Annotated in this window: 50 protein-coding genes (2 of these 50 running past the window's edge); 19 read left to right on the top strand and 31 right to left on the bottom strand. The window is 69.7% G+C overall.

Annotated features, from left to right (window positions below):
• The 10 genes in view from nuoE to nuoN are tightly spaced (at most 10 nt apart) and all read left to right on the top strand, a layout consistent with a single transcriptional unit that may run on beyond the window.
• On the top strand, positions 1-97 hold the 3' portion of the coding sequence (gene nuoE, locus EWH70_RS09800) for an NADH-quinone oxidoreductase subunit NuoE (RefSeq protein ID WP_130474978.1). The gene continues 758 nt to the left of window position 1, outside the view; only the last 97 of its 855 coding nucleotides appear in the window; its start codon lies off the left edge, out of view; its stop codon occupies positions 95-97.
• Entirely contained in the window at positions 94-1,386 is a 1,293-nt protein-coding gene (gene nuoF, locus EWH70_RS09795) for an NADH-quinone oxidoreductase subunit NuoF (RefSeq protein ID WP_130474977.1), read from the top strand. The genes nuoE and nuoF overlap by 4 nt, the downstream gene beginning before the upstream one ends.
• Positions 1,383-3,851: an NADH-quinone oxidoreductase subunit G gene (locus EWH70_RS09790; protein WP_130474976.1), complete on the top strand. Its 2,469-nt coding sequence runs from the start codon at positions 1,383-1,385 to the stop codon at positions 3,849-3,851. The genes nuoF and EWH70_RS09790 overlap by 4 nt, the downstream gene beginning before the upstream one ends.
• Complete coding sequence (nuoH, locus tag EWH70_RS09785; RefSeq protein WP_130474975.1) at positions 3,848-5,188, top strand: NADH-quinone oxidoreductase subunit NuoH; 1,341 nt, start codon at positions 3,848-3,850, stop codon at positions 5,186-5,188. Before EWH70_RS09790 ends, nuoH begins: the two co-directional genes overlap by 4 nt.
• Positions 5,175-5,741 (top strand): NADH-quinone oxidoreductase subunit NuoI, encoded by a 567-nt coding sequence (nuoI, locus tag EWH70_RS09780; RefSeq protein WP_130474974.1) that lies wholly within the window; start codon positions 5,175-5,177, stop codon positions 5,739-5,741. The genes nuoH and nuoI overlap by 14 nt, the downstream gene beginning before the upstream one ends.
• Entirely contained in the window at positions 5,738-6,592 is an 855-nt protein-coding gene (locus EWH70_RS09775) for an NADH-quinone oxidoreductase subunit J (RefSeq protein WP_130474973.1), read from the top strand. Before nuoI ends, EWH70_RS09775 begins: the two co-directional genes overlap by 4 nt.
• Complete coding sequence (nuoK, locus tag EWH70_RS09770) at positions 6,589-6,888, top strand: NADH-quinone oxidoreductase subunit NuoK (RefSeq protein WP_130474972.1); 300 nt, start codon at positions 6,589-6,591, stop codon at positions 6,886-6,888. Before EWH70_RS09775 ends, nuoK begins: the two co-directional genes overlap by 4 nt.
• 10 nt (positions 6,889-6,898) lie before the next feature.
• Positions 6,899-8,794, top strand: coding sequence for an NADH-quinone oxidoreductase subunit L (nuoL, locus tag EWH70_RS09765; protein ID WP_130474971.1), 1,896 nt, complete (start codon positions 6,899-6,901; stop codon positions 8,792-8,794).
• Positions 8,791-10,344, top strand: a complete 1,554-nt coding sequence (locus EWH70_RS09760; protein WP_130474970.1) for an NADH-quinone oxidoreductase subunit M — start codon at positions 8,791-8,793, stop codon at positions 10,342-10,344. Before nuoL ends, EWH70_RS09760 begins: the two co-directional genes overlap by 4 nt.
• 4 nt (positions 10,345-10,348) lie before the next feature.
• Complete coding sequence (gene nuoN, locus EWH70_RS09755) at positions 10,349-11,929, top strand: NADH-quinone oxidoreductase subunit NuoN (RefSeq protein ID WP_130474969.1); 1,581 nt, start codon at positions 10,349-10,351, stop codon at positions 11,927-11,929.
• Between the two features lie 24 nt (positions 11,930-11,953).
• Here the strand turns inward: nuoN and EWH70_RS09750 are convergent, their stop codons facing one another.
• From EWH70_RS09750 to EWH70_RS09705, 10 genes are all read right to left on the bottom strand, one after another.
• Positions 11,954-13,018 carry a DUF6346 domain-containing protein gene (locus tag EWH70_RS09750; protein WP_130474968.1) on the bottom strand — a complete coding sequence of 355 codons (1,065 nt, stop codon included), beginning with the start codon at positions 13,016-13,018 and terminating at the stop codon, positions 11,954-11,956.
• Positions 13,018-14,178: a hypothetical protein gene (locus EWH70_RS09745; RefSeq protein ID WP_130474967.1), complete on the bottom strand. Its 1,161-nt coding sequence runs from the start codon at positions 14,176-14,178 to the stop codon at positions 13,018-13,020. The genes EWH70_RS09750 and EWH70_RS09745 overlap by 1 nt, the downstream gene beginning before the upstream one ends.
• Before the next feature lie 133 nt (positions 14,179-14,311).
• Positions 14,312-15,328, bottom strand: a complete 1,017-nt coding sequence (locus tag EWH70_RS09740) for a hypothetical protein (protein ID WP_130474966.1) — start codon at positions 15,326-15,328, stop codon at positions 14,312-14,314.
• Between the two features lie 139 nt (positions 15,329-15,467).
• On the bottom strand, positions 15,468-16,478 hold the full coding sequence (locus tag EWH70_RS09735) for a hypothetical protein (protein WP_130474965.1): 1,011 nt from the start codon (positions 16,476-16,478) through the stop codon (positions 15,468-15,470).
• Positions 16,475-16,801 carry a hypothetical protein gene (locus EWH70_RS09730; RefSeq protein WP_130474964.1) on the bottom strand — a complete coding sequence of 109 codons (327 nt, stop codon included), beginning with the start codon at positions 16,799-16,801 and terminating at the stop codon, positions 16,475-16,477. Before EWH70_RS09730 ends, EWH70_RS09735 begins: the two co-directional genes overlap by 4 nt.
• Entirely contained in the window at positions 16,798-17,367 is a 570-nt protein-coding gene (locus EWH70_RS09725) for a YbaB/EbfC family nucleoid-associated protein (protein WP_130474963.1), read from the bottom strand. Before EWH70_RS09725 ends, EWH70_RS09730 begins: the two co-directional genes overlap by 4 nt.
• 84 nt (positions 17,368-17,451) lie before the next feature.
• Entirely contained in the window at positions 17,452-18,138 is a 687-nt protein-coding gene (locus EWH70_RS09720) for an ESX secretion-associated protein EspG (protein ID WP_240686896.1), read from the bottom strand.
• Between the two features lie 68 nt (positions 18,139-18,206).
• Complete coding sequence (locus tag EWH70_RS36465; protein ID WP_130474961.1) at positions 18,207-19,451, bottom strand: PPE domain-containing protein; 1,245 nt, start codon at positions 19,449-19,451, stop codon at positions 18,207-18,209.
• The gene (locus EWH70_RS09710; protein WP_130474960.1) at positions 19,451-20,083 is read right to left on the bottom strand and encodes a DUF3558 domain-containing protein; all 633 of its coding nucleotides are present in this window, start codon (positions 20,081-20,083) and stop codon (positions 19,451-19,453) included. Before EWH70_RS09710 ends, EWH70_RS36465 begins: the two co-directional genes overlap by 1 nt.
• Positions 20,083-20,559 carry a hypothetical protein gene (locus tag EWH70_RS09705; protein ID WP_130474959.1) on the bottom strand — a complete coding sequence of 159 codons (477 nt, stop codon included), beginning with the start codon at positions 20,557-20,559 and terminating at the stop codon, positions 20,083-20,085. The genes EWH70_RS09710 and EWH70_RS09705 overlap by 1 nt, the downstream gene beginning before the upstream one ends.
• 340 nt (positions 20,560-20,899) lie before the next feature.
• On the opposite strand from EWH70_RS09705, the gene EWH70_RS09700 reads away from it, so the two are divergent.
• The 3 genes from EWH70_RS09700 (at position 20,900) to EWH70_RS09690 (ending at position 24,060) form a co-directional block, all read left to right on the top strand.
• Complete coding sequence (locus EWH70_RS09700) at positions 20,900-21,901, top strand: polyprenyl synthetase family protein (RefSeq protein ID WP_130474958.1); 1,002 nt, start codon at positions 20,900-20,902, stop codon at positions 21,899-21,901.
• A gap of 49 nt (positions 21,902-21,950) precedes the next feature.
• Complete coding sequence (locus tag EWH70_RS09695; RefSeq protein WP_130474957.1) at positions 21,951-22,964, top strand: sunset domain-containing protein; 1,014 nt, start codon at positions 21,951-21,953, stop codon at positions 22,962-22,964.
• An 85-nt stretch (positions 22,965-23,049) separates the two neighbouring features.
• On the top strand, positions 23,050-24,060 hold the full coding sequence (locus EWH70_RS09690; protein WP_130474956.1) for a PQQ-dependent sugar dehydrogenase: 1,011 nt from the start codon (positions 23,050-23,052) through the stop codon (positions 24,058-24,060).
• Here EWH70_RS09690 and EWH70_RS09685 read toward each other — a convergent pair.
• The 3 genes from EWH70_RS09685 to EWH70_RS09675 all read right to left on the bottom strand — a co-directional run bounded on the left by EWH70_RS09685 (position 24,057) and on the right by EWH70_RS09675 (position 27,675).
• A complete protein-coding gene (locus tag EWH70_RS09685; RefSeq protein WP_130474955.1) occupies positions 24,057-25,121 on the bottom strand; it encodes a 2-oxoacid:ferredoxin oxidoreductase subunit beta in 1,065 nt (354 codons plus the stop codon). The genes EWH70_RS09690 and EWH70_RS09685 overlap by 4 nt on opposite strands.
• Positions 25,118-27,028 (bottom strand): 2-oxoacid:acceptor oxidoreductase subunit alpha, encoded by a 1,911-nt coding sequence (locus EWH70_RS09680; protein ID WP_130474954.1) that lies wholly within the window; start codon positions 27,026-27,028, stop codon positions 25,118-25,120. Before EWH70_RS09680 ends, EWH70_RS09685 begins: the two co-directional genes overlap by 4 nt.
• 200 nt (positions 27,029-27,228) lie before the next feature.
• Positions 27,229-27,675, bottom strand: coding sequence for an Lrp/AsnC family transcriptional regulator (locus EWH70_RS09675; protein ID WP_130474953.1), 447 nt, complete (start codon positions 27,673-27,675; stop codon positions 27,229-27,231).
• A gap of 74 nt (positions 27,676-27,749) precedes the next feature.
• On the opposite strand from EWH70_RS09675, the gene ddaH reads away from it, so the two are divergent.
• Positions 27,750-28,598 (top strand): dimethylargininase, encoded by an 849-nt coding sequence (gene ddaH, locus EWH70_RS09670; RefSeq protein ID WP_205669075.1) that lies wholly within the window; start codon positions 27,750-27,752, stop codon positions 28,596-28,598.
• A gap of 3 nt (positions 28,599-28,601) precedes the next feature.
• Here ddaH and EWH70_RS09665 read toward each other — a convergent pair whose 3' ends face one another.
• From EWH70_RS09665 to EWH70_RS09640, 6 genes are read right to left on the bottom strand one after another with little or no spacing between them, the layout of a single operon-like run.
• Positions 28,602-29,993 carry an amidohydrolase family protein gene (locus EWH70_RS09665; RefSeq protein ID WP_130474952.1) on the bottom strand — a complete coding sequence of 464 codons (1,392 nt, stop codon included), beginning with the start codon at positions 29,991-29,993 and terminating at the stop codon, positions 28,602-28,604.
• Between the two features lie 9 nt (positions 29,994-30,002).
• Positions 30,003-31,289, bottom strand: coding sequence for a hypothetical protein (locus EWH70_RS09660; RefSeq protein ID WP_130474951.1), 1,287 nt, complete (start codon positions 31,287-31,289; stop codon positions 30,003-30,005).
• Positions 31,286-33,340 (bottom strand): glycosyltransferase, encoded by a 2,055-nt coding sequence (locus tag EWH70_RS09655; protein ID WP_240686895.1) that lies wholly within the window; start codon positions 33,338-33,340, stop codon positions 31,286-31,288. The genes EWH70_RS09660 and EWH70_RS09655 overlap by 4 nt, the downstream gene beginning before the upstream one ends.
• A complete protein-coding gene (locus EWH70_RS09650; RefSeq protein ID WP_130474949.1) occupies positions 33,333-34,118 on the bottom strand; it encodes a WecB/TagA/CpsF family glycosyltransferase in 786 nt (261 codons plus the stop codon). The genes EWH70_RS09655 and EWH70_RS09650 overlap by 8 nt, the downstream gene beginning before the upstream one ends.
• 54 nt (positions 34,119-34,172) lie before the next feature.
• Entirely contained in the window at positions 34,173-35,138 is a 966-nt protein-coding gene (locus EWH70_RS09645; protein WP_130474948.1) for a TolB-like translocation protein, read from the bottom strand.
• The gene (locus tag EWH70_RS09640; RefSeq protein ID WP_130474947.1) at positions 35,135-36,454 is read right to left on the bottom strand and encodes an MFS transporter; all 1,320 of its coding nucleotides are present in this window, start codon (positions 36,452-36,454) and stop codon (positions 35,135-35,137) included. Before EWH70_RS09640 ends, EWH70_RS09645 begins: the two co-directional genes overlap by 4 nt.
• A 150-nt stretch (positions 36,455-36,604) precedes the next feature.
• Between EWH70_RS09640 and EWH70_RS09635 the strand changes: the two genes are divergently transcribed.
• Genes EWH70_RS09635 through EWH70_RS09620 form a run of 4 tightly spaced genes read left to right on the top strand, consistent with a single transcriptional unit; the run spans position 36,605 to position 41,260 of the window.
• The gene (locus EWH70_RS09635; protein ID WP_130474946.1) at positions 36,605-37,291 is read left to right on the top strand and encodes a YveK family protein; all 687 of its coding nucleotides are present in this window, start codon (positions 36,605-36,607) and stop codon (positions 37,289-37,291) included.
• Positions 37,291-38,625: an O-antigen ligase family protein gene (locus tag EWH70_RS09630; RefSeq protein WP_130474945.1), complete on the top strand. Its 1,335-nt coding sequence runs from the start codon at positions 37,291-37,293 to the stop codon at positions 38,623-38,625. Before EWH70_RS09635 ends, EWH70_RS09630 begins: the two co-directional genes overlap by 1 nt.
• Positions 38,622-39,851: an ArnT family glycosyltransferase gene (locus EWH70_RS09625; RefSeq protein WP_130474944.1), complete on the top strand. Its 1,230-nt coding sequence runs from the start codon at positions 38,622-38,624 to the stop codon at positions 39,849-39,851. The genes EWH70_RS09630 and EWH70_RS09625 overlap by 4 nt, the downstream gene beginning before the upstream one ends.
• The gene (locus EWH70_RS09620) at positions 39,848-41,260 is read left to right on the top strand and encodes an oligosaccharide flippase family protein (protein WP_130474943.1); all 1,413 of its coding nucleotides are present in this window, start codon (positions 39,848-39,850) and stop codon (positions 41,258-41,260) included. The genes EWH70_RS09625 and EWH70_RS09620 overlap by 4 nt, the downstream gene beginning before the upstream one ends.
• On the opposite strand, the gene EWH70_RS09615 is transcribed toward EWH70_RS09620, so the two are convergent.
• The 11 genes from EWH70_RS09615 to EWH70_RS09565 all read right to left on the bottom strand — a co-directional run bounded on the left by EWH70_RS09615 (position 41,257) and on the right by EWH70_RS09565 (position 55,772).
• The gene (locus EWH70_RS09615; protein ID WP_130474942.1) at positions 41,257-42,420 is read right to left on the bottom strand and encodes a GNAT family N-acetyltransferase; all 1,164 of its coding nucleotides are present in this window, start codon (positions 42,418-42,420) and stop codon (positions 41,257-41,259) included. The two genes, EWH70_RS09620 and EWH70_RS09615, sit on opposite strands and share 4 nt — an antisense overlap.
• Positions 42,421-42,455: 35 nt before the next feature.
• A complete protein-coding gene (locus EWH70_RS09610; RefSeq protein WP_130474941.1) occupies positions 42,456-43,013 on the bottom strand; it encodes an acyltransferase in 558 nt (185 codons plus the stop codon).
• On the bottom strand, positions 43,010-44,101 hold the full coding sequence (locus EWH70_RS09605) for a DegT/DnrJ/EryC1/StrS family aminotransferase (protein WP_130474940.1): 1,092 nt from the start codon (positions 44,099-44,101) through the stop codon (positions 43,010-43,012). Before EWH70_RS09605 ends, EWH70_RS09610 begins: the two co-directional genes overlap by 4 nt.
• Positions 44,098-45,321: a glycosyltransferase gene (locus EWH70_RS09600; RefSeq protein WP_130474939.1), complete on the bottom strand. Its 1,224-nt coding sequence runs from the start codon at positions 45,319-45,321 to the stop codon at positions 44,098-44,100. The genes EWH70_RS09605 and EWH70_RS09600 overlap by 4 nt, the downstream gene beginning before the upstream one ends.
• Positions 45,318-46,298 (bottom strand): hypothetical protein, encoded by a 981-nt coding sequence (locus tag EWH70_RS09595; protein WP_130474938.1) that lies wholly within the window; start codon positions 46,296-46,298, stop codon positions 45,318-45,320. Before EWH70_RS09595 ends, EWH70_RS09600 begins: the two co-directional genes overlap by 4 nt.
• Positions 46,295-47,428, bottom strand: a complete 1,134-nt coding sequence (locus tag EWH70_RS09590; RefSeq protein ID WP_240686917.1) for a DegT/DnrJ/EryC1/StrS family aminotransferase — start codon at positions 47,426-47,428, stop codon at positions 46,295-46,297. The genes EWH70_RS09595 and EWH70_RS09590 overlap by 4 nt, the downstream gene beginning before the upstream one ends.
• The gene (locus EWH70_RS09585) at positions 47,406-48,596 is read right to left on the bottom strand and encodes a glycosyltransferase (RefSeq protein WP_130474937.1); all 1,191 of its coding nucleotides are present in this window, start codon (positions 48,594-48,596) and stop codon (positions 47,406-47,408) included. Before EWH70_RS09585 ends, EWH70_RS09590 begins: the two co-directional genes overlap by 23 nt.
• Positions 48,593-52,669 carry a DUF4082 domain-containing protein gene (locus tag EWH70_RS09580; RefSeq protein WP_130474936.1) on the bottom strand — a complete coding sequence of 1,359 codons (4,077 nt, stop codon included), beginning with the start codon at positions 52,667-52,669 and terminating at the stop codon, positions 48,593-48,595. The genes EWH70_RS09585 and EWH70_RS09580 overlap by 4 nt, the downstream gene beginning before the upstream one ends.
• A 12-nt stretch (positions 52,670-52,681) precedes the next feature.
• Positions 52,682-53,647 carry an NAD-dependent epimerase/dehydratase family protein gene (locus EWH70_RS09575; RefSeq protein WP_130474935.1) on the bottom strand — a complete coding sequence of 322 codons (966 nt, stop codon included), beginning with the start codon at positions 53,645-53,647 and terminating at the stop codon, positions 52,682-52,684.
• Complete coding sequence (locus EWH70_RS09570) at positions 53,644-54,687, bottom strand: Gfo/Idh/MocA family protein (protein ID WP_130474934.1); 1,044 nt, start codon at positions 54,685-54,687, stop codon at positions 53,644-53,646. The genes EWH70_RS09575 and EWH70_RS09570 overlap by 4 nt, the downstream gene beginning before the upstream one ends.
• A gap of 128 nt (positions 54,688-54,815) precedes the next feature.
• On the bottom strand, positions 54,816-55,772 hold the full coding sequence (locus tag EWH70_RS09565; RefSeq protein ID WP_130474933.1) for a YncE family protein: 957 nt from the start codon (positions 55,770-55,772) through the stop codon (positions 54,816-54,818).
• 157 nt (positions 55,773-55,929) lie between these two features.
• Here EWH70_RS09565 and htpX point away from each other — a divergent pair, with 157 nt between their 5' ends.
• On the top strand, positions 55,930-56,775 hold the full coding sequence (gene htpX, locus EWH70_RS09560; protein WP_130474932.1) for a zinc metalloprotease HtpX: 846 nt from the start codon (positions 55,930-55,932) through the stop codon (positions 56,773-56,775).
• Between the two features lie 15 nt (positions 56,776-56,790).
• Here the strand turns inward: htpX and rfbA are convergent, their stop codons facing one another.
• Positions 56,791-57,519 carry the 3' portion of a glucose-1-phosphate thymidylyltransferase RfbA gene (gene rfbA / locus EWH70_RS09555; RefSeq protein ID WP_130474931.1) on the bottom strand. It continues 153 nt past the right edge of the window, so the window shows 729 of its 882 coding nt (coding positions 154-882); its start codon lies off the right edge, out of view; it ends in the stop codon at positions 56,791-56,793.

The raw sequence follows: 57,519 nt of genomic DNA, 5'->3' as shown, positions 1-57,519 counted from the left end.
GGCCGTCGAGACGCTGCGCGGCGCGCAGCTCGCGCAGGAGCGCGGCTGGAGCGCGCCGGTGATGAAGGACGTGCCGCTGCCGGAGGTGCAGAAGTGACCGCAGATCCGATTACCCCGGTTCTCACCAAGCGCTGGCTGTCGCCCGAGTCCTGGCGGCTCTCGACCTACGAGCAGCTGGAGGGCTACACGGCCGTCCGCAAGGCGCTGGCCGGAACGCCCGAGCAGCTGGTGAACCTGGTCAAGGCATCCGGCCTGCGGGGCCGCGGTGGCGCGGGCTTCCCGGCCGGCGTCAAGTGGTCGTTCATGCCGCAAAACGAGGACAAGCCGCACTACCTGGTGATCAACGCCGACGAGGGCGAACCGGGTACCTGCAAGGACATCCCGCTGATGATGGCCGACCCGCACTCGCTGATCGAGGGCTGCATCATCGCCTCGTACGCCATGCGGTCGCACCACTGCTTCATCTACGTCCGCGGCGAGGCCCTGCACTGCATCCGCAGGCTCAACGCCGCGGTGCGGGAGGCCTACCAGGCCGGTTACCTCGGCAAGGACATCCTCGGGTCCGGCTTCGACCTGGACATCACGGTGCACGCGGGCGCCGGCGCCTACATCTGCGGCGAGGAGACCGCGCTGCTCGACTCGCTGGAGGGCCGCCGCGGCCAGCCGCGGCTCAAGCCGCCGTTCCCCGCCGCCGCCGGTCTCTACGCCGCGCCGACCACGGTGAACAACGTCGAGACCATCGCCAGCGTCCCCTACATCGTCAACGCCGGTGCCGACTGGTTCCGCGAGATGGGCTCGGAGAAGTCGCCCGGCCCGAAGATCTACTCGATCTCCGGCCACGTCGAGAACCCCGGCCAGTACGAGTGTCCACTCGGGACGACCCTGCGCCAGCTGCTGGACATGGCGGGCGGCATGAAGGACGGCATCCCGCTGAAGTTCTGGACGCCCGGCGGTTCGTCGACCCCGATGTTCACCGCCGAGCACCTGGACACCCCGCTGGACTTCGAGGGCGCCGCCGAGGCCGGCTCGATGCTGGGCACGACCGCGGTGATGGTGTTCAACGAGACCGTGTCGGTGCCGTGGGCCGTGATGAAGTGGACGCAGTTCTACGAGCACGAGTCCTGCGGCAAGTGCACTCCCTGCCGGGAGGGCACCTACTGGCTGGCCCAGGTGCTGGAGCGCATGGTCGACGGCAGGGGTACCGAGGAGGACATCGACACCCTGCTCGACGTCTGCGACAACATCCTCGGCCGCTCGTTCTGCGCACTCGGTGACGGCGCGGTCAGCCCGATCACCAGCGGCATCAAGTACTTCCGGGACGAGTTCCTGGCGTTGTGTGACAAGAACAGGGCCGAACAGCCCGCCCTCGCTGGAGCCGCATCATGACGATGGCACCCGAAGAACCGAAGACCGACGAGACGCCGGTGCCCGAAGGCCACGTCAAGCTGGTCATCGACGGCGAGGAGGTCATCGCGCCCAAGGGGGAGCTGCTGATCCGCACCGCCGAGCGGCTCGGCACGGTGATCCCCCGGTTCTGCGACCACCCGCTGCTCGACCCGGCGGGCGCCTGCCGCCAGTGCCTGGTCGAGGTGGAGATGGGCGGCCGGCCGATGCCGAAGCCGCAGGCCTCCTGCACGATGACCGTCGCCGACGGCATGGTGGTCAAGACCCAGCTCACCTCGCCGGTCGCCGACAAGGCCCAGCAGGGCGTAATGGAGCTGCTGCTCATCAACCACCCGCTGGACTGCCCGATCTGCGACAAGGGCGGCGAGTGCCCGTTGCAGAACCAGGCGCTGGCACACGGCCGGGCCGACTCCCGCTTCCGCGACACCAAGCGCACGTTCCCCAAGCCGCTGCCGATCTCCAGCCAGGTGCTGCTGGACCGGGAGCGCTGCGTGCTCTGTCAGCGGTGCACCCGGTTCTCCGCGCAGATCGCCGGCGACCCGTTCATCGAACTGCTGGAACGCGGCGCGCACCAGCAGATCGGCACCGCGGAGACCGCCGACGTGCTGGACATGGCCTCCCGTAACACCAGCGGCCAGCCGTTCCAGAGCTACTTCTCCGGCAACACCATCCAGATCTGCCCGGTCGGCGCGCTGACCAGCGCGGCGTACCGGTTCCGGTCCCGGCCGTTCGACCTGGTGTCCACGCCGAGCGTCTGCGAGCACTGCTCGTCCGGCTGCGCGGAGCGCACCGACTTCCGCCGCGGCAAGGTGATGCGCAAGCTCGCCGGTGACGACCCCGAGGTCAACGAGGAGTGGATCTGCGACCGCGGCCGGTTCGCGTTCCGCTACGCCACCGCCGCCGACCGCATCCGCCGCCCGAAGATCCGCGACGCCCGCACCGGTGAGCTGGTGGACGCGTCCTGGACCGAGGCGCTGCGGGTGGCCGCCGAAGGCCTGGCCAAGGCCCGCGACGGCAGGGGAGTGGCGGTCCTGCCCGGCGGCAGGCTGACCGTCGAGGACGCCCACGCGTACTCCAAGTTCGCGCGGATCGCGTTGCGTACCAACGACATCGACTACCGCGCGCGGGCCCACTCCGCCGAGGAACTCGATTTCCTGACCGCGCACGTCGTCGGCACCACGCCGGAGAACGGGGTCACGTTCAGCGCCATCGAGAACGCGCCGACCGTGCTCTGCGTGGCGTTCGAGCCGGAGGAGGAGGCGCCGGTCGTCTTCCTGCGGCTGCGCAAGGCGGCCCGCACCAAGAAGACCAAGGTCGTCCACATCGGGCAGTGGACCACCCCGGCCGTGCGCAAGACGTTCGGCGAGCTGCTGGCCTGCGCGCCCGGCGCGGAGACGGCGGCCGTCGACGCCATCGCCGAGCACGCACCCGACCTGGACCAGGCGCTGTCCGCCGAGGGCGCGGTCGTCCTGGTCGGCGAGCGGGCCGCCGAGATCCCCGGCCTGTTCTCCGCGCTGCACCGGCTGTCCGAGCGCACCGGCGCCAGGATCGCCTGGATTCCGCGCCGGGCGGGCGAGCGCGGTGCCGTCGAGGTCGGCGCGCTGCCGACCCTGCTGCCCGGCGGCCGGCTGGTCGCCGACGCCGCCGACCGGGCCGAGGCCGCCGCCGTGTGGGGCGTCGACTCGCTGCCCGAGCAGCCCGGCCGCGACCTGACCGGCATCCTCACCGCCGCTGCCGCCAGCGACCTGGACGGCCTGCTGATCGGCGGGGTCGACCCGAACGACCTGCCCGACCCGGCGCTGGCCGCGAAGGCGCTGGAGCGGGTCAAGTTCGTGGTCAGCCTGGAGCTGCGGGAAAGCGCGGTGACCGCGGTCGCCGACGTGGTGCTGCCGATCGCGCCGGACGCCGAGAAGGCCGGTTCCTACCTCAACTGGGAGGGCAGGCACCGGAAGTTCGACATCACCCTGGAGGGCACCGGCGCCCTGTCCGACTGCCGGGTGCTGGACACCCTGGCCGTCGAGATGGACGCCGACCTGTTCACCCAGACGCCCGCCGCCGCGGCCGCCGACCTGGCGAAGCTGCCCGGCAAGACGAAGCCGGCCACGCTGACCCCGGTCGCCGCGGGCGAGCGGCCCCAGCCCGGCGAGGGCCAGGCGCTGCTGGCCACCTGGCGGCAGCTGCTGGACAACGGCTCGCTGCAGGACGACGAGCCGCACCTGGCAGGCACCCGCCGTCCGGTGGTGGCCCGGCTGTCGGAAGCCACCGCCGCGGGCAGGGAGACGGTCACCGTCGCCACGGCCCGGGGTGAGATCACGCTGCCGGTCGAGGTCGCCGACCTGCCCGACGGGGTGGTCTGGCTGCCCGGCAATTCGGACGGCTCAGCCGTACGGGCCACGCTCGGCGCCGGGCACGGCTCGCTCGTGGACATCCGCGGAGGTGACCGGTGACGACGTTGCTGGCGCAGGCACCGGATCAGCTGACCAGGGCGCAGATCCTGGCCGACGACCCGCTGTGGCTGATCGCGCTCAAGGCGGTCGTGATCCTGCTGATCGGGCCGATCCTGACGATCTTCCTGATCGTCTGGGAGCGCAAGGCGGTCGGCCGCATGCAGAACCGGCCCGGCCCCAACCGGGTCGGCCCCGGCGGTTACCTGCAGTCCCTCGCGGACGCGCTCAAGCTGCCGTTCAAGGAACAGGTCATCCCGGACACCGCCGACCGCAAGGTGTACTTCCTCGCGCCGGTGATCGCGGCCGTGCCCGCGCTGGTCGGCCTGTCGGCCATCCCGTTCGGCCCCGAGGTGTCGATCTTCGGTGAGCGGACACTGCTGCAGCTGGTCGACCTGCCGGTCGGCGTGCTGGTGGTGCTGGCCTGCTCGTCGATCGGCGTCTACGGCATCGTGCTGGCCGGCTGGTCGTCCGGCTCGCCGTACCCGCTGCTGGGCGGGCTTCGCTCGGCCGCGCAGGTGATTTCCTACGAGATCGCCATGGGCCTGTCGATCGTCGGCGTCATTCTCTACGCGCAGACGATGTCGACGGCTGGGATCGTCGAGGCGCAGTCGAACAACCTCTGGTACTTCATCACGCTGCTGCCGAGCTTCGTCATCTACGTGATCTCGATGGTCGGCGAGACCAACCGGGCCCCGTTCGACCTTCCCGAGGCCGAGTCGGAGCTGGTCGGTGGCTTCCACACCGAGTACAGCTCGATGAAGTTCGCCATGTTCTTCCTCGCCGAGTACGTGAACATGGTGATCGTCTCGGCGTTCGCCACGACGTTGTTCCTCGGCGGCTGGCTGTTCCCGTTCGTCGGTACCGACCACGTGCTGAACCAGGGCTGGTTCCCGGTCCTGTGGTTCTTTGCCAAGGTGTTCGCGCTGCTGTTCTTCTTCATCTGGCTGCGCGGCACGCTGCCCCGGTTCCGCTACGACCAGTTCATGCGGCTGGGCTGGAAGGTCCTGGTCCCGCTGAACCTGCTGTGGATCGTGGTCATCTCGACCGTCCGCGCGCTGCGGCAGGCGGAGGACGTCTCGGCGGGCACCATGGTGATCATCGGCCTGCTCGGGCTGGCGTTGATCGTCGCCATCGCCTTCGCCATCCCGGCGAAGCAGGAGCCGGACACCGACGCCGTCCCGGTCACCGGCAGCGACTACCCGCTGCCGCCACTGGACCTCAAGGTCCCGGAGACCACGCCGCGGCAGAAGGCCCTGCGGGCCAAGCAGCGTGCGGCGAAGAAGCAACTGCAACCCTCGGCTCCGGCTGGAAGGGAGGGCTCCGATGGGGATCTTTGATCCCATCAAGGGCTTCGGCGTCACCTTCGGAATGATGTTCAAGAAGGTGGCCACCGAGGAGTACCCGGAGGCAGGCGCCCCCGCGGCGCCCCGCTACCACGGGCGGCACCAGCTCAACCGGCACCCGGACGGGCTGGAGAAGTGCGTCGGCTGCGAGCTGTGCGCCTGGGCCTGCCCGGCCGACGCGATCTTCGTCGAGGGCGGGGACAACACCGAGGAGGAGCGGTACTCGCCCGGTGAGCGGTACGGCAAGGACTACCAGATCAACTACCTGCGCTGCATCGGATGCGGGTTGTGTGTCGAGGCCTGCCCGACCCGGTCGCTGACGATGATCAACTTCTACGAGCTGGCCGACGACGACCGGCAGCGGTTGATCTACACCAAGGAGGACCTGCTCGCCCCGCTGCTGCCGGGGATGGAGCAGCCGCCGCACCCGATGCGCCTCGGTGACAACGAGCAGGACTACTACGTCAACGGCCCCGAGCTGGCGGCCGGCCGCGGTGTCCCGTCCGGGGAAACCGTCGAGACGTCGGAAGAGAAGGCAATGCAATGATCGGCGCCGTTCTCGCGCAGGCACCCGCGGAGGCAGCCGTCTCCACGGGCGAGACGATCGCGTTCTGGGTGCTCGGCCCGCTCGCCGTGGCCGGTGCGCTCGGCATGATCTTCGCCCGCAACGCCGTGCACTCGGCGCTGTGGCTGGTGATGACCATGCTCTCGCTCGGTGTGCTCTACATGGTCCAGCAGGCGCCGTTCCTCGGCTTCACGCAGATCATCGTCTACACCGGCGCGATCATGATGCTGTTCCTGTTCGTGCTGATGCTGGTCGGCAGGGACAGTTCCGACTCGGTGGTCGAGGTGCTGCGTGGCCAGCGGCTCGCGGCCGCGCTGCTCGGACTCGGCATGGCCGGCCTGTTCGCCGGCGCGCTGACCCGGGCGCTGACCGACGTCACCCCGGCACCGCAGCTGGACCCGAACACTCCGGCGGGCGGCAGCGCGGGCGGTCTGGGCAAGCTGATCTTCACCGACTACCTGTTCCCGTTCGAGCTGACCTCGGCGCTGCTGATCACCGCCGCGCTCGGCGCGATGGTGCTGGCCTTCTCCGACCGGCATTCCAAGGGCGGCAAGCGTTCGCAGAAGGAGCTCGTCGAGGCCCGCTTCCGCGGCGAGTACGAACGGCCCTCGCCCAAGCCGGGCCCCGGCGTGTTCGCCACGGCCAACTCGGTCGCCACCCCGGCGCTGCTGCCCGACGGCTCGGTTGCGCAGGAGTCGCTGTCCGAGCTGATCGAGTCCACGGCGGCCACCCGGTTCGCCGCCGAGCGCAAGCGGGTCGCCGGTGAGGAACCGAAGCCGGACGCGCACGCGCTGGTGGCTTCCGAGAAGCCCGCTGGGGAGGAAGAGAAGTGACTCCTACCTACTACCTGCTGCTGTCGGCACTGCTGTTCTCCATCGGAACGGTCGGCGTCCTGGTGCGCCGCAACGCCATCGTGGTGTTCATGTGCATCGAGCTGATGCTCAACGCGGTGAACCTCTCGCTGGTCACGTTCTCCCGGATCAACGGCGGCCTGCAGGGTCAGGTGATGGCGTTCTTCGTGATGGTGGTCGCCGCCGCGGAGGTCGTGGTCGGCCTGGCGATCATCATGTCGATCTTCCGCACCCGGCGTTCGGCCTCGGTCGACGACACCAACCTGCTCAAGTACTAAGGACTAGTCAGTGATCGCATCATCGTGGCTGCTGGTCGCCCTGCCGGCGCTGGGCGCGCTGGTCCTGCTCGTCGGCGGTAAGCGGCTCAACGCCATCGGGCACCTGATCGGCTGTGCCACCGTCGCGCTGTCGTTCGTCTACGGGCTGGTGCTGTTCCTCGCCGAGACGTTCGCCTCCGCCAGTGACGTCAAGCTGTTCTCCTGGATCCCGGTCGCCGAGCTGCAGGTCGACTTCGGACTGCGCATCGACTCGCTGTCGATGACGTTCGTCCTGCTGATCACCGGCGTCGGCATGCTGATCCACTTCTACTCGATCGGCTACATGGCCGACGACGACGGCAGGCGCCGGTTCTTCGGCTACCTGAACCTGTTCGTCGCGTCCATGCTGGTCCTGGTGCTGGGCAACAGCTTCGTGACCCTGTACCTCGGCTGGGAGGGCGTGGGCCTCGCCTCGTACCTGCTGATCGGCTGGTACCAGGGCCGCCCGTCCGCGGCGACCGCCGCGAAGAAGGCGTTCCTGATGAACCGGGTCGGCGACGTCGGCCTGGCGCTGGCGATCTTCCTGATGTTCAAGTACATCGGCAGCACCGGCTACGCCGAGGTGTTCGCAGGCATCGGAGACCTGCCGCCCGGCGTCGTCACCGCGATCGCCATCCTGCTGCTGCTGGGTGCCTGCGGTAAGTCCGGTCAGTTCCCGCTGCAGGCCTGGCTTCCGGACGCGATGGAGGGCCCGACCCCGGTGTCGGCGCTCATCCACGCCGCGACGATGGTCACCGCGGGCGTCTACCTGGTGGCCCGCGCCAACGAGATCTTCAACGCCACCGAGTCCGGCAGGCTGGTCGTCACCCTCGTCGGTGTGGTCACGCTGCTGATCGGGTGCATCATCGGCTGCGCCTACGACGACATCAAGAAGGTGCTCGCCTACTCCACGGTCAGCCAGATCGGCTACATGATGCTGGCCGTCGGGCTCGGGCCGTTCGGCTACGCGCTGGGCATCATGCACCTGCTGACGCACGGCTTCTTCAAGGCCGGGCTGTTCCTCGGTGCCGGTTCGGTCATGCACGGCATGAACGACGAGGTCGACATGCGCAAGTTCGGCGGGCTGTGGCGCAAGATGCCGATCACGTTCGTCACGTTCGGCCTCGGCTACCTCGCGCTGATCGGCTTCCCGTTCCTGTCCGGCTACTTCTCCAAGGACGCCATCATCGAGGCGGCCTTCGGGCAGGAGGGCTGGAAGGGCTGGGTGTTCGGCGGTGCCGCGGCACTCGGTGCGGCGCTGACGGCGTTCTACATGACCCGCCTGATGCTGATGACGTTCTTCGGCAAGGCCCGCTGGAAGGACCTGAAGTCCAGCGATGGACGGGAGTTCCACCCGCACGAGTCGCCACCGGTGATGACCGTCCCGATGATCATCCTGGCGGTCGGCTCGGTCGCCGCCGGTGCGTTGTTCGCCATCGGCGACTCGCTGGTCGAGTGGCTGACCCCGTCGCTGGGTGCCCTGCGGGAGGCCGAGCACACGGTGGTGCCGCACGCGGCCGTTCCGTTCATCGTGGTCGGACTCTCCGCGCTGGGTGTCCTGGTGGCGTGGCTGATCTTCCGCAGGGACATCCCGGTCGAGCGGCCCGAGCGCGTCTCGTTCATCACCCGCGCCGCGCGTAAGGACCTGTACGGCAACGCCCTCAACGAGACGCTGGTCGCCAAGCCCGGTGTCTGGCTGGCCCGCTTCGCGGTCTACCTGGACAACCGGGGCGTCGACGGGGCCGTCAACGGGATCGCCGCCGCGCTGGGCGGCGGGTCCGGGCGCCTGCGCCGCATGCAGACCGGGTTCGTCCGCTCCTACGCGCTGTCCATGCTCGGCGGCGGGTTCGTCGTCATCGCCGCGCTGCTGTTGGTGAGGTTCTCATGACCTGGTTGCTCGCGCTGATTCTCCTGCCGCTGGTCGGCGCGGTCGTCGTCTCGGCGTTCCTGCGAGCCAACGACCGGCTGGCCACGCTGGTGGCGCTGGCGTTCACGCTGGTCGAGCTGGTGCTGATCGTCCCGCTGTGGCTGAGCTACGACCCGTCGGGCGAGCGCCTGCAGCAGACGTCGTCGATGGACTGGATCCCGACGTTCGGCATCCACATCTCGTTCGGCATCGACGGCATCGCGCTGGTGATGATCGCGGTCATCGCGTTCCTGGTGCCGCTGATCGTCGGCATCCTCGGGGTCACCGACAAGCTGCCGGAAGGCCGTAGCGCCGGCGGTTACCTCGGCCTGATCCTGGTGCAGCAGTCGCTGACGATCGCGGTGTTCGCCGCGACCGACGTGTTCCTGTTCTACGTGTTGTTCGAGATCATGCTGATCCCGATGTACTTCCTCATCGGCGGCTACGGCGGCGCGAACCGGCAGTACGCGGCGGTCAAGTTCTTCCTGTACTCGTTCCTCGGCGGCCTGATCATGCTGGCCTCGGCCATCGGGGCGTACTCGATGGCGTCCGACGAGCTGGGCCAGGGCACGTTCGACTGGGCCACGCTGGTGTCGGTGGTGCGCGACGCGCCGCTGGAGACGCAGATCTGGCTGTTCCTCGGGTTCTTCCTGGCGTTCGCCATCAAGGCGCCGCTGGTGCCGCTGCACACCTGGCTGCCGGACGCGGCCGGTCAGGCGCCGATCGGCGTCGCGGTGCTGCTGGTCGGCGTGCTGGACAAGGTCGGCACGTTCGGCTTCCTGCGGTACTGCATCCCGATGTTCCCGGAGGCCAGCAAGACCCTGGCGCCACTGGTGCTGACGCTCGGCGTCGCCGGGGTCATCTACGGCTCGATGCTGGCCGCCGGGCAGCGCGACATGAAGCGGTTCATCGCCTACGTGTCGATCGCGCACTTCGGCTTCATCGCGCTGGGCATCTTCGCGTTCACCACGCAGGCGCAGGTCGGCTCGGTGTCGTACATGCTCAACCACAGCCTCGCCACCGGCATGCTGATCCTGGTGATCGGCATGGTCGTCGCGCGTGGCGGGTCGACCCGGATCTCCGACTACGGCGGCATGGCGAAGCTGACCCCGTTGCTGGGCGGCATGTTCTTCATCGCCGGACTGTCCACTTTGTCGCTGCCCGGGACGAACTCGTTCATCAGCGAGTTCCTGGTGCTGCTGGGCTCGTTCGAGACGCGGCCGGTGTTCACCATCATCGCCACGCTCGGACTGGTGCTGGCCGCGGCGTACGTGCTGTGGCTGTACCAGCGGATCATGCAGGGTCCGGTGCGGGGCGACGCGCTGGTCGGCGCCGGTGGCGGTCCGGGTACCGCGATGGCGCCGGAGCTGGGCGCGAAGAAGTCCATCAAGGACCTGTCCAAGGTGGAACTCACCGTGCTGGTCCCGATGGTCGTGCTGATCATCGGGCTGGGCTTCTACCCGAAGCCCGTGCTGGACACGATCACTCCTTCGGTCGAGGCCACCATGTCGGCCGTGCAGGAAGGCAACTGAGAAGATGCTCGACGTACTGCTGGCGCAGCAACCGGATGCCGGCAAGATCGACCCGCCGGCGATCGACTACGCCGCGATCCTGCCCATCCTGATCATCCTCGGTGCCGCGTGCCTGAGCGTGCTGGTCGAGGCGTTCCTGGTGAAGCACCAGCGCTGGTCGGCGCAGGTGGTGCTGAGCCTGCTGGCGATCGTCGCCGCCGGGATCTCGCTGGGCGTGTACGTCGGCGGCGAGGGCCTGCCCGACCGCGGCACGACCACGCTGAGCGGCACGCTGTCGATCGACGGCCCGGCGCTGTTCCTGTGGGGCACGCTGCTCGCGCTGGGGCTGGGGGCGGTGCTGCTGATCGCCGACCGTTCGGTCGAGCCGGGTGGTGCGTTCGTCGCCCAGGCGGCCATCCGCCCGGGCACCATCCAGGACCGCGCGCAGGTCGGGTCGACCGGCATGCAGACCGAGGTGTTCCCGCTGACGCTGTTCGCACTCGGCGGCATGCTGACGTTCTGCGCGGCCAACGACCTGCTGACGATGTTCATCGCGCTGGAAGTGCTGAGCCTGCCGCTGTACCTGATGTGCGGCCTGGCTCGTAGGCGTCGCCTGCTGTCGCAGGAGGCCGCGGTCAAGTACTTCCTGCTCGGGGCGTTCTCCAGCGCGTTCTTCCTGTACGGCGTCGCCCTGCTGTACGGCTACGCGAACTCGGTCAAGCTCGCCGACATCGCCAACGCCGCCGCGGGAACGGACCGTTCGGACACGCTGCTGTTCGCCGGTCTGGGACTGCTGATGATCGGCCTGCTGTTCAAGGGCTCGGTCGGCCCGTTCCACACCTGGACCCCGGACGTCTATCAGGGCGCGCCGACCCCGGTGACGGCGTTCATGGCGGCCTGCACGAAGGTCGCCGCGTTCGGCGGGATCCTGCGCGTGCTGACGGTCGGGTTCGAGTCGACGAGCTGGGAGTGGCGGGGGGTCCTCTGGGCCGTGGCGATCGTGTCGATGGTGATCGGTGCGGTCCTGGGTCTGACGCAGACCGACGTGAAGCGCATGATCGCCTACTCGTCGATCGCGCACGCCGGCTTCCTGCTGGTCGGCGCGATGGCGATGACGGACCAGGGCCTGTCCGGGACGTTGTTCTACCTGCTGGCCTACGGCTTCACGACGCTGGCGGCGTTCGGTGTCGTGTCGCTGGTGCGGGACTCCAACGGCGAGGCGACGCACCTGTCGGCCTGGGCGGGTCTGGCGAAGCGGTCGCCGCTGCTGGCCGGAGTGTTCACGTTCCTTTTGCTGGCATTGGCCGGTATCCCGTTGACGAGTGGTTTCGTCGGCAAGTTCGTGGTCTTCGAGGCGGCCCTGACCGACGGAATGGCGCCGCTGGTGGTGATTGCCCTGGTCGCCAGTGCGGTGGCGGCGTTCTTCTACCTGCGGGTGGTCGTGTTGATGTACTTCTCCGAGCCGGCCCCGGACGGCCCCACGGTCACGCTGCCGGGCGCGTTCACCACGGCGGCGATCACCCTGGGCGTCATCGTCACGCTGATCCTCGGTATCGCCCCGGCGTTCGCCCTCGACTGGGCAGGCGCGGGCGCGTTCGCCATGTAGTCGCGGCTTTGTCGAAGGGCCCCGTCAGCGACGCTGGCGGGGCCCTTCCATTGTGTTGAGATGGCGGGCAGCGTAGTCCAAGAGGATCACGGCGGCCCGTTCGCTTGGGATGGCGAGCAGGCGGTAGCCGGTCGTGCTGCCCATGGCGTGGCGGTACCGGCTCGGGATGTCCTGCCGGTCCGTGTCGACATCGATCAGTCGCAGGTCGATGGGTGCGGACGAACCGTCGCTGCGTAGTTCGACCACCTCGACCCGGCGTAGCCCACGCCAAGGGACGGCCCAGACGACCTGACTGTGCCGGCGATCCCGGCTGCTGTGGAGACAGGTCAGCCCGGCGCCACTGACGATGATGGAGCCTTCCGGTGAGTCGGCGACCAGCTCGCGGGCTGTTCGGTTCGGCGACCGACGTTCGCCGGAACGGAACACGCCGTCGACGCTGTCCACGATGGACACGCGGTCGGCGTCCTCAGGCGGCGGTCGCCAGGGAACGGCGATAAGTCGTCGATCGCGGAGGTACCGGTTGATGACCTGCATCGCCGTCGGTGAATGACGGCTGACGACCACGCCAAGGCTGAACGTCGCCCACAGGTACTGTTTCCGTGCGATCAGCCAGAACACCGTCGTGGCAGCGATGGCGACGGCTCCCACCACCAGCGCGATGGATGCCGGCCCGGGATCGCCATACCGGTATCGCTCGACGTCATACCGGTAATAATCCGCCGGAATATAATGTCCGATGTCGTCGGGCGTGAACTCGCTGAGCCGGGTAGTGATGACCATGTCGGCCTTGAATCCGTACCTCGCGGACCAGTCGGTGTCGACCTCGACCTCACACATCCAGTAGAAGCCGATGCCGGAGAGGCTGATTGGGCCATACTGGCTGCAGGCGAGGACGCGGGCCGTGTCGCGCGCGTCCTCGGGTGCGTAGACGTCGTAACGCTGATCCACGCGCATCAGGCTGAATGCGGCCAGCACGGTGTAGGCCATCGCCACGACCAGTGCCCACACGCCGAAGCCCCGGACGAGACGTCGCACCGACTCACGTGGGGTTTGCAGGTGGGCGAGTGCCCGCGCCTGGTTGGTGTTCATCAGGACCTCGACAGAGTCAGGGCCGGTCGCCGTGCATGCAGCTCACGCTCGAGTACTTCGATCGCTCGGCGTTTGACCCGCAGCGGAAGCCGATACGTCCGTTCGCCGATCCGGAGTTCGCGCACCCGGGGATTCCGTTCGGCGAATGCGCCGTGCTTCGTGATCAGGTCGATGGCGAACCGATTGTCGCCCATGTCCGAAGTCGTGGCCCGAATCGCCTCGATCTCCGTCCACGGCACACCGGCTCGCACGAAGTCGCGTACGAGCCCGAATCCCGCTCGGCGTCGTGACCACGCGCATTCGATGCCCTGGTCGGTGATGACCAGCACGTCGGTCTGGAAGCGCGAGTCGCTTCCCGGGCGGGCCGACCTTGCCCAGACCGCGGTGAATAGGAGCAATGGGACGAGCAGGAGCCAGTACCAGGACAGTAGATCATTGCCGTTGAGCTTGACGAGGTCGAAGTGGAACGTGAGGGCCACGCCGAGATAGAAAGCGAGGGTGAGTAACCCGAGAACCCTCATGACTGGACGGGAAGCCTTCCAACTGCGACGAGTCCAGCCGCCCGGCGTCAGGTACAGCTCGCCGGCAACCCGTGGGGGTTGTTGCTGGCGAGGGGCGTGCTGAGCAGGCTGGTGGGGGAGGTTGAGCCATGCCTGGATCCGGTCAGCCTCGGACTGGCTGAGGGACATGTCGACCCGGTATCGCAGCCCGTTGGCCTGTCCGGCCAGCGGACCGAAACGGCGGAAGAAATCCTGGGACCTGAATGTGACGGTCAAGCCGTGAGCGAACGGTTGCTTGTCACCAGAGTAGGTTGAAGCGAAGGGAAGGGGCTCGGTACCCATGCCAACGTATCCTGGCCGGCAGTCGACGTTCGCCACCTCGTCCCAGCGGACCGACCAGTTCTCCTTTGGGCTGGTGAAAGCCAGGCCGTCCGTCGAGAACATGAGACTCGTCGGCCGGGGCCGCTTGGTGATCTTCCGGAAGACGACGATCGCGCCGATGCCGCACAGGACCGACCCGATCCCAGCTCCCACCGGTTTGCTTGTCCCCAGGACGAAAAGCTGCAGTTGACCGGAAACGAATACGCCAACGAGCGCCAGCCCGGCGAGCCACCAGGCAGGTCCGTAGCGTTTCGTTCTCTCAATGACGAGTGGTGCCATCAGATGTTGTTCCTCCCCCTTATGCGATGTCAACGATTTCAAATCGAATTGCCGCCAGGCTGGCTCAGCCTGCGAGGCTCGGTTGCATCGCCAGTCGTGCGTACTGTGTCATCCCGGTTTCAGAACTTCTCGCTCATGAGTTTTTTGTCGTTGTCAGGTCGGGTCGGAACGAGGCAGTGTGCTGGATGATTAGCGCTACAGCGCGCTCATTGACGTACAAGGGCAGCCGGTAAGCGGCATTGTCGCGCCGAAACACGCGCATCTCGGGGTGGCGGGTGGCGAAACGGTCGTCGTGTGACGGGACGAGATCGATCGCGTGTCCGTCGAAGATATTGTCAGGTGTCCCTGGCGCCGATATGTTTATTGCCCTTATCTCTTCCCAGGTTACACCAAGCTTACGGTTTTCCCGATCGAGTCCTAGTGCTGTCCTGGTGTGTGCCCAACAGCACACGAGGCCTTCATTGGTAAGGATGAGGACGTCTGTGTAGAAGATCGATCTGCGCCCAGGCCGCCCTGGCTTGTTTCCTGCGGATATGCATAAGAAGATCACCAGGGGTCCCAGCATCAGGCCAAAGAAGCCGAGGGCTGAAATACTCCGTAGCATTGGAAGACCGACGAGACTTGAGATGAGCGGAGTGCCGAAGAAGGATATGGCAGCCGCTATTCCCCAGATGTAGACGCTCTTGCTTCTGCCCCTGTCATGTTGGACCACCATGTTCTGCCCCCGTCGTGTCACGAGGACTTCGTACGAAGATTCCTCGCTTTCTTCGAGGCGCTCGGCATCCGTTGTATTATCGAACAGTGCGTTGATGTACGCGCGGACCCTTTGTATCTCTGGATGGGTGAGGTGTAGCTCGGCGGTGTAAGTCAATCCGCTGATGCGGCCAGGTAGCGGAATGGACCTATTGAAGAACTCTTTGGACCGAAATCTGATAGTTATTTCGTTGACGAAGAGTGGCTTTGTCAGCCCGCGATCCAGAAAGCGTTGCCCATAAGCTATTTTGCTGATCTCGGTCCACTCTGCGTACCAACTCGACTCGTAACCTTTCACGTGTAGGCCATTGGAGTCGATGGTCAGGACGAGTGGGCGAGAGCCTTGAATGATTCGCCAAAAAATAACGCCGCCAAGTACGCCGAATACGGCGACCATGAGGCCGTAGCCTTGGGGGCTAGTGCTTTCGAGGACGAAAAGGTATAGCAAACCGTAGCCGCACGCGATTGTGCAGCCCAGCCCGCCGAGCCACCAGGCAAGCCCATATCGAGTCGTTTTGTCAACGACGAGCGCAGACTCATTCACTGTCCAGATTTCCCGAAAGTGTCTGCATTGTGGGAGCGTTGTAGGTGGGGAAGATCTGCGTTTTCTGTCGGTCTTCTTGTTCTTTTCTGTCTGTTTCTCCGAAGATGACCGACTGATCGCCAGTAGCGGTCTTTCCGCCCCTTTCTGCGGCGATCTCCTTTTGTTTCTCTTGGATAGTCTTTTTGCTGATCTCTTTTCCGGCTTCCATGGCGGCGCGTTGCCCGATGTTCTCATCCTTGGCAAGAGCCTTGGTCAGCCGCTCCCAGATCTGCTTCATGTAGACGCCGGCGTTGCTCAATGCCCTGACGAATTTTTGCATTACCGTCAGGCCTTCGGTGGTCTTCTCAACCACGACGGGCATTCCCTCCGCTGCCAGCGCTGCTGGATAGGCGGGCGGGGGATAGCGAAACAGGATCATGATCAGCTTCGCACACGTGTCGGTGATGAGGCCACGGATGAAGGAGCGGACGATGTTCAACAAAGTTTTCGATATGTCGACAAATCGGGCTGCGAGCATGGCGTCGTCCGACATTTGTGCGTATCGGTCGAGGCGGTCTTGTACGAACTGCCGGTACTGGTCAGCTGAGCCGCCCGTCCAAGTAGCACAATCTTGTTGGACACTCGTCGTCAACTCTTGGGCCACCTGCTGTATGTGTGAGCTGATCTGTACCCAAGTTTGGACGGTCAGGTCCAGTTCGTCCTGACTTCCGGTTAGCTTGTCGAGAAAGTCCTTCAGCGGGGAAAGGTGCTCCATCACCCAACCGAGTCCCATGCTGATGAGCATCTCAGCAGGGTTCTTGATGCCCATCGCAAGGTCGACCGCGCCACCGGCGATATCCAGAAGCCCTTCGGTCCACTCGCCGTCTGCGATCAACGAGACGCCACCGATGAAGTCCTGTGCGACGCCGGCGCCCTGGAGTGCTTCCTTTGTCGGCTTCTTGACCGCATCGGTTTCGGCGCGGGCGTCGACAATCAGGGGGTTCTCGTTTGCCGGCTGGTTCATTTCGGGCCAATCTTGCCAAGAAGAGTGCCGATACTTTCTTCGTCAACCCGTTTGACCTCAGCCCATTTTCGTACGGCGCTCACGTGATAATTGCTCGTGTCGATCGCCGTTCGCAATGCTTCGGTCATCCCTTCCATTGTTTCATTGCAACGCCATGCGAATGCCAGTCCCAGAAGCCCGAATGCTTCGTAACCCATGCGTTGGTTTGCCGCCTGTAGGGCTTGATCGAGAACCTCATGAGTCCTCTCTACGCGTTGTGCATGCGCAGTGACCTGGTCTGGGGCGACATGGAAGCCGTTGTCTCCCTGTGGAAGACCGTTCATCGGCGGCCTCCGGGTTCGTCGTCGTCGAGGAAGCCGCCGTCGTTGAAGTAGTCGTCGTCGTGGTCCTCGGCGGCGGGGGCGCGGTTGGGCCGCGGTGGCGGGGCAGGCCGGGGCGGTGCGGTCGGGCGGGGCGGTGCCGGCGGGTGCTCGTCTGGCTGTTCGGCGACGAACCGGTCGCTCTCCGACGGTGCCGAGTGGCCGCCCTCGACGTAACCCTGAGGTTCGGGCTCGGGGTAGCTCTCGTGCATCTGGTGCACGAGTTCGTTCATGGTCTCGGTGCCGGCGATCGACGGGACACCGGCTTGCATGGCGTCGGCGAGCTGGCTCTGGGCCTGCTGCATCGTCCGCATGATCTGCTGCGCCAGGTCGGGTTTGGTCCGCGCGGTGGGGCCGATGACGAGATCGGTCACGTTGCCGGCGTGGTTGACCGTGACGGTGATCTGACCGTCCTGGCTGCGTGCGGTCGTCTGGACCGCCTCGATCTCGGTGCGCATTTGCTCGGCCTTGGCGAGTGTGGCCTGCATCTTGGCTTCGTAGTCCGCGAACAACTGTTCGGGCGCTGTCACGAGTACCTCCCCCGGTAGTCGGTTGGCAACTGAGTGTGGCACACGGGTCCGGTGTGCCATGGTCGTTTCCCGCAAAAGGGGACGTCAGCCTGCTAGGGCCGCGAGCTTGTTGGCGAGGTTGACCGGTGTGCCCGGCAGGACGGCGATGTGGTCGCCGCCGGATTCGGCGAACGTCACTCGGCCGGCGTCGATGTCCAGGTACTTCACCGTCTCGCTGGCCTGCTCGCGGCGTCCCCGGTGGTCTCGGCGCGCCGCGTGCAGGAAGCCGGCGCCGTAGTACGGGACGCTGAAGATCTCGAGCAGTTCGCGGGCCTCGGGGCTGGTGCGTGCCGGTTCGTCGTAGATGTCCGAGCCACCGTTCTCCGCGTCACGCAGGTCCTGCCGTGCGACCGTGAACGGCGTGAACCCGGCGGGGTCGAACTCCGGTAGGTGCTCGACCAGCGTCGCCGCCTGGTTGGGCGTCGGATCGGGTTTGAGCCACACTCGGTCGCCCTGGTGCAGGGCCACCGCGGCGGCCCGGTTTCGGGCCGCCACGAGGATCGAGTACTGCTCGTCACCGGTGCGAACGAAAGCGAAGAACTCCTGCTCTGGCTTGTCGAAGAGGTGCAGTGTGTCCGCGAACTCGTCGGTCAGCCGGCCGCCTCGCAGCAACCCGAGGTCGCCGAGTTCCTCCCTGACCTTCCGGTCGAACTCCGGCGCAGCCTCGGGCGGGATGTACACCGCCTCGTTCGCGAACACGATGTGCGGTTCACCGCACCCTGCCCACCGCATCGACGTGAGCACGGAGTGTAACGACAGCTCGACAGCCTTTCTGAGCACCACGTCCCCCTCCCGGGCCGTCAGGGCTTGTGCGGCTTGGACTCGCCGATCGTCGGCGGTACCGGCTTGACGATGTCGCCGCCGAACAACTCGTCGGGGTCCTCGCCCTTGACGTAGGGAGCGCGCTGGTGCTCCTTGTCCTCTTCCTTCTCACCACGACCGGCCATCGGCGCGCCGCCCATCGGCATGGCACCCGAGCGGCCACCGGCACCGCCGGCGCCAGCGGCGCCCGGCCGGCCGGCGACACCTTCCGGCCCACCGACTCCGGTCATCCGGCCGCCGACGCCTGGGCCGCCAGGTACCGCGCCGGGTCCGCCGACGCGGCCGCTGGCGAGGCCACCGGGGCCACCGGTGCCGGGGCCGAACCCGCCGGGGCGCAGCCCGCCGGGCGCGCCGGGGCCGCGGTAACCCGGCGGCCCCGGGACCATGCCGGGGTAGTTCGGGTTGTTGGGGAGGTTCGGCGTGCCCGGCGGGGTGGGCCGGACCTGCTGCTGGTTGCCCGGCTGGTCCGTGCCCGGGATGTTCGAGGCCGCCCGGGTGTTGTCGCTGACCCCGTTCGGTACCGGGCCACTCGCGGGAGGCGGTCCGCTGTGCGGCTGCGGGCCACTACCGCCGGGAACCGACGGCGGCGGTGCGGATGGTCCCGAGTGAACCCCGCCTCCGGGCCCGCCAGGTGGCGGCTCGCTGCTGCCACCCTTGAACCCGTCCGTGCCGCCCGGCTTCTCGGCCATGCTGATCGAACCGCCCGGATCGACCAGGGGCGCGTATACCGTCGGCATCGTCTGCCCGTTGCTGGTGCTGGCACCGTGGTAGGCAGCGAACGCGTCGACGTTGGCCTGGCTCTGCGCGTTCCACTGGCCGAGCTTCTGGAAGTAGCCGCTCATGTCGGGTATCAGCAGGCCGGCTTTGACGTCCTCGGACGTTATCGGCGGCGGGTTCGGCGGTACCGGTACGACCTTGCTCTTGACGACCTCGAATGCGTTGGTTTGGTCAGCGATCGCACGGTCCGCGGTGACTAACAGGTCCGCATCGTGCTGAGCCGCGGTAGCCAGCGGCGTGGCGGCGCCTGCCGCGGCAGCACCCGCGTTGCCTTGCCAGCCTTCTGCGATCGTGCCGCCGAGATCCTGAACTTGCTTCGATCGGTCGTGCAGCCGCATCTGCAGCTGTGCGCATGCTGTCTGCGCGTCGATCAGCTTCGCGGGCCCAGGACCACCAGTGACCTGCTCGTAGATCTGGGACGCGGTGAGAGGACCGTTCGCGCACATCAGCGAACTCCCTTGAGGTTGGCGACCACCATCGCGGCCACGTCCTGGACGGATTCGCAGGGGTCCTTCTTGCCGAGGTTCTTCTCCGATTGGAAGACGCCGATATCGACGATCGTGCGGTCGCTGACGCCGAGGGCTGCCTGGCACCTACCCGAATCCGCGGGGTTGCCCTCGGCGCTGTACGCCACCAGGGGATAGCCGTCCACGGGTGGCAGCTCCTTGAAGAAGCCACGGTTCCTGTCGCGGTAGATGGCTGTCAGTCCGAGATTGTTGACCTTGGGAAAGGTGATCCCTACTTGTGCTGATCCGGGGCCGTCCCAGGCGCAGCCTGGGCCCACCACGTTGTCGGGCTTCGACGGCGTATCAGGTGAGCCGAGCAACTCGGACACCTGTGGTTTGGTCAGAACAGAGCAGGGGGCGGCCTCGAATCGACTCGTGTCCAGCGGACTCGCGACGCTGGGTGCGCCGTGTCCGGGCACCTGGTCGCCGCCTTCTGAGGAACCAGGCGATGGCTCGGAGGGAACGGGGACGGGCTGCGGCGTGGTCGCCCGACCGTTGGCCGTGCCGTTGCCCGAACAGGCGGCGACCACAAAGGCGAGCACGAGTGCGCTTCCGAGCGCAGCGAGGCGCATCAGACCGAACCTCCCTGCTGGTTGATGTCGGTAGTGGCCTGCTCTTCGCGCTCGGCGTACTTGCCTGCGGCAGTCCAGAACTTCTCGGCTTGCGCCCTGCAATAGGCCATTCTGTCCCTGTTGGCGGCGATGAGGGCTTCGCCGGAATTGCGGATGAGTACCGCGTTGCCGTCGCTGGCGTACTCCTTGCCGGGGCCTTCAGCCTTGATCAGTTGCTCGGCAAGCTGGAGGTCGCGTTGATACTCAGCCTCCAACGCCGCCCACTTCTTAGCGATGGTGTTCAGCTGCTCGGGGGTGTAGGAGAAGCCGCCACCGGCGGCCTGGGCGGCCGCGGCCTGCGCCTGCATACCGCCCTCGACGAAGCCGGTCCACGTCTGGTCGATCCAGTTCGGCCCGGTCTTCACCTCGGTGTCCGCGCCTGGAACGTAGGCAGGCGGCCCGGCCGGCCTGGCCTCGCCACGGATCTCATCGGCCATGCCGCACCCCCTGCCGTAAGCCGGCAGCCGGCAACAGTTCGGGCAGGCGTGAGCCTTCGAATGTCATGTCCCCTCCCCAGGGTCGCCACGCGCGCGGCCTACCACGCGTCGTGGGCATTCGACGACAGAAAGCTAGCACAGGCTCCCGGTGGGTGACCGGGGTCATGCACGGCACCCGATCGGCGCTACTTCGATCAAGCTCGTGACGCGGTGTCGCCTTCGTCACCTTCGCCGGAGCTCAGCGGCCGGTCAGCGCCGGGATGGCAGCCATTAGGCTTGGGGTCAGAGGGACATCCGAGTGCGGAGAGGGCGGACCGACGTGGCAGTGCGTGAAGGTGCGATGGAGGACTTGCGCGCGGCCGTCGGCCTGCAGGTGGCCGACGAGCAGCTGCTCGGCGACCTCGCCACCGGGCTGAGCGACGTCGAGGACCTGCTCAGGCAGACCGTGCACAGCGACGTCAAGGCCGTCCACGACGCCGCGATTCACCTGGTCGAAGCCGGGGGCAAACGCTTTCGTCCGCTGTTCACCCTGCTCGCCGCGCAGTTCGGGAAGGGCAACAGCGAGCCGGTGATCACGGCTGCCGCCGCGGTCGAGCTGGTGCACCTGGCGACGCTCTACCACGACGACGTCATGGATGAGGCCACCATGCGGCGGGGGGCGGAGAGCGCCAACGCCCGGTGGGACAACACCATCGCCATCCTCACCGGCGACTTCCTGTTCGCCCACTCCTCGCGGCTGGTCGCCGACCTCGGCACCGACGCCGCGCGCATCATCGCGGAGACGTTCAGCGAGCTGGTCACCGGCCAGATGCGGGAGACCGTCGGCCCGGTCGACGGCGAGGACCCGGTCGAGCACTACCTTAGCGTCATCGCCCAGAAGACCGGCTCGCTGATCGCCACCGCGGGCCGCTTCGGGGGGATGCTGTCCGGCGCGCCGGCCGAGTACGTCGAGGCACTGCGCCGGTTCGGCGACATCATCGGCACGGCGTTCCAGATCTCCGACGACATCATCGACATCGCGTCCGCCTCCGACGAGCTCGGCAAGTCGCAGGGCACCGACCTCCGCGAGGGCGTGCGCACGCTGCCGATGCTGTACGCGCTCGCCGACGAGGGCACCGACCCGCGGCTGATCGAGCTGCTGTCCGGGCCGCCGCTCACCGACGACGCGCTGGTCAGGGAAGGTCTGGACCTGCTGCGGGCGTCGGCAGGGCTGCGGCAGGCCCAGGCCACCCTCGCCGACTACGCCCGCCGCGCCCGCGAGGAGCTGGCCGCGCTCCCGGCGACGCCGGCTCGGGACGCCTGCGAGTCGGTTGCCGACTACCTGGTGGCGCGCACCCGCTGACCTGCGATGATGGGCCTGTCTGCGCAGGGTCCGAAGGAGGGAAGCGGCAGTGTCCGTTTTCGGTCAGGTGTGGTTGTGGAGCGTCGCCGCGTTCGTCATCGGCGCGCTGCTGACCTGGGTGCTCTTGGTGCGCCCGGCCCAGTCGCGGGTCAAGCAGCTCGAACGCCAGCTCGCCGCGGTCGCGGCCCAGCAGCGGCCGGCGAGCCCGCCGCGGCATGAGCCGACGCGGGACTTCGCGCCGCCCCCGGCGCCGCCGACCCGCACCTTCGCACCCGTCGACCCGATCCCGGCCGAACCGCCCGCGCCGGAGCCGGAGCCGACCGGCTTCCACCACCGCGAGCCCGAGCCCGAGCCGCCACGCGTCGAGCCCGAACCCGAGCCGTCGCCGACCGGCTTCCACCGGTACGAGCCCGAACCCGAACCGCAGCCGTACTACTCGGACCTGACGCTGAGCCAGCCGGACCCCGAGCCCGAACCGGAACCCGAGCCCGAACGCGACACGACCTACCTGCCCGCCGAGCCCAGCGAGCCGGAGCCAGCCGCCACGACGAGCCTGTTCACGCCTGCGACGGAGGTCGAGGAGCCGCAGCCGTACCGCGAGGACGACACCCCGCCGGAGCCGGAACCCGAGTCGGCCGCCGAGGCCACCCAGATCCTGCCGAAGCGGCAGGCAGGCGAGTTCTCCATCGCGGGCGGGTTCGACCCGCCACAGCCCATCGAACCGTCGATGCGCACCGTCGAGCGGCGGGAGCCGTCCAACGGCCACAGCGGTTCCCTGTTCGAGCCGGCCGTCCAGCCGAACTCGGCGGAAGCGCCGCCACCGCCCCCCGCCCGCAGTTTCGACGACGACACCAGCTCGGTTCCGCCGGGGCCGTTCGGTCCCGGTTCGGCCATGCCGCTGCCCGGCGGTGGCAGGCCCGCCGACGACTTCGGCGTCAAGGCCAGCGTCACCGCACTCCGGTACTGCACCGAGGAATCCCCGCAGTTCCCGCGGATGGTCGCCGAGGTGTGGTTCCGCACGGCCGCCGACGCCGAGCGTGTCGGGTTCCGCCCGTTGACCTAGTACCACAGCCAGAAAGCGCTTACACTGAGCGCGGCTCGGACCGCCGCCCCGTTGCCGACTTCCGTAGTCGACGAATCGAGGGCAGATGAAGTCGCTTTCCCTGGCGCTGGCCGCGACATTCGCGTTGGTCCCCGCACCGGCGGACGCCACCACGGTCAGCACCGTCGCCAGTAAGATCGACGTCCCGTGGGCCGTCGCGTTCCTGCCGGACCGGACCGCACTGGTCACCGAACGCAACACCGGTCGCGTCCTCTCGGTGAAGGGCAGGACCGTCCGTGAGGTGGCGAAGATCCCCGGCGTGCAGGCCGGCGGGGAAGGCGGGCTGCTCGGCATCGCCGTGTCCCCGCGCTACACCGCCGACAGGTACGTCTTTGTCTACTACACGACGGAGCACGACAACCGCGTCGCGCGCCTGCGCATCGGCGGGGCACCGGAACCCGTGGTCACCGGCATTCCCGCGGGTGGTTACCAGATCGGCGGCCGGATCGCGTTCGGCCCGGACGGCCACCTCTACCTCGGCACCGGCGACGTCACCAACGGCGACGACGCGCAGAACCCGGCCTCGCTGGCAGGCAAGATCCTGCGCGTGACCACCGAGGGCAAACCCGCGCCGGGCAACCCGGTCCCGGGCTCGCCGGTGTACTCGCTCGGCCACCGCAACGTCCAGGGCTTCACCTGGGACGCCAAGGGCCGGATGTACGCCTCCGAACTCGGCCAGCAGGAGTTCGACGAGGTCAACCGCATCCTGCCGGGCCGCAACTACGGCTGGCCGGTCTGCGAGGGCAGGTGCGGCAACGCGAAGTTCACCGACCCGCTGGTGACCTGGACCGTCGACAAGGCGTCCCCGAGCGGAATGGCCTTCTACAGGAACAGTCTCTACGTCACCGCGCTGCGGGGCGAGCGGGTGTGGAAGGTGCCGGTCAAGTCCGACGGCACCCTCGGCAAGCCCGCGTCGGCGTTCACCGGCAACGGACGGCTCCGCGACGCCGTGGCCACGCCGGACGGCAAGCTGTGGCTGACCACGTCGAACCGCGACGGCAACGGCGCCGGGGAACCCGGCCCGAACGACGACCGGGTGCTCGCCACCTCGGGCTAGACGACCGTCCAGGTGTCCTTGCCGCGCAGCAGACCCGCCAGGTCGGGCGGGCGGTTCTCCACCGCCTGCTCGACCTGCGCGCGGGCCTGGTCGTCGTAGGTCGGCCGGGCCACCTGCCGCAGGATGCCGGTCGGCGTGTGGTTCAGGTGCTGGTCGCCCAGCCGGGACAGCGCGAACGCGTAGCTGGTGTCCGCGATCGACGGGTCGTGGACGACGAGGTTGTCGTCGCCGACCTCGCTGACCTTGGCGACCTCCAGGCCGCCCCAGCCGCTGCGGACCACACCGAACTCGCCCTCCGGGCCGAACCGGATCGGCTCGCCCGCGGTCAGCGGGATGATTCGCCGTGCCGCCTCGTCGGAGTCCTTGAGCACGTCGAACGCACCGTCGTTGAAGATCGGGCAGTTCTGGTAGATCTCCACCAGCGCCGACCCGCGGTGCTCGGCCGCGGCACGCAGCACCTCGGTGAGCCCCTTGCGGTCGGAGTCCAGCGCCCTGCCGACGAACGTGGCCTCGGCGCCGATCGCCAGCGACAGCGGGTTGAACGGGGTGTCGACCGAACCCATCGGGGTCGACTTGGTGACCATGCCCTGGTCGCTGGTGGGGGAGTACTGGCCCTTGGTCAGCCCGTAGATCCGGTTGTTGAACAGCAGGATCTTGAGGTTGACGTTGCGGCGCAGCGCGTGGATCAGGTGGTTGCCGCCGATGGACAACGCGTCGCCGTCGCCGGTCACGACCCACACGCTCAGGTCCGGCCGGGCCGTCGCCAGGCCGGTGGCGATGGCGGGGGCGCGGCCGTGGATCGAGTGCATCCCGTAGGTGTTGAGGTAGTACGGGAAGCGGGACGAGCAGCCGATTCCGGAGACGAAGACGATGTTCTCGCGCTTCAGCCCCAGCGACGGCAGGAACGCCTGGACGGCGTTGAGCACCACGTAGTCCCCGCAGCCGGGGCACCAGCGCACTTCCTGGTCGGACTTGTAGTCCTTGGCCTTCTGCGGCTCGTCGGTGGTCGGGACTCCGGCCAGTCCGCCGAGCGCGGGAAGTCCGAGGTCGGTGGCGGTCATCGGGCGTCGGCCCCCTTGATGATGTCGGTGAAAACGTCTTGCAGCTCTTCGGCCTTGAACGGCAGCCCGGCGACCTTGGTGTGGCTGTGCACGTCGACCAGGTAACGCGCCCGCAGGATCATCGCCAGCTGGCCCAGGTTCATTTCCGGCAGCACCACCGTGTCGTAGCTGCGCAGGATGTCGCCGAGGTTGGCGGGCAACGGGTTCAGGTGCCGCAGGTGTGCCTGCGCGATCGGCATGCCCAGCTTGCGGACCCGGCGGCACGCGGCGCCGATCGGGCCGTAGGACGAGCCCCAGCCCAGCGCCAGGACCCTCGCCCTGCCGCCGGACGGGTCGTCGACGACGAGGTCCGGCACGTCGATGCCGTCGATCTTCGCCTGCCGCAGCCGGACCATCTTGTCGTGGTTGTCGGGGTCGTAGGAGATGTGACCGGTGCCGTCGGCCTTCTCCAGCCCGCCGATGCGGTGCTGCAGGCCGGGCGTGCCGGGAACGGCCCACGCCCGCGCCAGGGTCTCGGGATCGCGGACGTAGGGCCAGAACTCGCCGGACCCGTCGGTGGAGTTGGGCTCGGAGGCGAACTCCACCCGCAGGTCGGGCAGGTCCTCGACGTCCGGGATCAGCCACGGCTCGGAGCCGTTGGCGATGGCGCCGTCGGACAGCAGCAGCACCGGCGTGCGGTAGGTCAGCGCGATGCGGGTCGCCTCCAGCGCGGCGTCGAAGCAGTCCGCCGGCGAGCACGGCGCGACGATCGGCACCGGGCTCTCGCCGTTGCGGCCGTACATCGCCTGCAGCAGGTCGGCCTGCTCGGTCTTGGTCGGCAGGCCGGTGGACGGTCCGCCCCGCTGCACGTCGATGACGACCAGTGGCAGCTCGGTCATCACGCCGAGGCCGATGGTCTCGGACTTCAGCGCGAGACCGGGACCGGAGGTCGACGTGACGCCGAGCGCGCCGCCGTAGGACGCGCCGAGCGCGGCGCCGATGCCGGCGATCTCGTCCTCGGCCTGGAACGTCGTGATGCCGAAGTTCTTGTGCTTGCTCAGCTCGTGCAGCACGTCCGACGCCGGGGTGATCGGGTACGTGCCGAGCAGCACCGGCAGCCCGGACCGCTGACCGGCCGCGACGATGCCGTAGGCGAGCGCGGTGTTGCCGGTGATCTGCCGGTAGGTGCCGGGTGCCAGCTTGGCCGGGGCGACCTCGAACGTCGTGGCGAACGACTCGGTGGTCTCGCCGTAGTTCCAGCCCGCGCGGAAGGCCAGGATGTTGGCCTCGGCGATGTCCGGCTTCTTGGCGAACTTCTCCCGCAGGAACCGCTCGGTGCCTTCGGTCGGCCGGTGGTACATCCACGACAGCAGCCCGAGCGCGAACATGTTCTTGCAGCGCTCGGCGTCCTTCTTGCCGAGGCCGGTGTCGGCGAGCGCGCCCTGGGTCAGGGTCGACATGGCGACTTCGTGGACCTGGAACGAGGCCAGCGAGTCGTCGGAGAGCGGGTCGGCGGCGTAGCCGACCTTCGTCAGGTTCCGCTTGGTGAACTCGTCGGTGTTGACGATGACCGTCCCGCCGGCGGGCACGTCGCCGAGGTTGGCCTTCAGCGCGGCGGGGTTCATCGCGACCAGCACGTCCGGCCGGTCGCCGGGGGTCAGGATGTCGTAGTCGGCGAAGTGCACCTGGAACGACGAGACGCCGGGGATGGTGCCCTGTGGTGCGCGGATCTCGGCGGGGAAGTTGGGCAGCGTGGCCAGGTCGTTGCCGAAGGCCGCGGCCTCGGAGGTGAACCGGTCACCGGTCAGCTGCATGCCGTCGCCGGAGTCGCCCGCGAAGCGGATGACCACTCGGTCCAGCTTGCTGATCTCGGTCGGGCGGGTCGCCGAGAGTGCGCCCGCACCGTTGCCGTTCGCGCTCGTGGTCATCGGTCAGGAATACCCTCTCTCGCGCTCTCACCGAGCATCAATACCTCCAGATTACTTGGTGTTTTTCCAGAGGACCGTGCGGTGTGATCCGACTTACCTGTAACCGATGGTAACAGTTAAGTTCAGGTCGCCCATCCACCCAGGGTGGCCCAAGCGGGCGCGGGATTTCCATCAATCCCACATGGCGCGCAAGTTTGAAGTCAGCCCGACGGGTTCGGTGGCCGTTCCAGCAGGCGGGACAACACGACCGTGGACACCGTGCGGTCCACCATCTCCAGCCCGCGCACCCTCTCCAGTGCGGTTTCCAGCTGGTGGATGTCGGCGGCACGCAGATGGACGATCGCGTCCGCCGCGCCGGTGACCGTGTAGGCCGCCACCACCTCGGGCAGCGGATCCAGGCGGGCGCGGATGCGGGCGGGCGCGATGTTGCCCCGGCAGTGCACCTCGACGAACGCCTCGGTACCCCAGCCGAGCGCGTCCGGGTCGACCACCGCGGTGAAGCCCTTGAGCACGCCCGTTTCCAGCAGCCGGTCCACGCGGCGCTTCACCGCGGGGGCGGACAGGCCGACGACCTTGCCGATCTCCGCATAGCTGGATCGCGCGTTGGCCACCAAACACGAAACGATCCGTTGGTCGATGGTGTTCACACGCAATGTTTAGCATGAACATGCGCAAGAAACAGAGATTGCTTGCGTAATGAGGCCGCCCTTACCTTTGCGTCATGACCGTTGTGGATCCGGCCCCCGTCCGAGTGCCGACGACCCGCCGCTACCTCATGTGCGAGCCGCGTCACTTCGCGGTCGAGTACGCCATCAACCCGTGGATGGACCCCACCAAGCCGGCGAGCGCCGAACGCGCCGTCGAGCAGTGGAAAAAGCTGCGCGACACCTACCGCAGCCTCGGCCACACCGTCGAGGAGATCGCTCCCGTTCCCGGCCTGCCGGACATGGTGTTCGCGGCCAACTCCGGCACCGTCGTCGACGGCCGGGTGCTCGGCTCGCGGTTCCGTGCGCCGCAGCGCGCCGCCGAGGCGGACCACTTCCGCCGCTGGTTCGTCGAGCACGGCTACCGCGACATCGTGATGCCCGCCCAGATCAACGAGGCCGAGGGCGACTTCGCCTGGACCGGCCAGGTGCTGCTGGCAGGCACCGGCTTCCGCACCGACCCGGCGGCACACGCCGAGGCGCAGGAGGTGCTCGGCGTCCCGGTCGTGTCGCTGCGGCTGACCGATCCGCGGTACTACCACCTGGACACCGCGTTGTTCGTGCTGGCCGAGGCGACGGAGAGCCGTCCCGCGCACATCGCCTACTACCCGGAGGCGTTCTCCGCGGGCTCGCGCCGGGTGCTGGCACGGCTGTTCCCGGACGCGGTGCTCGCGGACACGGCCGACGCCGAGTCCTTCGGCCTGAACGCGGTCTCCGACGGGCGCAACGTCGTGCTGCCGGTCGAGGCGACCGGCCTCGCCGACCGCCTCGCGGCCCACGGCTACGAGCCGGTGTTCGTCGACATCTCCGAGCTGCGCAAGGCGGGCGGCGGCCCGAAGTGCTGCACCCTCGAGATCCGTAAGTGAGGTTCAGCGCGGGAGAAGCTTGTGAATGCGGTCGGCGGCGGCTTGGGCATCGGCGATCACCCTGCCGGTGTCCACGCCGACCAGCCTGCCGTCCCGCTTCAGCGCCCGTCCCGCGACGAACACCCACTCGACATTGGCAGGCTGCGTGTTGAACACCAGCTGAGCCGCCCAGTCCACGCGCGGCGCGAAGTTGAGCGCCTGCGCGTTCACGACCTGGACGTCGGCCTGCTTGCCGGGAGTCAGTGACCCGACTCGCTGCTGCATGCCGAGTGCCTCGGCACCGCCGAGGGTGGCCATTCGCAGAACGTCGGTCGGCGTGGGGTATCGACCGGGGTCGTTCGATGTGGCCCGCTGCAGGCCGACCGCCGTGCGCATGTCGTTGAACATGTCGCTGGTGTCGTTGGTGCCGCCGTCCAGGCCCAGCCCGACCGGGATGCCGCGCCGGTGCATCTCGGCCAGCCTGATCACGCCGGACGCCAGCCGCATGTTGGACAACGGGTTGTGCGCCACCCGGGTGCCGTGTGCCGCCAGCTCGTCGAGTTCGGCGTCGGTCATGTGCACGGCGTGGTTGACCAGCAGGCCGGGCCGCAGCGCGCCCGCCCGGCGCAGCGCGTCCATCTGCCCGGTGGCCGGGTCGGCAGGCGATTCGTGCAGGTGGACGTTGAGCGCGACGCCCAGCTCGCGGGCCAGCTTCTCGCCCGCCTCCAGGCTGGGGTAGTTGCCGGTGGACGGGTGCGCGGCGACGTGCAGCGCGGCCAGCGGGTTGGGGTCGATCTCCTCGCGCTTGATCCGCCGGATCTCGTCCTGCACCGCCTGGCTGGTGGTCGCGTTGTAGGCCAGGACGAACCGCAGCCCGGACTCCTCCAGCGCCCGCAGGTCGCCGCGGCCGAAGTCGGCGTTGAAGGCGTGCGACCAGTCGGTGACCGTGGTGATGCCGGTGGAGATGACGTCCAGGCTGCCCAGCCGGGTGCCCGCGTAGCCGTCGGCCTCGGACACCGGCGAGCTGTACAGCGGCCGGACGCACCTGCCGAACCAGCCGTTCACGTCGTGCTGGGTGGCGCAGCCGCGGATCAGCGTCTGCCACAGGTGATTGTGCAGGTCGACGAACCCGGGCAGGACGATCCGGCCCCGCCCGTCGACGGTCCGCGCACCGGGCGCGGGCAGGTCACGGCCGACGGCGGCGATGCGGTCGCCGTCGATCAGGACGTCGGCGTCGGTGAGGTCACCGAGCGCGGGGTCCATGGTCAGCACCAGCGAGGCGTCGCGGATGACGACCTTGCCGGAGCCGGTGAAGTCCTCGGCAGCGGGCTGCCTGCCGAGGCCGACGAGCAGGGCCGCGCCCAGCAGGAGCGCCAGCGTCAGAGCGAAGACATGGGTGGATCGAAACCGTGCCACGAAAGGACATTAGCGGGGTATGCGGTACACGCGATAGCTGTGTTCCGCCGGGAAGTCGTCGGTGATCCGGCCGTCTCCCGCCGGCAGCGCGCGGTTCTCCCACAGCACCTCGGCGCGCTCGGCCGCCATGCCCGGCGGCAGCGTCAGCGTGTGCCGTCCCGGGGCGAGCCCGCGGCCGGGCATGGCGAACACGTAGTACGCGTCGCCGTGTGCCTTGAGCATGGTGTCCATGCCGGGCAGGAACGTGTGTGAGATCGACTGGGTGTTCAGCACCGGCGCCAGCTCGGTGATCCGCCGGTTCACCTCGGTCACCGCGGGCCGGATCCGCGCCCCGCAGGCGTCCCTGAGCACGTGCTGGCTGACGCACGGGCTGCCGAAGTTGTGGTTGAAGTAGATGACCCCGCGGGCCTCGTGGATCAGCGAGTTCATCACGGCGCCCGCCAGCTCGGCCGGCGCGATCTCGGTGTCGAACTTCTCGAACGGGAAACCGACCTCGACGAAGGCGTAGATGGGCTGCCGCTTGCCGTCCAGGCCGTCGAGGTGCCGGATGCGGTCGACGGTGAAGCCGTACGACGCGGCGGTGCGGCACACCGCGGCCGGCGTCTTCGACAGCTCGCACATGCCTTCGTCGGTGTACCAGTAGGTGTCCATCGAGGCGACGTCGGTGTAGTCGAGGAACCGGGCGGCCAGCGGCTCGGGGATGAAGAACTCCATGCCGAAACCGAAGTTCGCGTACCGCGCTCGGCCGTCGTCCGGCGGCAGCCGCTCGCGCAGCGTGCGCAGCACCGTGTACCCGCACAGCGCCGATTCGGGGATGCAGATCTGCCCCTGCCCGGGGGAGTTGCCGGTCCACGGTGCGTCGCCCTCGTGGGCCCAGAGGTCGACCTCGTCGGTGAGCAGCCAGCCGACGGTTTCCCTGCCGTACCCGGGCGGCTGGTGGCTGGGCACGGCGAACATGCCGTTGTCCCGGACCAGCTCGATCTTCGACGACGTGGTCAGCTCGAAGTAGGTGTTGAGCCCGGCGCCCTTGTCGAGGTCGACGTCGGCCTGCGAGGTCACCGCCTCGTACCAGACGCCGATCGGGAAGAAAGACGGATCGGTCCAGCCCGCGGCCGCCATGGCCGGGAACCGGGCGTAGTACCGCGGGCCGCCCTCCCAGGGCACGAGCGGCAGCGAGACCGGTGCGGCCGATGGCTCGCCGGAGCCGGAATCCTCGTACAGCACCAGGAACGTGACGAACGACAGCACGGCGGCCAGTGCGGCGGCGAGGACGTACCACGCCCGCCGCGGGGTCACCGGGTGTCCTCGCCGCGGGCCATGAGCTCCGCCGCACGGGAGTGCCACGAACTGCCCAGGACCGAGCGGCGGGCGAGCTCCGGAGTAGACGAGCCGCCCTCGGCGAGGCTGCGGCGGATCGCCGCGACGAACCCGGCCGCGTCCGTCGCCTCCCGTACGTGGTCGCGGTACTTCGCCAGCTCGGCGAACGGCGTGCTGACCACCGGGAGCCCGAGCGCAAGATATTCCTTGAGCTTGATCGGGTTCGAACGCCGAATCCATGGGCTGTCCAACCAGGGCATGATCGCCACGTCGAAGCCGGAACCGTACGCCGGAATCGTGGCGTAGGGCCGTGCCCCCAGCCAGTACACGTTCGGGTACTTGTCGAACCGGTCCATCGGCACCGTGGCGTCGCCGATCAGCACCAGCGAGACGTCCGGCAGCTCGGCGGCGACTCGCTCCAGCAGTTCGAAGTCGACGACGAAGTCGTCCAGCGCGCCGTAGAAGCCCACCCGGGGGCCGGGAATGGCGGCGAGGTCGGCGGGCAGCTCGTCGCGGCGCCGGAAGTGGCCGGTGTCGACGCCGTGGTCGAGGAAGTGAGCACGCTCGCCGGTCAGTGACTGTTCCTCGGCGAGCAGGGCCTCGCTGACGTAGAGGACGTGGTCGGCCTCGGTCAGCAGCCGGTTCTCCAGCCCGGCGATCGTCTCCCGGTCGGCCTCGGGGAAGTCGGAGTGCTTGTCCGAACGGTTGTAGATCAACGCCTGTCTGGGCATCGGCGCGACGACGTCCCACGCGGTCGGGATCGTTACTATGACGACCGGTCTACTGAGGCCGAGGAGCCGGGACACCACCCGGACCTGCGTCCGTACCAGCACGGCGTTGATCCGGCGCAGCACCGGCGAGCCGTAGAACGGCAACGGCAGCGGCGACATGACGTAGAACTCCGGGTACGGGCGCCGCACCAACTTCGCCACGCTGCGCAGCTTGCGCAGGATCCGGCCGGCGACCTGGGTGCTCCGGCCCGGGGCAGGCATCCGCATGCCGATGCTGTTGACGACCAGTACCCGGCGCTGCCCGGCGACCGCCCGCATCAGCTGGAAGTCCGAGTGCGCCCGGTTGTGGTACCACCAGTCCTGCGCGGCGAAGCACACGTAACCCGGCTGCCGCGGCTGTTCCGCCTGCTCCGGCCAGCGGCGCATGCGCAGCAGTTCGCGTAGTGCCGCGCGGTGTTTCGGGTCGCGGCGGCGGGCCACCGCCCGCAGCGACTCGTTGGCCACCACGCCCAGCCACATCGCGGCAGCGGCGAGCCGGCCCGCACGTTGCCGCCGCAGCCGTACCCGGTTCGCGGCCGACAACGCCCACAGCGTCGGCGACGTCGACTGCTCGCCGCCGAAGTGCGTGGCCGCCGCCCGCGGGTCGAAGCGGACGGCGAAGCCGTGGTCGCCCGCCCGCAGCATGTACTCGGTTTCCTCGGAGTAGAGGAAGTACCGCTCGTCCAACGTGCCGATGGCTTCCCGGCATCGCCACGACACCAGCCAGGCCGCCCCGGTCGCCCAGTCGGCCGTTCCCCGCGTGCTGTACCGCTCGTACCGCACGATCAGCTCACCGAGCAGCGGGATGCGGCCTGCTCGCGTGCCACCCAGCAGCGCCTCGCCGAACGCCCGCAGCGCCGTCGGTTCCCGGCGCAGCGAGTGCTGCGGCCTGCCGTCGCGGTCCAGCAGCAGCGGCACGGTGATGCCGGTGCCCGGCGTGGCCAGTGCGGCGCGCAGGGTCGACACGGCGCTGGCTTCCAGCCGGATGTCGGGGTTGAGCACCAGTACGTCGCGGCCCGGTGCCGCGGCGAACCCGGCGTTGACCCCGGCGGCGAAGCCGTCGTTGCTGCCCCGGGCGACGACGGTGGCATGTGGTGCGACCCGGGCGACCACGTCGAGGGTGTCGTCGCCGGATCCGTTGTCCACCACGATGATCCGGGCATCCGGGTCGTGTTCCAGCGCGACGGCGGTGGCCCGCAGGCAGTCGCCGACGACCTCGGCGCTGTTGTAGGTGACGATCACGACGGCGAGCTCAGCCACGACCCCACCTCCGCACCCGCGTGCACGCCGCGCCCGCCAGCAGCTGCAGTGCGAACGGCGCGTCATGGACGAGGTAGCGCCGTGCGAGCCGCCGGGGCTCCTGTGCCAGCCGGTGCAGCCATTCCGCACCCATCCGTTGCATCACCTCCGGTGCCCGGCGGAACTCGCCCGCTGCCATCGGGATCCCCGCCCCGCAGCCGACGTACCAGGCAGGTGGCCACAGCTGCCGTAACCGGCGGATGGTGTGTTCCTGCTTGGGAAAGCCGAGCGCGACCAGCACCAGGTCTGGCTCGGCGTCACGGACCTTGCGCAGCACGGGTTCCAGCGTGGCCGCGGTGTGCTGGAAGCCCAGCGGCGGCGAATCGGTACCGGCGATCCGCAGCCCGGGGTGCTGCTCGGCCAGCGCGGTGGCCGCGGCTTCCGGCACGCCCGGCTTGCCGCCGAGCAGGTAGACCGACCGTCCGGCGCGGGCGGCGGCACCGGACAGCGAGAACACCAGCGACGCGCCGGTCACCCGTTCCGGCACCGGTGTCCCGGCGAGTCTGGACGCCCAGACAAGCGGCATTCCGTCCGCCACAACGAGATCGGCGTTGCCGATCAACGCCGCGGCGCCGGCGTCGCGGCCCGCGGTACGCAGGATGTCGACGTTGGCCGTGACGATCCAGCCGCCGGTGCCGCGCCGCCATGCCGTGTCCACGTGCTCGACCAGTTCGCGTTCGCGCAGGGGCAGGACGTCGAGGACACCGATGCGGACAGCGGTGGAAGAATCGACATTCACAGGTGTGGCCTCGACTCTCTGTTGCGGGCCATTCCGTCAGCAATGTCGAGCGGATCAGGGAAACGTTACAGGGGAAGAAGCGTTCTCGATCATCATTTCCGCCGGTGCCGAACCGTCGACCGGAACCGAATAGATGGAAGATTTCCCACCATCCTTTCCGGCTCTGCCGTAGGCGAGCAGGCCCGGGGTCAGCCACGCGGTCTGGTCGTCGATGCCCAGCGTGCCGGGCAGCACCCGCTCGGCGCCGGTGGCCAGGTCGAGCACGGCCAGCTCCCACGGGCCCAGCCTGCTGGTGCGTTTCTTGTATGCCAACGACTTTCCGTCCGGTGACAGCGAGGGGCACTCGACCCCCGGCCGGACGGCGTGCATGGTGCGGGCGGCCAGGTCGCCCCGGACCAGCCAGGTCCGCTCGGCCGAGGCGACGGTGGCGTAGAACGTCCGGTCGTCGTCGGCGACGGTGACGCCCCAGAAATTCCGGTCGGCAGCCAGCAGGGGTTGCCCGTTCACCGTCGTCGCGAAATCTTCGAGCGATTCGACTACCGTGCCGGTGCGTAAATCGAGTACCCCCGTTCGAGTGGAAAAACCACCGGGAACCGTGTACGAGTCACCGGTTACGAACGTGGTCCAGGAAATGATTTTCCCGGATCTCGACACGCGGGCCCGGTTCGGAATTCCCGGTAGCCCGACGGTCCGCAGCACCGCACCGCTCGCGTCGGACACCGCGACTTCGTACCGCGGGCCGGGGCCGGCCAGCCGCAGGCACACGGTGGTGCCGCCCGCCGTGTACACCCGCTGGCAACGCAGGGCGGTGTCCGCGCGGGAACCGTCCGGGCGCAGCGTCTGCACGATGTCTCGTCCGTCAGCCAGGTCGACGAACAGCAGGTCCCCCGCCGCGGCGGCGGCCGCGCCCGCGCGGTCCCGGGACAGCGTGACCGCGAGGTACCCGGAGAGGGCCAGTACCACCACGACGATCGCCGAAACGCCCACGGCGATCCGGTGTCTGGTCAGCCAGACTCTCACCGCGACCTCCCGACCAGTGCCGCGGCCGCCGTCAGCGTGACCAGGAACGCGCAGGCGGCGACCAGCACCGCGACCGGCATCGCCAGCACGGTGAGCAGCACGCCGAACAGCAGCGACGACACCAGCCGGGCCACCGCCTGTCCGGTCTGCACCACGGCCAGTCCGCTCGCCCGCAGGTGCTCGGGCACCAGTGCCCCGGCGTAGGCCATCAGCACCCCGTCGGTGGCGGCGTAGAACAACCCGTGCAGTACCAGGGCCACGGCGGCGAGCGGGTAACCGCCGCCGGGGACGAGCAGCGTCAGGTAGACCGCGAGCAGCAGTACGTGGCCCGCGAAGAACACCGGCCACCTGCCGAACCGGTCGGCGGCTCTGCCCAGCGGGACGGCGGCGCTCAGGAACACCAAGGCGGTGCCCAGTGGCAGCAGCGGCAGCAGGTCGACCGGGATGCCCGTGGACTTCTGCAGCACGACGAACACGAACGCGTCGCTGATCGTCGCCAGCCCGAGCAGTCCGGCGGCGACGGTGACGCGGCGCAGCCCGGCATCGCGCAGCAGCCGTACGCAGTCTGTGTTGAATTGCCCTCTCTTCGTTCGGGCGCGGTCGGGCCCCCTGAGTCGGCGTCTTCCCTCCTCGCCGTCGGCCGCGGAGCGGCCTTTGGGCTCGTCAGTCCAGACGCCGACGGGCCCGACCGGGGCGGGGCGGTCTCGCACGAACGCCGCCAGCACGATCACCCCGACGAGCGCGAACCCGAAGCTCAGCACGAAGACCGGCGTCGAGTCCGAGCCCAGTTCGGCCAGGATCCAGAACGTCACCAGTGGGCCGAGCAGCGCGCCGATCGTGTCCATCGCCCGGTGCACGCCGAAGGCTCTGCCCAGGCGTCCCGGCGGGGTGGCCAGCGAGATCAGCGCGTCCCTCGGGCCGGTCCGCAGGCCCTTGCCCGCCCGGTCGAACGCGAGCACCCCGCCGATGCCCGCACCGGACGCGCCCACCACCGGGAACGCCAGCTTCGCCAGCGCCGACGCGCCGTATCCGGCGAGTGCCACCAGTTTCGGCCGCCGCAGGCGGTCGGCGACGTAGCCGCCGACCAGCCGCAGCAGCGCGGTCGCACCGTTGTACAGCCCGTCGAGTAGTCCGAATTGGACATACCCGAGCTGCAGTGTGTAAAGCAGGTACACCGGCAGGAAGGCGGTGATCATTTCCGCCGAGATGTCGGTGAGCAGGCTGACCGTGCCGAGCGCGAAGACGGTCGACGGCAGTGTCCCCCGTTCGGCGGTGCCGCCGCCGGTATCCGGTGTGCTGCGGGAGGTCAGGTACATCCGGACTGCTTTCTGCCTGCGGGCCAGAGCACAGGCTGTGTCGCCAACCGTTGCGCAGGCGTTAGCCGGGAAACCGGTCACCAGCGGTAACGATTGCGCCGGACAGCCGATCTCCAGGACGGCGACCGCACCGGATTCGGGGAAGTGCACATGGATTTCTGGAGCACCATCCGGGTTCTGCTGCGCAGGTGGTACATCGCGCTGCCGATCTTCGTGGTGTCGCTGGGCCTGGCAGGCGGGGTGTACCTGTCGGTGTCGACGCAGTACGAGTCGACCGGCACCGTGGTGCTCACCTCGCCCGCGTCGGGTGCGCGGGTCCCGGCGGGCGAGGTGCCGACGGGGGAGAAGGTCAACCCGCTGCTGGCCTTCGACGGCAGCCTGACCACCAGCGCGCAGATCATCATCCAGTCGCTGAAGGACCCGGCCGTCGCCAAGCAGTTCGACGGCGTCGAGTACGAGGTCGGTGACGGGCAGCTGTCCGGGCCGTTCGTGGTGGTCACGGTCACCGCGCCGTCCGCCGAGGCCGCCCAGCGCACCGTCGCGGGCCTGCTGGAGCGGGCCCGTCAGGAACTGACCGCGCGGCAGGAGTCGTTGCAGGCACCCGAGTCGACCTACATCCGCGCCGACCCGGTGATCAGCCCGACGCCCGCCGAGGCACTGGTGGGCGGCAAGGTTCGGTTCGCGGCTGTCGCGCTGGTCCTCGGGTTCATCGCCTGCCTGACCGCGGCCTACGGGTACGAGAGCTTCAGCCAGCGCAGGCGGCCAGGGAAGGCCGGCGCGGTCCCCGACCGGCTGCCGCGTGCGCGGGACGCCGGGCCGGTCGGCGCGAGACGCTGATGCCACGCGCCGACGGGGCCACGCTGCTCAGCATCTACGTGGGCGTGACCCTCCTGGTTCCCGCGCGGCTGGTGATCTCCGGTGTCTCCATGTCGATAACCCCGGCGACGTTGCTCGGCGTCGGGCTCGGCCTGCTGTGGTTCTGCACGCAACTGGTCAGCACGCTCGGCGCCGCCAAGGGCCGCAACGCCGCGCGGACCGCGTTGTTCGTCTTCCTGGTCAGCCAGCTCGCCACCTACGGCTACGCGACCCGTAACTACCTGCCGCCCGACGAGCTGAACAGCGCCGACCGCACGCTCGTGCTGATCATCGGTGTCGCCGTCGCCGGGCTCGTCGCCTGTGACGGTGTACGCGGGCTGCCGAGGGTGGAGCTGGTGCTGCGGACGATCGTCGTCGGCGTCACGGCCGTGTCGGTGGTCGGCATCCTGCAGTTCGCGCTCGACCTGGACCTCACCCAGTACCTCGTGCTGCCTGGCCTGCACCCGGTGACCGAGGACGGGTTCGTGCTGGAACGCGCCGAGTTCCGCAGACCGGCGGCCACGACCGGGCATCCGATCGAGTTCGGCGTGGTGTGCGCGGTCGGCATGCCGCTGGCGGCGCACTACGCGTTCACCGCGCGGGACAAGGGCCTGCCGGCCAAACGCTGGTGGCTGTGCCTGGCGGTCATCTCGGTCGGCGCGATGGTGTCGCTGTCCCGTTCGGCCATGCTGGGCCTGGCGCTGGCCGCGCTCGTGTTGCTGCTGGGCTGGCCGACGCGACGGCGTATCCAGGCCCTCGTCGTCGGATTCGCGTTCCTGATGGTGATGCGGTTCCTCGTGCCGGGGCTGATGGGCACGCTGTACGGCCTGTTCGCCGGCATCGGCGAGGACTCCAGCATCGTGGCCAGGACCGACGACTACGCGGTCGCCGGGCTGGAGATCGCACAGCATCCCGTGCTGGGCAGGGGACTGGGCACCTACCTGCCCGACAAGTACGGCCCGCTGGACAACCAGTACCTGGGAACGCTGGTGCAGAACGGGATCGCCGGGCTCGTCGCGTTGCTCGGCCTGTTCGTCGCCGGTGCCTACGCCGCGTTGCGGGCCCGGTCGATGACCGCCGACCCGCATCTGCGGGATCTCGCGCTCACGCTGGTCGCGTCGCTGTCGGTACTGGCGCTGGGCGCGGCGACGTTCGACCTGCTGGCCTTCTCGATGGCGACCGGGCTGACGTTCCTGCTGACCGGGCTCGCCGGGGCGATGCTGCGGGCGATGCGGGCCGAGCAGGTCGCCGCCGGGATCGACCCGCCGACGTTGCGGGTGGCACTGCACCGGCTGGTCCGCAGGGGTGCGCCGTGACGGCCGCCGCCGCGTCCCGGCGGGCGCTGGACTGGCTGGACGAGCGGGCAGGCCGGGTCGCGCTCGGCGCGGTGGTGCTCGCGGTGTTGCTGGCAGGCGGGTACGCGGTCGTGCTCGGCGACAGCCTGCGGTACCTGGACGAAGAGGTCTACGTGCGGCTGGCCGGTTCGCTGGCGGACGGCGCCGGGTACAGCGCCGACGGGGTGCAGCCGACGGCCTACCGCCCTCCCGGTTACCCGTTCCTGCTGTCCGCCGTTCACCTGCTGTCCGGCGGCAGCGTGCTGGCGATGCGGTTCGTCGGGGTGCTGGCCCTGGCCGGATGCGTCTGGCTGAGCTACCGGCTGGGCACCCGGGCGCACTCGCCTGCCGCGGGTGCGATCGCGGCGGTGGTGACGGCCGGCTATCCGCTGTTCGTCTACACGGCGACCACGTTGTATCCGCAGATTCCGGCGTTGTGCCTGCTGCTGGCGTGTGTCGAGTTCGGTGCGCGGCGGCGGTGGCCGTCCGTCGTGCTGGCCGGTGCCGCGGGTGGGTTGCTGGCGCTGACCGTGCCGAACTTCGCACCGTCGGTCCTGGTGATCGCGGTGTGGCTGGGGTGGCGGCACCGCCGCGAGGGCGGGCTGCGGCTGGCCGCCGTGCTGCTGGCGGTCACGGCGGTGTTGCCCGCCGCGTGGTGTGTGCGTAACGCCGTCGCGCTGGGGGAGTTCGTCCCGGTGTCCACCAACAACGGCATCAACCTGTTGCTGGGCAACAGCGAGCACGCCACGCCGAGCAGCGGGACAGCGGTGGACATCGGTGGCTACGAGCGGGAAGCCGTCGCGCGGGGGCTGGACGAGGTCGGCATCAACGACTACTTCAGCGACAGCGCGGTCGAGTGGATCACGGCCAACCCCGGCGACGCGGTGGTGTTGTACCTGGGCAAGGTGGCCAACAACTTCACGTTCTCCAGCGAGGCGGCCACCGCCGGGCAGGGCGGCGGTGCCGCGGACCTGCTGCTGGCGGTGACCTACTACCCGGTGCTGGCGCTGGCGCTCGCGCGGGTGCTGCTGGTGCGCCGCCGGATGTCGGCCGAGGAGAAGCTGGCTGCCGGGCTGATCGTGCTGAACGTGTTGCTGCTGGCCGTGTTCTTCACCCGGCTGCGATTCCGCGTTCCGCTGGACGGGCTGACCATCCTGCTGGCCGCGACGGCGGTGGCCGGGTTCTGGCGCGGACGGGGGACGCGATGACCGTGAAACCGGCCAAGGTGCGGCGGGCACTGGGGTTGAGCCTGCTCAACACGGCCGTCGGCAGGCTGGGCACGTTCGTGACCGGCATCGTGCTCGCGCGGCTGCTGGTGCCCGCGGACTTCGGTGTGTACGCGGTCGCGCTGGTGGCGCTGACCGCGTTGCTGTCGCTCAACGAACTCGGCGTCAGCGTCGCGATCGTGCGCTGGCAGGGCGATCCGCGCCGGATCGCGCCGACGGTGACCACGATCTCGCTGGCCTCCAGCACGCTGCTGTACGCGGCCTGCTTCGTCGCGGCGCCGGCGTTCGCGGCCGGGATGGGCGTGCCGGAGGCGGCCGGCGTGGTGCGGTTGCTGTGCCTGACGGTGCTGGTGGACGGGACGGTCGCGGCGGCGGTCCAGCTGGCGAACCGGGAGTTCCGGCAGGGCGCGCGGCTGGTCGTCGACCTGACGAACCTGGTGCTGACCACGGGAATCACGGTGAGCCTCGCGGCGACTGGACACGGGGCGTGGAGCCTCGCCATCGGGCAGGTGGCCGGCAACGTGGTGTCGTCGGTGCTGCTGTGCAAGCTGGTCGGGCTGTGGCCGCGGTTCGGGTTCGACCGGGCCCTGGCGCGGCGGCTGCTGGCCTTCGGGATGCCGCTGGCCGGGGCGTCGCTGCTGGTGTTCGCCATGCTGAACGTCGACTACGTGATCACCGGACGCATGCTCGGCGCGGTGGCCCTGGGGCTGTACCTGCAGGCGTTCAACCTGGCGAGCTGGCCGGTGAACATGTTCTCGATGGTGGTACGCCGGGTGTCGCTGCCCGCGTTCGCCCAGGTGCAGGACGACCCGGAGCGACGGCAGGAGGTGCTGACCCGGTTCACCGTGCTGCTGGCGGTGGCGGCACTGCCCGCGTGCGCGTTGCTCGGGTTGCTGGCGTTGCCCGTCGTGTCCACTGTGTACGGATGGAACTGGGCCGAGTCGGCGGTGGCGTTGCAGTGGCTGGCGGTGCTGGGGGTGGTGCGCATCGCCGCCGAGCTGGCCTACGACTTCCTGGTGGCACTGGGTCGTTCGCGGACGACGTTGTGGCTGCAGGGCGGCTGGCTCGTCGTGCTGCTGGCGACGTTGCCGTTCGGAGCCTGGTTCGGCGGGATCGAGGGCGTGGCGGTGGTGCACGCCGCTGTCGCGGTGCTGGTGGCGTTGCCGGCGTTCGCGCTCGCGGTGCGGCGGACCGGGGTGCGGCTGGGCGCGCTGGCGGCAGCCCTGGTGCGCCCGGCGCTGGGGTGCGTCGCGTTGACGGTGGTCGTGCTGGCCGTGCGCTGGCTGATGTCGCCGTCGCCGCTGCAGCTCCTGCTCGGCGGGGCGCTGGCCGTGGCCGTCTACCTGCCCTTCGTCTGGTCGTTGCGCTCGGAGTTCCGCCGCTTGGGTTAGAACATGTCCAGCATGCGGGGGCGGCCGGGGGCGGCGGTGAGGGCGTCGAGGACGGGGTCGGGGGTACCGTCCAGCAGTCCGGCGTGACGCAGGGTCGCCGCCGACGCGGCGCCGGCGAACCACGGGGCCAGCGCCCGGGCGTGCAGGCGCAGGTCAGGGCTGCCGGTGAACGGTTCGTGCCGCACCGTGCCGTCCTCGACGACCAGCCGGTGCGCACCCGCGTGCCAGGGCGCGTGCTCGTCGACGATCTCGAACTCGACCGACGTGCCCTCGGCCAGCAGCCGCGCCGACGGCCAGCCACGCGCGGCCACCGCGGCGGGCAGGTCGACGACCCGCAGGTACCACGGCTTGGCCTCCAGGTTGTGTTCCAGCTCGACCGGGATGATCATCGACATCCCCTCCTGGTCGGCCGCCCGCAGGTGGATTTCCCGGACCCGGCCGGTCCACGAGCCCAGTGACCGCAGCAACGCCGCCGTCACGGTGCCGTCCAGGGCCACCAGCTCGCTGACGTTCAGCAGTTCGTTGGTGCCCCGCTCGGCGGCCAGGTAGCCGCACACCTCGTCGTCCTCGTCCAGTGCCACCGTGGCGATGTCGCTGTCCAGCAGCCGGTCCAGCGACTGGTCCGGTCCGGCCCGGTCGAGCATGCCGTTCACCCGGGAGGCCACCGCGCGGTAGCAGTCCAGCAGGGAGTCCACAGTGGACTTCGTGACCGGCGCGAGCCGCAGCGGGGACGCCGGGACGTCACGCAGGTCGACCGATGCGATCCGGATCCCGTCGACCGTCCCGGACCGCTCCCAGCCACGCCTGCGGTACAGCTGCGGAACGCCGGTGAACAGCGCCGACAGTGGCTGGCCCTGCTCGCGCATGTCCGCCAGCGCGGTGTCGAGCAGCCTGCTGGCGACACCGAGCCCGCGGGCGTAGGGATCGACGGCCACCGTCGCCACCCCGCCCATCGGCACGGACGCCCCGCCGAAGTACTGCCCCATGCGACGGACCCGCAGGAACCCGCACGGCCTGCCGTCCTGCTCGGCGACGAATCCGCGGTAGGTCGCCGGATCCCACGGCCAGCCCTTCCCGGGCTGCCGTGGGCCACCGAACGCGGCGACCCGCATTCGCCAGATGTCGTCTAGATCGTCCGAAGTGGACTCCCTGATGATCACCGGCTCATCCTACGTTCTTCCGCCGCCGGGAACGGTCAGGCTCTGGCCAGTCCCGCATCCACTGTCTGGAATACCAGACCGCAGTCCGGGCAACGCAGGTCTTCCGGCAGGCGCATGCCGCACTCGCACACCCAGCCCTTGAGCTGGGCCGGATTGCCCGCGACGAACGCGTGCGCGGGGACGTCCCGCGTCACCACCGAACCGGCCGCGGCGAACGCGAACTCGCCGATCGTCGTGCCGCACACCACCACCGTGCCCGCGCCCAGCGTCGCGCCCCGGCCGACCGTCGTGGACAGCAGTTCCGTCGGACCGCGCTTGATGTGCGCGCGGGGCCGCAGGTCGTTGGTGAACAACACGTTCGGCCCGAGGAACACGTCGTCGCCGCAGGTCACGCCGTCGAAGACGAGGGTGCCGTTCTTCACGGTCACGTTGTCGCCGAGCGTCGCCCCGCCCTCGACGAAGGCGCCGTCGCAGATGTTGCAGTCCCTGCCGACTTTCGCGCCGGGCAGCACGTGGGCGAACGCCCAGACCCGGGTGCCGTCGCCGACGTCGGCGCTCTCACACAGTCCCTGGGGGTGTACCCGCACGTTCACAACGCCTCCCGCAGCGTCTCGACGACCCGCGCCTGCTGGGCGGGAGTGATCTCGGGGAACAGCGGCAGCGACAGCAGCTGCCCGGACAGTGCTTCCGCCACGGGGAAATCCCCGGTGTGGTATCCCAGACTCCGGAAGGCGCCGGTCAGGTGCACGGGGGTCGGGTAGTGGATGCCCGCGCCGATCCCGGCGGACCGCAGGTGCTCCAGTACCCGATCCCGGTCCGGCACGCGTACCGGATACAGGTGCCACACCGGTTCGTTGCCCTCCAGCACGCCCGGCGTGCCGATGTCTGGGATTCCAGACAGCAGCGAGTCGTACCGGGCGGCGGCGGCGCGCCGCGCGGCGTTCCAGGTGTCCAGCCTGCGTAGCTTCGCCGACAGCACGACGGCCTGCAGCGTGTCCAGCCGGCTGTTGAACCCGAGCGTGGCGTGCTCGTACTTGCGCGGCGAACCGTGTTCACGCAGCAGCCGGACCCGCTGGGCCAGCTCGGCGTCGCCGGTCAGCACGGCGCCGCCGTCGCCGTAGGCGCCCAGGTTCTTGCCGGGGTAGAAGCTGGTGGCGGCGATGTCGCCGAGTCCGCCTGCCCGTACGCCGCCGCGGCGGGCGCCCTGTGCCTGCGCGGCGTCCTCCAGCACCGGGATGCCGGGTGCGGCGGCGCGGACCCGCTCGACCGGAGCGGGCTGGCCGTAGAGGTGGACCGGCAGGATCGCCTTGGTGCGGCTGGTGATCGCCGCACCCAGACCGTCCACATCGAGCAGTCCGGTATCCCAGACACAGTCGACGAGCACCGGCGTCGCTCCCGCCCTGGCGACCGCCTCGGCGGTGGCGACGAACGTGTTCGCGGGCAGCACACACTCGTCACCCGGCCCGACGCCGAGTGCCCGCAGCGCCAGCTCGAGCGCGTCGGTGCCGTTTCCGACGGCAACGCAGTGCGCGACCTCGGAGTACTCGGCGAACTCGGCCTCGAACTGCCCGACGGCCGGACCGTCGACGAAGGCCGTCGACTTGAGTACCTGGGCCCACCCCGTCGCCACCTCGTCGGCGACCTGGTCGTGCTGGGCGGCGAGGTCGACCAGCGGGATCATCGGGTTGCCTCCTGGGTTGCCGGGGTGGCGTTGGCGTCGTCGACGCGGGCGGTGCCGCGGAACTGCTGCACCTTCCGGCGCGCCTTGTAGGCCAGCAGGCCGCCGAACCCGCGCAGCAGGTCGGCGGGTGGCGCGGGCGGCCCGGCCTCCGCGGCGAGGTACTCGTCGGCCAGCACCGTCGCCGCCCGCCGCAGGCTGAACCGCTCGACCACCAGGTCCCTGGCGTAGGTGCCGAGTGTGGCCCGGCGCGGGGCGTCGTCGAGCAGGTCCGCCAGCGCCGCCCGCAGCGCGGGCACACCGCTGCCGAGCGACCCCGGCCCCCGGCCGTACCAGCCGGCCCGCAGGAACGTCGCGGCGGTGTCCGGGGTGAGCGGCTCGCTGTAGCCGTCCTCGCCCACGACGACCAGCGGCTTGCCGAACGCCATCCCGCGCAGCGCGGAGCCGCCCATGCCGACCAGGATGTCGGCGGCGGCGTAGGCGGGGCGCGGGTCGGCCAGCTCACCGGTGAGCACCACGACCCGGCGGCCCGCTCGCGCGTTCGCCGCGTCGGCCCTGGCAGCGACCTCGGGACGGCTGCGGCCGTCGCCGACGATCACCAGTTGCGCCTTGCGGCCGCCGGTCACCAGGTCACCGACCGCGTCGCAGGCGGCGAGCAGCCCCTCCAGCTTCAGCTCGGGAACCAGCCGGCAGACCATGGCGATCAGCGGTGTCTCGGATTCCAGACCGTGCTCGACGCGGAACGAGCCGGGGTCGGCGCCGGGATGATCGGCGCCGGTGTCGACCGGGGGCTCCAGCAGCGTGACGTGCCGGTGCCCGGCCGCCAGCGCGGCCTCCCGGATCTGCTCGGTGCCGACCAGCAACGGCACCGAGCGCGGCAGGAACGGCACCACCGACATCGACAGCACCGTGGCCACCACCGCGGCACGCCGCGCGGCCAGCGCCTCCAGCACGGGCGGCCACTCGTAGCCGTGCACGACGTCGATGCCGCGGCGCGTCACCAGCGAGCGGATGGCCGACGCGACCGCAGGCGACGGCCTGCGCCGCCGCAGTGGGATCGGCACGTGTTCCAGCCCCAGGTCCCGGACGAAGTCCAGCAGCGGCCCCGGCTCGGACAGCACCAGCACCTCGTGGCCGAGGTCGCGCACGGCACCGGCCAGCTGCAACGCGTTGAGCTGCGACCCGCCGATCTCCATCGCGTGCGGGTAGACCAGCACCCTCATGTGACCGCCCTCTCGGGAACCCGCAGCAGGAAGGCCTCCTCCTCGGGCGTCGGCGGGCGGCCCAGCGTGAGCACCTCGCCGACCTTCAGCCCCGCCGCCTGCAGCGCGACGATCGGGTCGGCGCCGACGGCGGAGGGCAGAATTCCCATGTGCCCCGGTTCCGGCGGAGTCGGCGGCCAGACCGGGGTCGCCGTCGTACGGTCGATGTCACCCCAGTACTGGGTGACCACCGCGCCCGGGTAACGCTGTCCGATGTAGACCATCGCGCGGTGGTCCAGCCGGTAGTGTTCGCGTGGGTGCAGCGCGACGACGACCGCGTCCAGCCTGCCGGGCGGCCCGTCCTCCGGCCGTTCGGCGACCGTGACGTCCGCGCCCAGCGCACGCAGGCCGGTCCCGATGTCGTCCAGGAAACCGTTGTCACAGAGCAACAACACGCGGCTGCCGCGCACCGGAATGCCCGCGTCGAGCAACTGCCGGACGGCCATCACGCCGAGGTAGCCGAACACGCCGACGTCCGGATGGTGCTCGTCCGGCCCGGCCACGGAAACCCCGGCACGCTGACACGCGGCCAGGTCCACCTCACCCGGCCGCAGCTCCCACGGTTCGTACATCAGGCTCACCGCCGCCCCCGGCCGCAGCCAGCCGACGGTGCGCGCGTCGATCGGGCGCAGGTGGCCGCTGTTGGTGACGACGTCGGCGCCGTCGAACAACGCGGCGTCCTTGACCCGCGTGAACCGCACCCCGGTTCCGCCCAGCGCGACGACCTGCGCCTGCGCCTCGTCGGCCGTGCCGTAGCGGGAGTCCCGCGCCAGCGCCCGCACCTCGGCCGCGCCGGCCAGCTGCGCCAGCACCGGGGTGACGGCGTACGCCCCGGTCGCGGCCTCGGTCACCACCACCCGGCCACGCAGGTCCAGCCCGATCCGCGCCACCATCTCCGCGCACAACGCCCGCACCCGGGCGACGTTGGCCCCGTTCACCGCGCCAGCCCGAGCGTCTCGGCCGCGATCGCCTGCCGCAGCGCACCGACGATGTGCTTCTGGTCGGCCGAGGTCAGCTCGTGGTGCAGCGGCAGGATGAGCGAACGGCGGGTGAGCCGCTCGGTCACCGGCAGCGGGACGTGTGGATGCCCGGCGTAGGCCTCCTCCCGGTGCGCGGCCATGATGCCGCGCCGCGCGGACACGCCCGCGACCGACAGCCGCGCCAGCAGATCGTTGCGATGCAAGGCGATGTCGTCGGCCAGCGTCACCCAGAACGTCTGGTAGTTGGTGGTCCCGTAGGACGGGTCCCGCACCGGTTCGACGCCGGGAACGTCGGCCAGCAGCTCGTGGTACCGCGCCGCCAGCCCGCGCCGCTGCCGTACCAGCCCGGGCAGCCTGCCCAGCTGGACGATGCCGATCGCGGCCTGGATGTCGGTCATCCGGTAGTTGAACGCCGTCTCGGTGTACTCCTCGATGATCGACGTCCCGGCGGCGTGCCGGTCCGCGGCCGACACCGTCACCCCGTGCGACCGCAACCGCCGCAGCCGTGCGGCCAGCTCCTCGTCGTCGGTGGTGATCATCCCGCCCTCGCCGGTCGTCACCAGCTTGCGCGGGTGGAACGACCACGCCGCCATCAGCGCCCCCACGCCGACCCTGCGGCCGCGGTAGGTCGACCCGGCCGCGCACGCCGCGTCCTCCAGCACCGGAACCCCGTCGCACACGGCACGCACGGCGTCCACGTCGGCGGGCACGCCGCCCTGGTGCACCACGATCACCGCGCTGGTGCGCGGGGTGAGCAGTGGCCGCACCGACTCCGCCGTGACGTTGCCGGTCAGCGGGTCGACGTCGGCGAACACCGGCTCGGCCCCGCAGTAGCGCACCGCGTTCGCGGTGGCGATGAAGCTGAACGACGGCACGATCACCTCGTGCCCCCTGCGTACGCCCAGCGCGTGCAGCATCAGGTGCAGCGCCGTGGTGCAGGACGAGGTGGCGACGCCGTGCCCGGCGCCGAGGTAACCGGCGAAGGCGCGTTCGAACTCGGCCACCTTCGGTCCCTGGGCGACCCAGCCGGACCGCACGACCTCGGCCGCGGCCGCCACCTCCTCCTCACCGAGCAGCGGACGCATCACGGGAATCAACGGGGTCCTCCTCGAGCGACGGGAACAGCAGGTCGAGCAGTTGGCAGGCACGGGCCCGCCAGGAATGGCGCTCGGCGACCGCCCGCCGCTGCGCGATCGCGGTCGGCAGCGGTGGCAGGCGCACCGCGTCGAGTACCGCGAGCGCGAACGACTCGGGTTCGACGGCGAGCTGGATCTCGCGTGTCTCGTATTGCAGACGCCGGCTGGCCGGCAGGTCGGTGGCCACCACCGGCTTGCCGGCTGCCAGGTACTCCAGCGTCTTCAGCGGGAACGACGCCCGGTTGAACGGCGTGTTCGCGTACGGGGTCAGGCCGACGTCGAAGCGGGCGATCCACGGACCCAGCCGCTCGAACGGCACCGGCCCGGTGTGGTGGACGTTGTCCCGCTCCAGCAGCGACGCCACCCGCACCGGCAGCCAGCGCGGATCCAGCGGGCCGACCAGCAGCAGCCCGATCCCGGTGTCCGCGACGGCTTCCAGCAGGCGGATGTCGATGCGGTCGGACAGTTGCCCGGACACCCCGGCGACCTCGGCGGGGAAGCCGTCCGGCAGCGTGGCCGGTACGCAGCCGCGGTGCGCGTCCGGATCGCAGCCGTTGGGGAACTCGACCGGTTCGGCACCCAGCCGCTGCCACCGCTGCGCCAGTTCCGGCGTCACCGCCAGCACCAGGTCCGCCGCCCGCACCGCCGACCGCTCCGCCACGGCGATCACCCGCGCGTCCAGTCCCATCAGCTCCGCACCGGCCAGCCAGTCGTCGGTGCCGTACAGGACCTGCCGCACGCCCTCGCCCCAGTAGCCCAGTACCTCGTGTGGCGTGCAGCAGATCACCGCGTCCGGTGTGCGGCCGGACCGCCGCAGCACGCCACGCAGCTGGGCCCGCACCAGCGGCCAGGTCGTACCGCGGATCCACGGCCTGGTCAGCCCGGGCAGCGCGACCGGCGTGAACCGCAGGATGCCCGGCGCGACGGCGGCCAGCGCGGGCCGCCAGTGCCTGCTGGTGTGCTCCAGCCCGCGGAAGCGGGCGGGAGTGGCGGGCGAGACCGGCGGGTCGGCCCACAGCACGTCGACCCGCTCGGCCAGCGCCTCGGTCAGCTGCCGCTCGGAACCCCGGACGCCGTCCCAACCAGCGCCCGACACCATGACTACCAGCGGCCTGTTCATGGTGCGGGGTTCCAGACGACGTCGACCCAGTAGTTGCCGCCCCGGTAGGTGGACGCCGGGAACCCGGGACCGACGTTGTACACGCCGTTCGGCGCGTCGGAGCCGGTCGGCAACGCCCGCAGCGGCGTGCTGGTGACGCCGGTGCGCTCGAAGTACGTCCCGTCCGCCGAGTACCGGCCGTTCGGCGCGGTGTAGGACGCCACGTACACCTGGTCGGCCGCCACCGAGACCGGCGTGTCGAACGTCAGCGTCTGCCAGCCACTCGCCGTCTCGCCGGTGAACGTCCCGGTGGCCAGCCGCTGCCCGTCGGCCGTCCACAGTGAACCGGTGTGCGTGCCGGTGTTCCCGGGCCCCTTGTAGAACCTGACCCCGGTGACCGTGCCCGCCACCGCCGAGCTGAACCGCACGCCCAGCTCCAGCGACGTGGACTCGTCGGCCTCAGGTACCGTCGGCACCGTGGCCGCGCTCCACAGCGAGCACGGGCACGCCTGCGTGGTCGTGGTGGTGAACGACCACACGCTGGGCGAGACCATCGGGTTGCCGTTGACGTCGGCGATCTGCACGCTCGCGATGTAGCGCGAGCCCGCCGCCAGCCTGGCCGACGGTGTCCAGGTGACCGTGCGCTGGTCGGCGGACAGGCTCAGGCTGCCGGTCAACCGTGCGCCACCGTTGTCGGTCAGCGTGAACTGGGCACTGCTCAGGTCGACCGGTTCGTCGAACGTCGTGCTGACCCCGCCGGTCAGCGGCGCGCCGACGGCCGCCGAGTCGGGGGAGCGGCCGGTGATCGCGGGTGGCGTGATGTCGCCGTTGAGCCCGTTCTGGAAGACGACGTCGACCCAGTAGTTGCTGGCCCGGTACGTCTGCGTCGGGAACCCGCCGCCGGCACCGGCCCGGTAGACGCCGTTGCCGCCGTCGGCGCCGTTGGCCAGGCCGCGGATCGGCCCGTAGGAGGCCTGGCTGTCGAAGTAGCCGTTGTCACCGGCGGGATGCCCGTTCGGCGCGTAGTACGACACGACGTAGGTCGTGTTGGCCTGGACGGTGACCGGGCTGGCGAACGTCAGGGTCTGCCAGCCGATGGCCGACTCGCCGGTGAACGTCCCGGTGGCCAGCCGCTGGCCGTTCGCCGTCCACAGCGAGCCGGTGTGCGTACCGGTGTTGCCCTGTCCCTTGTAGAACCGCACGCCGAGGACCTGCCCCTTGCCGTTGAACTGGACCTTCGTGCCCAGCTCGACCGGGGTCGAGTCGTGTGGATCGGCAGGGTTGCGCGGATGCGTGAAGTCGTCCCAGATCGTGCACGGGCACAGCGCAGGCCGCGGCGAGCCGGTCCGGAACGTCCAGGTGACCGGCGTCGCCTGGTTACCGGCCGCGTCGGATGCCCGCATCGTCGCGGTGTAGACCGTGTCCGGGTCCAAAGTGGACGACGGGGTGAACGTCACCGTCCCGCCGGTCACCGAGACCGTGCCCGCTTCCGAGCCACCCTGGTAGGTCAGCGAGAACTGCACCGAACCCGGCGCGATGTTCTCGTCGTAGGCCACCGAGACCTGCTGGGACAGCCCGACCGAGCTCTCCCCGTCCTTCGGTGTCGTCGACAGCGTCTCCGGCGCCCGGGTGTCCGGTCCCGGATCGGTCGCCCAGACCACGTCGACCCAGTAGTTGGTGTCCTGGTAGCTGCGGGCGGGGAAGCCGGGCCCGCCCGGGTTGAACACGCCGTTGGCACCCGCGACACCGCTCTCCAGCGCGGTCAGCGGGTCCAGCGAGGCGTTCTTCCCGGTGAAGTACGCGACGTCGGCGCCGTACTGGCCGCGTGGCGCGTAGTAGGACGCCACGTAGGTGGTGCCCGCGGTGACCCGCACCGACGTCGGCAGCGACATCGTCTGCCAGCCGGTCGCGGTCTCGTTCGTGAACGTCCCGGTGGCCAGCCGCTGCCCGTCGAGTGTCCACAGTGAACCGGTGTGCGTGCCGGTGTTGCCCTGGCCCTTGTAGAACCGGATGCCCCGCACGTAGCCGTCGGCGGCGGCCTGCCACTTGACGCCGAGCTCGATCGGCGCCGAGTCGGCGGTGGCGATCGCCGAGGGGGCCGCGGAGTCCGGCCAGATGCTGCACGGGCAGGTACGCGGGATGACCGTCACGGTCCGGGACACGGCCGCGGACAGGTTGGCCGAGTCGTCCACCGCCCGCACCTTCACCGTCGGCGTCCCCGAGGTGGCGGGGACGTACCGGTGGCTCCAGGTCGTGCTGCCCGCCGTCCACGCCGCCGTCTTCCAGGTCGTGCCGTTGTCCACCGACACCTCGACGCCCGCGACGCGGCCCCCGCCGTTGTCGGTCACCGTTCCGGAGAACGTGTAGTCGCTGCCGACCGTCGTCGGCGGTGCGGTGGTGATGGCCACCGTGGGCGCCTGCAGGTCGGCCGTGGGCAGTGCCTGGACGAGGTCGGACTGGCGGGTCGACGGCTGCACGCCCATGTCGCCGAGCAGGTTGACCGTGGCCTGCCGGATGGCCCGGTCGTCGGTGGGCCGCTCGGGGTCGCTCTCGCGATGGTTGTTGTCCAGGCCCCACGCCCACTGCACGGTGCCGGCGCCGAACACCAGCGCGCCGCTGGAATGCCGGTACAGCGTCAGCGCGTGGGTCTTGGTGCCCGGGGTGTAGAGGTCACCGTGGTTTTTCAGCACGTAGTCGCCGTCGTTCATCGTGACGGTCGTGCGCGACAGCTGCGCCACCCCGGCAGGCTGTGCGCCGTTGTCCTCCACCGAGTTCCACTCGTAGCCGAGCGTTCCCGGGGCGAACGTGTAGGTGTCGCCGTCGGCCAGGTTCGCCACCGGGGTGTTGCGCCACAGCCGCATCTTGCCGTACGGCGCCGGGACGCCGAGCCGGTCGTTACGGTAGCCGTTGACGGTGAAGATGTTGCCCAGCAGCGAGTTCTCCGGACGGCCGCCGTCGTGCGGCGGGCTGAACCGCGGGTCGCGCCAGGTTCCCGTCCACTGTGGATCCGGGTCGACCTTGGCGTTGTGCTTGGTCTCCTTGTAGCAGACGATCGTGCGCCAGTCGGTCTGCGGACCGGCGATGCTGGGTTCCCAGCGGGTCTTCCAGAAGACCTCGTTGCCGGTGAGGAACGCCATGTGCACGCCGGCCGCCCGGGCCGCCTCCACGTTGTCGCGCTGCTCGACCGACCAGTACTCGTCGTGGCCGACGGCCATGAACACCGAGTGGTTACGGATCAGGTGCCCGCGACGGGCGCTGTCGACGTCGGTGGTGTAGCTGACGTCGTACCCGTTGGCCTCGAGGAACCGCAGCGCCGGGTACTCGGCGTTGAAGATGAAGTTCTCGCCGCCCTGACCGTAGAGCGGGCGGTTGTAGCTGACCTTGTACGCCGAGCCCTGCGGCCCGGGACCGGTCGGCTGCGGCGGCGCGCCGGGCGGTTCGGGCTGGTAGGTGGTGAAGTACAGGTTGTTGCCCGCCTGGTTGGGGCCGTTGCCGTAGGAGTTGTACGCCTGCCAGGTCGAGTCCGAGGTCTGGAACAGGATCTTGGACCGGCTGGCGTCGTCGCGGACCACGAATGCGATCTCGTTCTCACCGCCGTCCGGCTTGCGCAGCACCGCGTAGTAGATGCCGGAGACGGCGTTCGCCGGGACGTTCCAGGTCGCCGACACCGTCCAGTTTCCGCAGTCCAGCAGGCCTGTCTGGTCGGTCAGACACGGTGGTTGCTGCCTGCCCGGTACCTGGGTGAGCAGACCGGCGCGGGTGGCGCCGCTGCCCTGGTACCAGCCGAGCCGGAAGATCTCGATGTCGAACGACGGTGCGTTCGTCTTCACCTTGAACTGCACCGAACCGCCGGGCGTGGCACTGATGTCGGTGGTGAATCCGGCGATCGTGTCGTCGAAGACGGTGACCTGCCAGTTCGGCGCGGGCGTCTTGGCGAAGTTCTCGCAGGCGATCTTGTTGACCACCGGGCCGTCACACGGGGTGGCGGCCGCCGCCGTCAACGTGATCGCGGGCGATGCCGTCACGCAGCCCGCCAGCACGAGAAGTCCCCCCAGAGCGGCGATCTGGCGCCGCAATCTGGACAACGCACTCATGGTCTCTTCCGTTCACGCTCGGGTGGTGTGCCACCAGGCGACGAGTTCGGGCAGGCCGTCGGACAGCTTGATCCGCGGCTCCCAGCCGAGGTCGCGGGCGGCCGCCGAGATGTCGGCGAGCCGCCGGGTGACACCGCCCGCGGTGGACCGCTCCTCGCGGTGCTCGGGCTCCAGTCGCGAGCCCATGGCGGTGAGCAGCGCGAGCGCCAGCTCACGCAGGCTCGTCTCGATGCCGCTGGCGATGTTGTAGACCTGGCCGGTGACCGGTGCCCGCGCGGCGAGCACGTTGGCCCGTGCGATGTCGTGCACGTGGACGAAGTCCATGGTCTGCCTGCCGTCGCCGAAGATCAGCGGCGGCTCGCCCGCGGCGATGCGCTCCATCCAGCGGATGAGCACCTCGGTGTAGCGGCCGTGCGCGTCCATGCGCGGGCCGTACACGTTGAAGTAGCGCAGCGCGACGTACTCCAGTCCGTACATCGCGGTGAAGCTGCGCAGCATGCCCTCGTTGAACGCCTTGGCCGCGCCGTAGAAGGTGTCGTTGTTGTACGGGTGGTGCCGCTCGGTGGTGGGGAAGGACTCGGCCAGCCCGTACACCGAGGCCGACGAGGACGCGATCACCTTGCGCACGCCTGCCGCCTGGGCGGCCTCCAGCACGGTGAACGTTCCATCCACAAGGGACTCCAGCGCCAGCCTCGGCTGCTGGGCGCACTGGGTGATCCGCAGCGCGGCGAGGTGGAAGACCAGGTCCATGCCCGCCGTCAGCTCGTGCACGAGCGGCACATCGTTGATGTCGCCCTCGACGATCCGCACGCGTTCGCCCGCCGCGGCCAGGTTCTCCCTGCGGCCGCGGGTGAAGTTGTCCAGCACGACGATCTCGGCCGCCCCGGCCTCGACGAGCTGGTCGACCAGGGTGGAACCGATGGTGCCGGCACCGCCGGTCACCAAGCACCGCTGGCCGGTGATGGGCTGGCTGCTCACGCGTACTCCTTCACTTCGGCGGGGACAGCGACGAACCGGCCGCCTGCCGCGAGGCTCTCGGTGGCGGCTTCGAGGATGGCCAGCACCCGCAGGCCGGACCGGCCGTCGGTGAGCGGGCGCCTGCCCTCGGCGATCGACGCGGCGAACTCGGCCATCACCCCGCGCAGCGCCTCCTGCTCGACCAGCGCGGGCGCGACCATGTCGCCGAGCCGGTAGGAGACGATCGTCTGCTCGCGCTGGGTGGTGACCACGCCACGGTCGTAGACCGAAAGGCGCTGGGTCGGGTTGAGGTCGTCCCACACCACGGTCTTCGCCGACCCGCCGACGACCATCGTGCGGATCTTGGTTGGGGACAGCCAGTTCACGTGGATGTGCGCCATCGCGCCGTTGGACAGCCGCACGGTGAGGTGGGCGACGCACGCGCGGCCGGCGCCGATCGGGTCCGACCCGTGCGCGGCCACCTCGACCGGGACGAGGTCGTCGGGCAGGATCGCGGCGAACACCGAGAGGTCGTGCGGCGCCAGGTCCCACAGCACGTCGACGTCGCGCTGCACCAGCCCGAGGTTGATCCGCACCGAGTCGAGGTACTGCACGTCGCCGATCCCGCCGTCCCGCACGAGTTCGCGCAGGTGCTTCACGGCTGGCGTGTAGCAGTAGGTGTGGTCGAGCATCAGCACGAGGCCGCGGTCCTCGGCCGCCTCGACCAGCCGCCTGCCCTCGGCGAGGTTGGCCGCCAGCGGCTTCTCGACCAGGACGTGCTTGCCCGCCTCCAGCGCGGTCAGCGCCACCTTCAGGTGCGTCGCCGCCGGGGTGGCGACCGCGACCGCGCCGACCGCCGGGTCGGCGAGCACCTCGTCCAGCGAACCGGTGGCCCGGACCGTCGAGTAGCCGCCGAGCACCGAACGGGCGCGCCCGACGTCGAGGTCACACAGGTACTCCAGGCGCAGACCCGGTGTCGCCTGCGCGTTGCGGACGAGATTGGGCCCCCAGTAGCCGGCGCCGATGACGGCGAGGCCGGTCCGGTCGGTGTCGTCCACCATGCTCCCCGTTTCCGCCGTGGCCCGGAGCGGCTCGGCACGACTTCTGATTCGCCGTGCCGGGGGAGCGTGTTACACGCTGCGTGAGTGCGCGATCGCGCAGCGGTAGGTTATTCACCCACCGGGGTACGTTAAAAGCCCGTGATGGCGAAGATCTTGTCGTTCAGCGGGTCCGTCGCGTAGACGATCCGGGTGCGCTGGTCGACCTCGACATCGCCGGGGTTGACGCCCAGCGACAGCTCGCCGGACACCTCGGGCTTGCCGTTCTCGATCTTCACCAGGCCGTTCGGCCCGCCGTTGGCGTAGACGGTTCCGCTGCGTTCGTGAACGGCCACTGTGGACGCTGCGCTCTTCAGGCCGATGATGGCTTTCTCGTTCTTCAGTGCACAGTCCACGACGGACAGATGGTTGACGCCGGAGTTGGCCACGTACAGGGTGTTGGTGGCCTCGTGCAGGTCCAGTCCGGCCGGTCCGGGCCCCACCCGGACAACCGCGACGAAGGACCGGCTGACCGTGTCGAGCACCTCGACGGACCCGGTCCACTCGCTGGTGAAGTAGGCGAACCGCCTGCCCGGGTCGACCCGGCCGGACACCAGCGTGTGCACCTTGCCGGGGACGGTGGTCTGCAGGGTGTTGCTGACGCCGTCGACGAACGCGACCGCGCCGCCCTTGCTGCTGCCCGCGATGACGACGTTCGCCGTCTCGTCGACGTCCACAGTGGAGGTCGCTGGCCCGGCGGCGATGACGCCGGCGATCGTGTTGCTCTCACCGTCGATGACCGTGATCGTGCCGGTGACCGGGCTGGCGACGTAGACCCGCTTCGTCTCGTCGTTGACCGCGACGTCGCTGGGTGAACCGCCCACACCGATCGTCGCGACGACCAGGTTGCTGGCACCCTCCACGACGGACACCGTCCCGGAGTCGGTGTTGGCGACGTAGATCATCCCGGTCTCGGAGTTGACGTCCAATGCCGTCGGGCGGTCGCCCACGGTGACCGTCTTGACCTCCGCCGCCGCGGCGGCCGGCGCGAACAGCGTGCCGGCGGCCAGCAGGACCGCGGTCGACGCGACTGCGAAAGGCTTGCGCATTCGTTCTCACCCCTGGTTCATGATCCGCGACCGACCGTAACTCCGAGCGGCGCCGATCGCGCGTTGCGGCGCTCCACCCGACCGGGTGAGGAACCAGCCCGGTCCGCCATGCGTTTGCGCCTTGGGTGGGTTACTGGCGAGAAGGGAGGCCGAACACGTGGGCAGACACCGGAACGGACTGCGGACCGCGTTGCTGCTCGGCCTGCTCAGCGCCATCATCGTGGCGATCGCCGCCGCGTTCGGCCGGGGCGCGTTCTGGACCGGGCTCGCCTTGGCGGTGGGGGTCAACGGCTACGCCTACCTGTACTCCGACCGGCTGGCGTTGCGGGCCATGCGGGCCAGGCCCATCTCCCAGGCCGAGTACCCGGACGTCTACCGCATCGTGCGCGAGCTGGCGACGATCGCCCGGCAGCCGGTACCGCGGCTGTACGTCAGCCCGACGGCCGCGCCCAACGCGTTCGCCACCGGCCGCAGCCCCCGGCACGCCGCGGTCTGCTGCACGACCGGCATCCTCGAACTGCTCGACGAGCGCGAGCTGCGCGCGGTACTCGGGCACGAACTGTCCCACGTGTACAACCGGGACATCCTCATCTCGTCGGTGGCCGGTGCGCTGGCCGGTGCCGCCGCCAACGTCGCGTTGTTCGCCGGCGTGTTCGGCGGCAACCGGGACACCAATCCGCTGGTGGCGATGTTGCTGGTGCTGGTAGGGCCAGTGGCCGCGGCCATCGTGCGGATGGGGGTGAGCCGGTCGCGCGAGTTCGAGGCGGACGCGTCCGGTGCCGAGCTGACCGGCGACCCGCTGGGTCTGGCGTCCGCGTTGCGCAAGCTGGAGCAGGGCACGCGAGCGGCACCGTTGGTGCCCGAGCCGCGGCTGGTGTCCCAGTCGCACCTGATGATCGCCAACCCGTTCCGGCCGGGCGAGCGGCTGTCCCGCATGTTCGCCACCCACCCGCCCATGGCCGAGCGCATCCGCAGGCTGGAAGACCTCGCCAAGCGGCTTTAGCCCGCTAAAGCCGCTTTACTCGTCCGCTCCGGCGGCGCGGGCGACCAGCATCACGTACTCGCCGTATCCGCTCTTGGCGAGCTGGCTGCCCAGGGCGTAGCACTCGTCCGGGGTGATGTACTTCATCTGCAGCGCGACCTCCTCCAGGCACGCGATGCGCACACCCGTCCGGTGCTCGAGCACCTGGACGAACTGGCCGGCCTCCAGCATCGAGTCGTGCGTGCCGGTGTCCAGCCACGCGAACCCGCGGCCGAGGTCGACCAGCTTGGCGCGGCCCTGTCGCAGGTAGGCCAGGTTGACGTCGGTGATCTCCAGCTCGCCACGCGGGGACGGCCGCAGCGAGCGGGCGATGTCGACGACGCCGTTGTCGTACAGGTACAGGCCGGTGATGGCCTTGTTGGACTTCGGCCGGGCCGGCTTCTCCTCGATCGACACCAGCCTGCCCCCGTCGTCGACCTCGCCGACGCCGTAGCGCTGCGGATCCTTCACCGGGTAGCCGAACAGCACGCAGCCGTCGAGCGAGGCGACCTCGTGCCGCAGCGTGGTGGAGAAGCCCTGGCCGTAGAAGATGTTGTCGCCGAGGACGAGGGCCACATCGTCGTCGCCGATGAAGTCCGCGCCGATCAGGAACGCCTCGGCCAGACCGTTCGGGCTGGGCTGCTCGGCGTAGCTCAGGTGCAGGCCGAACTGGTCACCGTCGCCGAGGAGCCTGCGGAAGTTCGGCAGGTCGGCCGGGGTGGAGAT

This window comes from Amycolatopsis suaedae, assembly GCF_004214935.1.
Taxonomy (GTDB): Bacteria; Actinomycetota; Actinomycetes; order Mycobacteriales; family Pseudonocardiaceae; genus Amycolatopsis; species Amycolatopsis suaedae.
The sequence above is the reverse complement of the archived record's forward strand: the minus strand, read 5'-3'. Positions and strand labels throughout refer to the sequence as shown.

Excerpts from the sequence above, each read along its gene's own strand:
- EWH70_RS09790 (WP_130474976.1), top strand. The coding sequence starts at position 1,383 with ATGACGATGGCACCCGAAGAACCGAAGACCGACGAGACGCCGGTGCCC.
- nuoI (WP_130474974.1), top strand. The coding sequence starts at position 5,175 with ATGGGGATCTTTGATCCCATCAAGGGCTTCGGCGTCACCTTCGGAATG.
- EWH70_RS09775 (WP_130474973.1), top strand. The coding sequence starts at position 5,738 with ATGATCGGCGCCGTTCTCGCGCAGGCACCCGCGGAGGCAGCCGTCTCC.
- EWH70_RS09760 (WP_130474970.1), top strand. The coding sequence starts at position 8,791 with ATGACCTGGTTGCTCGCGCTGATTCTCCTGCCGCTGGTCGGCGCGGTC.
- nuoN (WP_130474969.1), top strand. The coding sequence starts at position 10,349 with ATGCTCGACGTACTGCTGGCGCAGCAACCGGATGCCGGCAAGATCGAC.
- EWH70_RS09750 (WP_130474968.1), bottom strand. The coding sequence starts at position 13,018 with ATGAACACCAACCAGGCGCGGGCACTCGCCCACCTGCAAACCCCACGT.
- EWH70_RS09745 (WP_130474967.1), bottom strand. The coding sequence starts at position 14,178 with ATGGCACCACTCGTCATTGAGAGAACGAAACGCTACGGACCTGCCTGG.
- EWH70_RS09740 (WP_130474966.1), bottom strand. The coding sequence starts at position 15,328 with ATGGTCGCCGTATTCGGCGTACTTGGCGGCGTTATTTTTTGGCGAATC.
- EWH70_RS09735 (WP_130474965.1), bottom strand. The coding sequence starts at position 16,478 with ATGAACCAGCCGGCAAACGAGAACCCCCTGATTGTCGACGCCCGCGCC.
- EWH70_RS09730 (WP_130474964.1), bottom strand. The coding sequence starts at position 16,801 with ATGAACGGTCTTCCACAGGGAGACAACGGCTTCCATGTCGCCCCAGAC.
- EWH70_RS09720 (WP_240686896.1), bottom strand. The coding sequence starts at position 18,138 with ATGCGGTGGGCAGGGTGCGGTGAACCGCACATCGTGTTCGCGAACGAG.
- EWH70_RS36465 (WP_130474961.1), bottom strand. The coding sequence starts at position 19,451 with ATGTGCGCGAACGGTCCTCTCACCGCGTCCCAGATCTACGAGCAGGTC.
- EWH70_RS09710 (WP_130474960.1), bottom strand. The coding sequence starts at position 20,083 with ATGCGCCTCGCTGCGCTCGGAAGCGCACTCGTGCTCGCCTTTGTGGTC.
- EWH70_RS09705 (WP_130474959.1), bottom strand. The coding sequence starts at position 20,559 with ATGGCCGATGAGATCCGTGGCGAGGCCAGGCCGGCCGGGCCGCCTGCC.
- EWH70_RS09700 (WP_130474958.1), top strand. The coding sequence starts at position 20,900 with ATGGAGGACTTGCGCGCGGCCGTCGGCCTGCAGGTGGCCGACGAGCAG.
- EWH70_RS09690 (WP_130474956.1), top strand. The coding sequence starts at position 23,050 with ATGAAGTCGCTTTCCCTGGCGCTGGCCGCGACATTCGCGTTGGTCCCC.
- EWH70_RS09685 (WP_130474955.1), bottom strand. The coding sequence starts at position 25,121 with ATGACCGCCACCGACCTCGGACTTCCCGCGCTCGGCGGACTGGCCGGA.
- EWH70_RS09680 (WP_130474954.1), bottom strand. The coding sequence starts at position 27,028 with ATGACCACGAGCGCGAACGGCAACGGTGCGGGCGCACTCTCGGCGACC.
- ddaH (WP_205669075.1), top strand. The coding sequence starts at position 27,750 with ATGACCGTTGTGGATCCGGCCCCCGTCCGAGTGCCGACGACCCGCCGC.
- EWH70_RS09640 (WP_130474947.1), bottom strand. The coding sequence starts at position 36,454 with ATGTACCTGACCTCCCGCAGCACACCGGATACCGGCGGCGGCACCGCC.
- EWH70_RS09635 (WP_130474946.1), top strand. The coding sequence starts at position 36,605 with ATGGATTTCTGGAGCACCATCCGGGTTCTGCTGCGCAGGTGGTACATC.
- EWH70_RS09630 (WP_130474945.1), top strand. The coding sequence starts at position 37,291 with ATGCCACGCGCCGACGGGGCCACGCTGCTCAGCATCTACGTGGGCGTG.
- EWH70_RS09620 (WP_130474943.1), top strand. The coding sequence starts at position 39,848 with ATGACCGTGAAACCGGCCAAGGTGCGGCGGGCACTGGGGTTGAGCCTG.
- EWH70_RS09605 (WP_130474940.1), bottom strand. The coding sequence starts at position 44,101 with ATGATCCCGCTGGTCGACCTCGCCGCCCAGCACGACCAGGTCGCCGAC.
- EWH70_RS09600 (WP_130474939.1), bottom strand. The coding sequence starts at position 45,321 with ATGAGGGTGCTGGTCTACCCGCACGCGATGGAGATCGGCGGGTCGCAG.
- EWH70_RS09585 (WP_130474937.1), bottom strand. The coding sequence starts at position 48,596 with ATGAACAGGCCGCTGGTAGTCATGGTGTCGGGCGCTGGTTGGGACGGC.
- EWH70_RS09580 (WP_130474936.1), bottom strand. The coding sequence starts at position 52,669 with ATGAGTGCGTTGTCCAGATTGCGGCGCCAGATCGCCGCTCTGGGGGGA.
- EWH70_RS09570 (WP_130474934.1), bottom strand. The coding sequence starts at position 54,687 with ATGGTGGACGACACCGACCGGACCGGCCTCGCCGTCATCGGCGCCGGC.
- EWH70_RS09565 (WP_130474933.1), bottom strand. The coding sequence starts at position 55,772 with ATGCGCAAGCCTTTCGCAGTCGCGTCGACCGCGGTCCTGCTGGCCGCC.